The sequence below is a fragment of the Aquiflexum gelatinilyticum genome (assembly GCF_024741135.1).
Taxonomy (GTDB): Bacteria; Bacteroidota; Bacteroidia; order Cytophagales; family Cyclobacteriaceae; genus Cognataquiflexum; species Cognataquiflexum gelatinilyticum.
Map to the genome: position 1 here is coordinate 1 of NZ_JANSUY010000024.1, position 57,671 is coordinate 57,671.

The 57,671-nt window shown below is 39.3% G+C and carries 55 protein-coding genes (1 of these 55 running past the window's edge); 31 read left to right on the forward strand and 24 right to left on the reverse strand.

The features are described from left to right. Window positions 1-46: 46 nt before the first annotated feature. Both lipA and NU887_RS18830 read right to left on the reverse strand, forming a co-directional pair. On the reverse strand, window positions 47-925 hold the full coding sequence (lipA, locus tag NU887_RS18825) for a lipoyl synthase (RefSeq protein ID WP_258424937.1): 879 nt from the start codon (window positions 923-925) through the stop codon (window positions 47-49). Window positions 926-984: 59 nt separating this feature from the next. Then, complete coding sequence (locus tag NU887_RS18830; RefSeq protein WP_258424938.1) at window positions 985-1,713, reverse strand: hypothetical protein; 729 nt, start codon at window positions 1,711-1,713, stop codon at window positions 985-987. Between the two features lie 376 nt (window positions 1,714-2,089). On the opposite strand from NU887_RS18830, the gene NU887_RS18835 reads away from it, so the two are divergent. The 4 genes from NU887_RS18835 to sdaAA all read left to right on the forward strand — a co-directional run bounded on the left by NU887_RS18835 (window position 2,090) and on the right by sdaAA (window position 5,933). Then, window positions 2,090-2,638: an RNA polymerase sigma factor gene (locus NU887_RS18835; RefSeq protein WP_258424939.1), complete on the forward strand. Its 549-nt coding sequence runs from the start codon at window positions 2,090-2,092 to the stop codon at window positions 2,636-2,638. Further along, window positions 2,619-3,971 carry a hypothetical protein gene (locus NU887_RS18840; protein WP_258424940.1) on the forward strand — a complete coding sequence of 451 codons (1,353 nt, stop codon included), beginning with the start codon at window positions 2,619-2,621 and terminating at the stop codon, window positions 3,969-3,971. The genes NU887_RS18835 and NU887_RS18840 overlap by 20 nt, the downstream gene beginning before the upstream one ends. Continuing rightward, on the forward strand, window positions 3,964-4,920 hold the full coding sequence (locus NU887_RS18845; RefSeq protein WP_258424941.1) for an FKBP-type peptidyl-prolyl cis-trans isomerase: 957 nt from the start codon (window positions 3,964-3,966) through the stop codon (window positions 4,918-4,920). Before NU887_RS18840 ends, NU887_RS18845 begins: the two co-directional genes overlap by 8 nt. A 104-nt stretch (window positions 4,921-5,024) precedes the next feature. Next, complete coding sequence (gene sdaAA / locus NU887_RS18850; protein WP_258424942.1) at window positions 5,025-5,933, forward strand: L-serine ammonia-lyase, iron-sulfur-dependent, subunit alpha; 909 nt, start codon at window positions 5,025-5,027, stop codon at window positions 5,931-5,933. Here the strand turns inward: sdaAA and NU887_RS18855 are convergent. The 4 genes from NU887_RS18855 to NU887_RS18870 form a co-directional block, all read right to left on the reverse strand. Further along, window positions 5,922-6,380, reverse strand: coding sequence for a hypothetical protein (locus NU887_RS18855; protein ID WP_258424943.1), 459 nt, complete (start codon window positions 6,378-6,380; stop codon window positions 5,922-5,924). The two genes, sdaAA and NU887_RS18855, sit on opposite strands and share 12 nt — an antisense overlap. Then, window positions 6,377-7,300 carry a calcium/sodium antiporter gene (locus tag NU887_RS18860; protein ID WP_258424944.1) on the reverse strand — a complete coding sequence of 308 codons (924 nt, stop codon included), beginning with the start codon at window positions 7,298-7,300 and terminating at the stop codon, window positions 6,377-6,379. The genes NU887_RS18855 and NU887_RS18860 overlap by 4 nt, the downstream gene beginning before the upstream one ends. A 7-nt stretch (window positions 7,301-7,307) precedes the next feature. Then, window positions 7,308-7,958, reverse strand: a complete 651-nt coding sequence (upp, locus tag NU887_RS18865; protein ID WP_258424945.1) for a uracil phosphoribosyltransferase — start codon at window positions 7,956-7,958, stop codon at window positions 7,308-7,310. 132 nt (window positions 7,959-8,090) lie between these two features. Continuing rightward, window positions 8,091-9,371 (reverse strand): OmpA family protein, encoded by a 1,281-nt coding sequence (locus NU887_RS18870; protein ID WP_258424946.1) that lies wholly within the window; start codon window positions 9,369-9,371, stop codon window positions 8,091-8,093. A gap of 166 nt (window positions 9,372-9,537) precedes the next feature. Here NU887_RS18870 and NU887_RS18875 point away from each other — a divergent pair, with 166 nt between their 5' ends. The 9 genes from NU887_RS18875 (at window position 9,538) to NU887_RS18915 (ending at window position 17,714) form a co-directional block, all read left to right on the forward strand. After that, window positions 9,538-10,449 carry a M20/M25/M40 family metallo-hydrolase gene (locus NU887_RS18875; protein WP_258424947.1) on the forward strand — a complete coding sequence of 304 codons (912 nt, stop codon included), beginning with the start codon at window positions 9,538-9,540 and terminating at the stop codon, window positions 10,447-10,449. An 84-nt stretch (window positions 10,450-10,533) separates the two neighbouring features. Then, window positions 10,534-11,061 carry a hypoxanthine phosphoribosyltransferase gene (gene hpt, locus NU887_RS18880; RefSeq protein WP_258424948.1) on the forward strand — a complete coding sequence of 176 codons (528 nt, stop codon included), beginning with the start codon at window positions 10,534-10,536 and terminating at the stop codon, window positions 11,059-11,061. 27 nt (window positions 11,062-11,088) lie between these two features. Beyond that, window positions 11,089-11,661: an adenylate kinase gene (locus NU887_RS18885; RefSeq protein ID WP_258424949.1), complete on the forward strand. Its 573-nt coding sequence runs from the start codon at window positions 11,089-11,091 to the stop codon at window positions 11,659-11,661. Window positions 11,662-11,746: 85 nt separating this feature from the next. Continuing rightward, entirely contained in the window at window positions 11,747-12,742 is a 996-nt protein-coding gene (gene obgE, locus NU887_RS18890) for a GTPase ObgE (protein ID WP_258424950.1), read from the forward strand. Between the two features lie 74 nt (window positions 12,743-12,816). After that, on the forward strand, window positions 12,817-13,383 hold the full coding sequence (locus tag NU887_RS18895) for a nucleotide exchange factor GrpE (RefSeq protein WP_258424951.1): 567 nt from the start codon (window positions 12,817-12,819) through the stop codon (window positions 13,381-13,383). A gap of 9 nt (window positions 13,384-13,392) precedes the next feature. Then, window positions 13,393-14,499 (forward strand): molecular chaperone DnaJ, encoded by a 1,107-nt coding sequence (dnaJ, locus tag NU887_RS18900; RefSeq protein ID WP_258424952.1) that lies wholly within the window; start codon window positions 13,393-13,395, stop codon window positions 14,497-14,499. Between the two features lie 79 nt (window positions 14,500-14,578). Continuing rightward, window positions 14,579-15,466, forward strand: coding sequence for a hypothetical protein (locus tag NU887_RS18905; protein WP_258424953.1), 888 nt, complete (start codon window positions 14,579-14,581; stop codon window positions 15,464-15,466). A gap of 48 nt (window positions 15,467-15,514) precedes the next feature. Then, complete coding sequence (locus tag NU887_RS18910; protein WP_258424954.1) at window positions 15,515-16,414, forward strand: ABC transporter ATP-binding protein; 900 nt, start codon at window positions 15,515-15,517, stop codon at window positions 16,412-16,414. Further along, window positions 16,407-17,714 (forward strand): ABC transporter permease, encoded by a 1,308-nt coding sequence (locus NU887_RS18915; protein ID WP_258424955.1) that lies wholly within the window; start codon window positions 16,407-16,409, stop codon window positions 17,712-17,714. The genes NU887_RS18910 and NU887_RS18915 overlap by 8 nt, the downstream gene beginning before the upstream one ends. A 56-nt stretch (window positions 17,715-17,770) precedes the next feature. Here the strand turns inward: NU887_RS18915 and NU887_RS18920 are convergent, their stop codons facing one another. The 3 genes from NU887_RS18920 to NU887_RS18930 all read right to left on the reverse strand — a co-directional run bounded on the left by NU887_RS18920 (window position 17,771) and on the right by NU887_RS18930 (window position 19,419). Beyond that, on the reverse strand, window positions 17,771-18,211 hold the full coding sequence (locus NU887_RS18920; protein ID WP_258424956.1) for a UPF0158 family protein: 441 nt from the start codon (window positions 18,209-18,211) through the stop codon (window positions 17,771-17,773). A gap of 86 nt (window positions 18,212-18,297) precedes the next feature. Further along, entirely contained in the window at window positions 18,298-18,936 is a 639-nt protein-coding gene (locus NU887_RS18925) for an alpha/beta hydrolase (protein ID WP_258424957.1), read from the reverse strand. Then, window positions 18,937-19,419, reverse strand: coding sequence for a cytidine deaminase (locus NU887_RS18930; protein WP_258424958.1), 483 nt, complete (start codon window positions 19,417-19,419; stop codon window positions 18,937-18,939). Between the two features lie 134 nt (window positions 19,420-19,553). On the opposite strand from NU887_RS18930, the gene NU887_RS18935 reads away from it, so the two are divergent. Further along, entirely contained in the window at window positions 19,554-20,891 is a 1,338-nt protein-coding gene (locus NU887_RS18935) for a saccharopine dehydrogenase C-terminal domain-containing protein (RefSeq protein WP_258424959.1), read from the forward strand. A 77-nt stretch (window positions 20,892-20,968) separates the two neighbouring features. Here the strand turns inward: NU887_RS18935 and NU887_RS18940 are convergent, their stop codons facing one another. The 8 genes from NU887_RS18940 to aroQ form a co-directional block, all read right to left on the reverse strand. Then, window positions 20,969-22,033, reverse strand: a complete 1,065-nt coding sequence (locus tag NU887_RS18940; protein WP_258424960.1) for a DUF4249 domain-containing protein — start codon at window positions 22,031-22,033, stop codon at window positions 20,969-20,971. A 5-nt stretch (window positions 22,034-22,038) separates the two neighbouring features. Beyond that, entirely contained in the window at window positions 22,039-24,441 is a 2,403-nt protein-coding gene (locus NU887_RS18945) for a TonB-dependent receptor (RefSeq protein WP_258424961.1), read from the reverse strand. A 10-nt stretch (window positions 24,442-24,451) separates the two neighbouring features. Next, a complete protein-coding gene (locus tag NU887_RS18950) occupies window positions 24,452-25,921 on the reverse strand; it encodes an IPT/TIG domain-containing protein (protein WP_258424962.1) in 1,470 nt (489 codons plus the stop codon). An 83-nt stretch (window positions 25,922-26,004) separates the two neighbouring features. Continuing rightward, entirely contained in the window at window positions 26,005-26,721 is a 717-nt protein-coding gene (locus NU887_RS18955; protein WP_258424963.1) for a tRNA1(Val) (adenine(37)-N6)-methyltransferase, read from the reverse strand. 69 nt (window positions 26,722-26,790) lie between these two features. Next, window positions 26,791-27,243, reverse strand: coding sequence for a ribonuclease HI (gene rnhA / locus NU887_RS18960; protein WP_258424964.1), 453 nt, complete (start codon window positions 27,241-27,243; stop codon window positions 26,791-26,793). Window positions 27,244-27,302: 59 nt separating this feature from the next. After that, window positions 27,303-27,887, reverse strand: a complete 585-nt coding sequence (locus tag NU887_RS18965; protein ID WP_258424965.1) for a MarC family protein — start codon at window positions 27,885-27,887, stop codon at window positions 27,303-27,305. Between the two features lie 4 nt (window positions 27,888-27,891). Continuing rightward, window positions 27,892-28,947, reverse strand: coding sequence for an aminotransferase class V-fold PLP-dependent enzyme (locus NU887_RS18970; RefSeq protein WP_258424966.1), 1,056 nt, complete (start codon window positions 28,945-28,947; stop codon window positions 27,892-27,894). Window positions 28,948-28,953: 6 nt separating this feature from the next. Next, window positions 28,954-29,373, reverse strand: coding sequence for a type II 3-dehydroquinate dehydratase (gene aroQ, locus NU887_RS18975; protein WP_113925061.1), 420 nt, complete (start codon window positions 29,371-29,373; stop codon window positions 28,954-28,956). Between the two features lie 159 nt (window positions 29,374-29,532). Between aroQ and NU887_RS18980 the strand changes: the two genes are divergently transcribed. From NU887_RS18980 to pyrF, 7 genes are all read left to right on the forward strand, one after another. Beyond that, entirely contained in the window at window positions 29,533-29,724 is a 192-nt protein-coding gene (locus tag NU887_RS18980) for a type II toxin-antitoxin system VapB family antitoxin (RefSeq protein WP_258424967.1), read from the forward strand. A 3-nt stretch (window positions 29,725-29,727) separates the two neighbouring features. After that, window positions 29,728-30,120 carry a type II toxin-antitoxin system VapC family toxin gene (gene vapC / locus NU887_RS18985; protein WP_258424968.1) on the forward strand — a complete coding sequence of 131 codons (393 nt, stop codon included), beginning with the start codon at window positions 29,728-29,730 and terminating at the stop codon, window positions 30,118-30,120. An 88-nt stretch (window positions 30,121-30,208) separates the two neighbouring features. Next, window positions 30,209-31,114 carry a site-specific tyrosine recombinase XerD gene (xerD, locus tag NU887_RS18990; RefSeq protein WP_258424969.1) on the forward strand — a complete coding sequence of 302 codons (906 nt, stop codon included), beginning with the start codon at window positions 30,209-30,211 and terminating at the stop codon, window positions 31,112-31,114. A gap of 67 nt (window positions 31,115-31,181) precedes the next feature. Then, window positions 31,182-32,231 carry a quinone-dependent dihydroorotate dehydrogenase gene (locus NU887_RS18995; RefSeq protein WP_258424970.1) on the forward strand — a complete coding sequence of 350 codons (1,050 nt, stop codon included), beginning with the start codon at window positions 31,182-31,184 and terminating at the stop codon, window positions 32,229-32,231. Window positions 32,232-32,364: 133 nt separating this feature from the next. Next, window positions 32,365-34,827, forward strand: coding sequence for an FtsK/SpoIIIE family DNA translocase (locus NU887_RS19000; protein ID WP_258424971.1), 2,463 nt, complete (start codon window positions 32,365-32,367; stop codon window positions 34,825-34,827). 46 nt (window positions 34,828-34,873) lie between these two features. Continuing rightward, entirely contained in the window at window positions 34,874-35,527 is a 654-nt protein-coding gene (lolA1, locus tag NU887_RS19005) for an outer membrane lipoprotein periplasmic chaperone LolA1 (protein WP_258424972.1), read from the forward strand. A gap of 40 nt (window positions 35,528-35,567) precedes the next feature. Then, a complete protein-coding gene (gene pyrF, locus NU887_RS19010) occupies window positions 35,568-36,386 on the forward strand; it encodes an orotidine-5'-phosphate decarboxylase (protein WP_258424973.1) in 819 nt (272 codons plus the stop codon). 76 nt (window positions 36,387-36,462) lie between these two features. Here the strand turns inward: pyrF and NU887_RS19015 are convergent, their stop codons facing one another. After that, window positions 36,463-37,302 carry a sugar phosphate isomerase/epimerase family protein gene (locus NU887_RS19015; protein WP_258424974.1) on the reverse strand — a complete coding sequence of 280 codons (840 nt, stop codon included), beginning with the start codon at window positions 37,300-37,302 and terminating at the stop codon, window positions 36,463-36,465. A 154-nt stretch (window positions 37,303-37,456) separates the two neighbouring features. Between NU887_RS19015 and NU887_RS19020 the strand changes: the two genes are divergently transcribed. Next, complete coding sequence (locus tag NU887_RS19020) at window positions 37,457-38,503, forward strand: twin-arginine translocation signal domain-containing protein (RefSeq protein WP_258424975.1); 1,047 nt, start codon at window positions 37,457-37,459, stop codon at window positions 38,501-38,503. A gap of 13 nt (window positions 38,504-38,516) precedes the next feature. Here the strand turns inward: NU887_RS19020 and NU887_RS19025 are convergent, their stop codons facing one another. Both NU887_RS19025 and NU887_RS19030 read right to left on the reverse strand, forming a co-directional pair. Further along, window positions 38,517-39,278: a 3-keto-disaccharide hydrolase gene (locus NU887_RS19025; RefSeq protein WP_258424976.1), complete on the reverse strand. Its 762-nt coding sequence runs from the start codon at window positions 39,276-39,278 to the stop codon at window positions 38,517-38,519. Window positions 39,279-39,340: 62 nt separating this feature from the next. After that, entirely contained in the window at window positions 39,341-40,654 is a 1,314-nt protein-coding gene (locus tag NU887_RS19030) for a Gfo/Idh/MocA family protein (RefSeq protein ID WP_258424977.1), read from the reverse strand. A 370-nt stretch (window positions 40,655-41,024) separates the two neighbouring features. On the opposite strand from NU887_RS19030, the gene NU887_RS19035 reads away from it, so the two are divergent. The 5 genes from NU887_RS19035 (at window position 41,025) to NU887_RS19055 (ending at window position 47,296) form a co-directional block, all read left to right on the forward strand. Beyond that, the gene (locus NU887_RS19035) at window positions 41,025-42,377 is read left to right on the forward strand and encodes a Gfo/Idh/MocA family protein (protein ID WP_258424978.1); all 1,353 of its coding nucleotides are present in this window, start codon (window positions 41,025-41,027) and stop codon (window positions 42,375-42,377) included. Between the two features lie 31 nt (window positions 42,378-42,408). After that, window positions 42,409-43,875, forward strand: a complete 1,467-nt coding sequence (locus tag NU887_RS19040; RefSeq protein ID WP_258424979.1) for a sodium:solute symporter family protein — start codon at window positions 42,409-42,411, stop codon at window positions 43,873-43,875. A gap of 17 nt (window positions 43,876-43,892) precedes the next feature. Continuing rightward, the gene (locus NU887_RS19045) at window positions 43,893-45,545 is read left to right on the forward strand and encodes a 6-phosphogluconolactonase (protein WP_258424980.1); all 1,653 of its coding nucleotides are present in this window, start codon (window positions 43,893-43,895) and stop codon (window positions 45,543-45,545) included. Between the two features lie 36 nt (window positions 45,546-45,581). Further along, a complete protein-coding gene (locus NU887_RS19050) occupies window positions 45,582-45,779 on the forward strand; it encodes a hypothetical protein (protein WP_258424981.1) in 198 nt (65 codons plus the stop codon). A 128-nt stretch (window positions 45,780-45,907) separates the two neighbouring features. Then, entirely contained in the window at window positions 45,908-47,296 is a 1,389-nt protein-coding gene (locus NU887_RS19055; protein ID WP_258424982.1) for a Fic family protein, read from the forward strand. Between the two features lie 27 nt (window positions 47,297-47,323). Here the strand turns inward: NU887_RS19055 and NU887_RS19060 are convergent, their stop codons facing one another. Next, entirely contained in the window at window positions 47,324-48,274 is a 951-nt protein-coding gene (locus NU887_RS19060; protein ID WP_420839798.1) for a Gfo/Idh/MocA family protein, read from the reverse strand. 137 nt (window positions 48,275-48,411) lie between these two features. Between NU887_RS19060 and NU887_RS19065 the strand changes: the two genes are divergently transcribed. Beyond that, window positions 48,412-48,789 (forward strand): VOC family protein, encoded by a 378-nt coding sequence (locus NU887_RS19065; protein ID WP_258424984.1) that lies wholly within the window; start codon window positions 48,412-48,414, stop codon window positions 48,787-48,789. A gap of 126 nt (window positions 48,790-48,915) precedes the next feature. Here NU887_RS19065 and NU887_RS19070 read toward each other — a convergent pair whose 3' ends face one another. The 3 genes from NU887_RS19070 to NU887_RS19080 form a co-directional block, all read right to left on the reverse strand. Further along, entirely contained in the window at window positions 48,916-52,356 is a 3,441-nt protein-coding gene (locus tag NU887_RS19070; RefSeq protein WP_258424985.1) for a sensor histidine kinase, read from the reverse strand. Between the two features lie 26 nt (window positions 52,357-52,382). Continuing rightward, the gene (locus NU887_RS19075; protein WP_258424986.1) at window positions 52,383-53,741 is read right to left on the reverse strand and encodes an SdrD B-like domain-containing protein; all 1,359 of its coding nucleotides are present in this window, start codon (window positions 53,739-53,741) and stop codon (window positions 52,383-52,385) included. A 454-nt stretch (window positions 53,742-54,195) separates the two neighbouring features. Then, window positions 54,196-55,482, reverse strand: a complete 1,287-nt coding sequence (locus tag NU887_RS19080; protein ID WP_258424987.1) for an aminopeptidase P family protein — start codon at window positions 55,480-55,482, stop codon at window positions 54,196-54,198. A gap of 127 nt (window positions 55,483-55,609) precedes the next feature. Between NU887_RS19080 and NU887_RS19085 the strand changes: the two genes are divergently transcribed. The 3 genes in view from NU887_RS19085 to NU887_RS19095 are tightly spaced (at most 1 nt apart) and all read left to right on the forward strand, a layout consistent with a single transcriptional unit that may run on beyond the window. Next, window positions 55,610-56,839, forward strand: a complete 1,230-nt coding sequence (locus NU887_RS19085) for a M16 family metallopeptidase (RefSeq protein WP_258424988.1) — start codon at window positions 55,610-55,612, stop codon at window positions 56,837-56,839. A 1-nt stretch (window position 56,840) separates the two neighbouring features. Then, window positions 56,841-57,485, forward strand: a complete 645-nt coding sequence (locus NU887_RS19090; protein WP_258424989.1) for an O-methyltransferase — start codon at window positions 56,841-56,843, stop codon at window positions 57,483-57,485. After that, a protein-coding gene (locus NU887_RS19095; protein WP_258424990.1) for a LysM peptidoglycan-binding domain-containing protein crosses the window boundary here: on the forward strand, window positions 57,482-57,671 show its 5' end (the start). It continues 1,412 nt past the right edge of the window; the window shows 190 of its 1,602 coding nt (coding positions 1-190); the start codon lies at window positions 57,482-57,484; the stop codon falls past the right edge of the window. Before NU887_RS19090 ends, NU887_RS19095 begins: the two co-directional genes overlap by 4 nt.

A 57,671-nucleotide genomic window follows, 5' to 3' on the forward strand; every position in this document is an offset into this window, starting at 1 on the left:
ACTGTTAGAAGGTGTTTTACCAACTATTTTTGACCATTAGATCGATTTATACATTCACATGTCTCTCAGCGTGGTAAGAAGACCTCACCAATGGCCCCGATTCGACATATTTTATCCCTCTTTTCAAACCCTCTTCTTTATAATGAGCAAATAAATCAGGATGGATAAATTCCGCCACTTCAATATGCATTTTGGTAGGCTGAAGGTATTGACCGAGTGTCAGAATGTCACACCCGTGTTCGGCAAGATCATCCATCGCTTTGTAAACTTCCTCTTTGCTCTCACCCAAACCAAGCATAATCCCGGTTTTGGTTCTTTTCCCATACTCCTTGGTCAATTTGATCTGTTCCAAAGATCGACTGTATTTTGCCTGCGGTCTCACCCTTCGGTAAAGAGCCTCCACCGTTTCCATATTATGGGAAACCACTTCTTGCCCACCACTGATCATTCTATACAATGCATCCCAATTGGATTTTACATCAGGGATAAGGGTTTCAATAGTAGTCTGAGGAGATAATTTTTTCGTTTCGACCACAGTCTGATACCAAATCTCAGAACCTTTATCCTTGAGTTCATCCCTATTTACCGAAGTAATTACAGCATGCTTAACTCCCATCAACTTGATGGCTTCTGCCACTCTTCTTGGTTCGTCGGTATCATATTCAGGTGGTCTTCCTGTGGCAACTGCACAAAATGAGCAGGATCTGGTACAGACATTTCCCAAAATCATAAAGGTCGCTGTCCCGGCTCCCCAACATTCACCCATGTTTGGACAGTTACCGCTTTCGCAGATCGTATGGAGTTTATGTTCGTCAACTAGTTTTCTGACTTTGGCATATTCCTTTCCAATAGGCAACTTCACTCTCAACCAATCAGGTTTTTTTCTTTTGGTTGCCTCTTCGGAAATTATTGGTAATTCGATCATGGTCTTAAAATTAGGAATGCAAAATTAAGTTCTGTGGAGGATTAAACCCAATAAAGGATTTATTTCCTGAACCCATAGAAAAACGTGAAGTAAACTGATTGGAATACCTGACGGTTTTCAACAGTTGGCATCAGCGGGATTTCTTTGGTAAAACCTTCCAATTGGTATCCAAGTTCCAAACCTGTCACATTTGATTTAAATACACCAAACTCAAAAAGTACTGCTGCTTTTGCATTTCCACCAAAAGCTATATCGGATCCACCAATGCCTTCGAATACCCTTCCAGGTCCCAAAATATTGAATCTGCTTTGATGGACTTCAGGATCAAATTGCTCTCTGACTGTCTCCAACCTATTGATGGCGTATTCAATATAGTAAGGTGCAATAATACCGATAGTGGGTCCAATAGCTCCCAAAAGCGAAACCTGAACCCCTTGCTGTGGTGCTTTTTTGAATACAATCAATTCCCGGCCATAATAGGGTCTGATTGAATATAGGTAGTTTGATTTTCCGAAAATATATGAATTTCCCAAAACAGTAGAATATCTGACTTCTTTTGGGTTTTTGACATTTACTAGATCAAGACCAAAAAAATGAAAATTGGTTTCATCGATCCTATATCCCATTTTCAAAACAAAGCCCCCAATCAAACCTCCATTGGTATTTTTATTGATTCCAAAAAGGACTTCTCTGTCATATTCATAATTTCCTGCATCCTCTCTTTGGGCGAGGACAACGGAAGCTGAAACAAAAAAGAAGAAAATTGATATATAGGCGATTTTTTTCATTTCAACGAGGTTAACGATTAAACGGAAACTTTTTAAGTAAGTTTTTAACCAAATATAAAAGTAAGAGTTTAAGGCAATGATAAAAAGTTACATATCAAGAAATCTTTGAATAGAACTTTACAAATAACTTTAGTAAGTAATTGAAGCGTTTTTATTTCGGATTTCCCTAAAATGGCTACTTTATAAGATGCTGACAAAAATTTTTCTTCAATAATAGAATTAACTTTGCTTTTCAGTCATACAAAATCAGTTCCATCCGAAACCCTTGTCGGGAAATTTAAGTCTGTTTGGTGTACAATAATTTTTAACCTTGGTGTCGCATTTTACAAACACGGGCCGTCTTTAAAAGAGAAGGCTTAATAAAAAGCAATAATCTTTGGAAAAACACCTTATCCAAGAAGCAAAAAATGGAAACAGAAAGTCCATAGAAATGCTCTATAAGCAGTTCTATGGCTATGCCATGAGTGTAGCTTTAAGGTATTCAAATTCCAGAGAGGAAGCGTGTGAAATCATCAACGACAGCTTTATGAAAGCTTTTGATAAGATTGGTCAATATGACAACCAAAACTCTTTCAAAGGTTGGTTAAGACGTATTCTGATCAATACTTCGATCGACTATTACAGGAAAAACATAAAACATACAGCTGTAATGGATATCGAAAAAGCCGATACAGAAACACTTGATCCTGATATCATAGACCAACTTTCAGCCGATGATATTCTCGGAGTTTTAAGGGATCTTCCTGAAATCTTAAGAATAATTTTCAATATGTACGAAATAGAAGGGTATTCTCATAACGAAATCAGCGAACAATTGGGAATTCCTTCAAGTACATCGAGAACCTATTTGGCAAGGGCAAAAAAGAAATTGCGAGAAAAAATCCTGGAGTTAAATCAAATCAAAAATGCGGGAGCAATTCGATAAAAAACTTGTAAACAAAATCAAATCCTCTTTAAGTGAAAAAGAGGAAATATTTGATGCTTCTGAATGGGATAAATTTTCAAAAATTTATTTCAAAAAAGAAGCCAAACCAATGCTCTTTTGGATAAAATGGGCTTCAGGTATCGCAGCGACAATACTTTTGGGAATCACATTGAATTCCTTGTTTACCCCAATTCAACAAACGACAAACCAAACTCCAAACCTGATTACCCTCAAAGAAGAAGATAAACCTGAAGAAAAAAATACGGCAATTTCAGAAGAAATCCATTCTCCCATTGATTTGCCTGATACCGATCAATCAAAAAATAAAGATTTAAATGAAGATTTTGGACAAAAAAACAATACTTCAAACAAAGCTCCTCACCTATCCAAAACCACAGCAACAAAAAAAGACGCTTTAGAAGAGGATACCTATTTAGCAGAAAAAACAAAAAGCACCCTATTGCCTGACCAAAAACCAGCGGGAAATTCCAACTTTTTAAATACTCCAAAAACCTCCTCAGAGCTGATAGGAAAAAGCGAAAGTGAACAAATGACCCAAGAAGAGGCCATCGTTCAAATCGAAGAATGGAAAAGTGAAAAGGCAATCGCTTTGGAAGAAAATGAGGTTGAAAAAAACTCATTTGGAAAGGAACCCATTAAACTAGGGGTTTTGGTTGCGCCACAGACCATTTCCAATTCAACCCAAAGCATCAACATGGGAGCCGGACTGATGTCCGAATTTTCAATATCCAAAAAACTTAAGTTTGATGTGGGTTTGGCATATGCAAGACAAAATATTTCGCCAAATTCAAATTCAAGTCCAATGTTGGCAAGCAATCCAAATGCTATGGAAAATTTTGACATGAAAATTGCTTCATTTACCGGAAACGTAATCAACTCCTCCCGGGAATTAAGTTTTGGACAATTGGAAATTCCATTGAACCTCAAATACAAAGTCTTTGAGAAAAAAGAATCTGACCTTTATTTGATTTCGGGTGTGTCCAATATGGTATATCTCAATCAGCAGGATGTCACCACTTTCAGCACTGCCAATATCGCAACCACAAATTTTGCAAATAGCCAACAAGCAGTTGAGACTATTACCCAAACCTTAGAACCAGATTCCCAAGAAAGCGGCATTGATACGGGGCGGATGTTGAATTTTGGAGTAGGATTTGAGCAAAACCTTAAAAATGGGACATTTCTTTCCATAGAACCTTTTTATAAAATCGCTCTTGGAAACCAAACCTTTACAAACCAACAATTCTCAATCGGAGGCATAAATCTTAGAATGAACTTTCAATTAAAAAATAAAAAGAATAACAATGATTAGAAAAATTATATTACCTGTCATGCTTGGATTGCTGGTAGGTATTTCAGGATGTTTTCCGGAAGTTGAGTCAGATTTACAGATTGCGATAGAAAGAGACGACAAGATCTTGTCTGATTATCTTTCTAGCAATAATATTGATGCCATAGAGACCCAAGTGGGTTATTTCTATAAAAAAGACATCTCGAATGAAACTGGGAATCAGATCGTTAACAATGATAACATTGGTGTATATTATGAAATCAAAACCATTGATGGTCAATTGATCGAGGATTATACTGATGAAACTAAACCTCCGAGAATATTTAGGTATACCGAGGGAGGATTGATTCCTCGGGCAATCAATTTTGGTTCAGGACTTGCTAAAACAGGGGAATCATTTACACTTTATGTCCCCTCCTATCTCGCCTACCAAGAGTACAGTTACCAGCAATTGATACTTGCCAATTCCAATCTTGTGATAAAAGTAAAATACGCGGAAACCTATACCAATAATGAAATCAAGGAAATCGAAGAGGAGATGATTCTGGATTACATTTTAGAAAAAAATCTGGAGGGATTCATAAAAACAGCAGACAGTATCTACGTAAAAACTACCAAAGTAGGTGATCCTGAAAGTAAAGTGACTGCAAATGGAGACATCATCAATTTTACATATAAGATCCTTCAGCTAGACAGTCAAACTCCTTTTGCCCAGTCAATAGGAACAACTCCTTTTCAAGTTACCGTAGGAAGTGAATCAAATCCCAAATTTTTAAATCTAAGTTTAAAAGGTTTGAAAAAGGGTCAGGAAATCGAAGTAATCATTCCCTCCCATTTAGGATTCGGGGTCTCTGCACAAGTGTTCCCATTTACTATCAGAAAAGATTTGTTTGACAAAGGGTTCTTGACACAAATCGCCAGGCCATTTGAGCCCATGATTTTTAAGGTCACGGTTACCAATGTCAGGTAAGTAAAAAATCCAAAATTCAACAAGCCTCTGCAGACATACTGTGGGGGCTTTTGTTTTATTGGATTGTTTGTACAAATTTGTCCATACTATAGCCCAAATATTATATGCGATTCTTGTTTGATAGTTTTGTTGGGTGGAAATCCCATTGTGAAAAAAATCAAATCAGCTTACACCAGGCTGTTATTGATTTCGAAATTTCTCAAAAAAACGGAGTTGAAGAAGAAATATTGGCAGGTTTGCAAAAAGCCTACAATGTCATGAAAGAGGCTGTAGACACAGGATTGGTTGCTGATATGACTTCAAGATCCGGAATGATCAATAACGGTGCAAAAAAAGTATTTAATTTTCCTCTTGCTGTTTTATCAACAGATTTTCAAAAGCTGATCTCAAGAGCTTTAGCAGCCAAGGAAGTCAATTCTTGTATGGGAAGGGTTGTTGCTGCACCGACGGCAGGTGCATCAGGTATTTTACCGGGAACTTTGTACACATTACAGGAAATTCATGGACTTTCTGATTCAAAGATTATAGAAGGATTATTGGTTGGGGCAGGTATTGCCTTAATTATCGAACAGAAAGCGAGTTTGGCCGGTGCAGTGGGCGGTTGTCAAGCCGAAACTGGTTCAGCTGCTGCAATGGCATCAGGTGCAATTGTATATTGTCTTGGGGGAACAATTGATCAGGTCTTCAATGCAGTGGCCATTACCATCCAATGTATGCTCGGACTTGTATGTGATCCTGTGGCAGGATTGGTCGAAGTTCCTTGTGTAGTCAGAAATGCAAGTGCCGCAGCCATTGCATTCAGTTCAGCCCAAATTGCAATTGCTGCTGTTAGTTCTGTCATTCCTGTCGATGAGTGCATCGAAGCAATGGGCGAAATCGGATCAAGTATGGAAAGTAGATATAAAGAAACCGCAATGGGTGGCTTGGCGGCAACACTTACAGGACAGGAAATATCAAAACGTGTTTTGATTCAGGATATTGAAATCCTACCTGATGAGCATTCAGCGGAGTAAAGTATCAAAGAAAGGGATGCTCAATATCCAATTTATTGAACCTCCAAGAACAAACGCCCAAAAGAAAGCACTGATGGACATGTAAAGAATAATTATCTTTTTATCTACATTGAATGCATTCATTACAATTGTTCCTCCAATAGGAGTTAGAAAAATAGGCGTGAATACAGCGACACCGATGGGACCAAACTTTCTCCATACCCTTACAATTTTCCGTGACCTTGGGGAAAATCTTTTTTTATTGGGTGAAATTTTTAAGTCCCAATAGGATTTAAACCAATCCCCGACATAGGTCAATGATACCACTGTGGTCATCATACCCCCAACCGAAACCAAGACTATCTCAACCAAAGAAAAACCTGCCGCAGCACCCAAAACTGGTCCTGATATGAATTTGAAAAGACAGGCAACATAAATCCCAAGAAATTTCAAAATATAGTTTGTCATAAAATAATGAAAATGTAAGTGAAATAGCCAACAAACAGGAAAACACCTTCAATTCTGGAAACCCTGTTACCTGTTCTCAAAATGGGAAATAAAATAAATGTAAATCCCAACATCCAGAAAAAATCTTGTTTAAGGAAACCTTCAGAAACAGGAATAGGGCTAATGGCCGCAGTTGCCCCAATTATAGCCAGAATATTCATGATATTGCTTCCAAGAATATTCCCAACAGCAATATCGGTTTTTTTATTAATGGCTGCGATAACTGAAGTGGCCATTTCAGGCAAGCTAGTGCCAATGGCTATTACAGTAATTCCAATAATCCTTTCACTCACTCCAAAAACAGAAGCAATTTCAACAGCACTTTCAACAAACAAATCAGCACCGTAATAAAGTCCAATAATACCTAAACCAAGAAAAAGAAGGGATTTCCAAACCGGTATTGGTAAGATCAAATCACTTTCCAACTCACTGAGGTTTGCGTTTCCTAGTTTATGAAAAAAATAAAGATTTATCAAAAAAAGAATCAGAAGAAGAACAAGCCCTTCAATACTTGAAATAATACCATTATAAGATAGAAGATAAAAAATAATTGAACTTAATATGAGCACCAAATAATCAACTTTGAAAACAGAAGAGTTTATTTTGATCGGAAACAAAGTTGCGCTGATCCCCAAGACCAAGGAAATATTTGCAATATTAGAACCTATAACATTCCCAATTGCAATATCGCTTTTACCATCCAAGGCAGCATTGATACTTACTAAAAGTTCAGGAGCGGATGTTCCAAAAGCGACAATTGTAAGTCCGATAAATCCTTGGCTTAAGCCAAACTTAAGTGCCAACGAGGACGCTCCATCCACTAAAAACTTTCCTCCACCTAATAGAATTATTAAGCCTAGACATAAAAACAAATAAATCATCTATTGATTAGATTTTATTTCCAAAGCAAAGATCTCCAGCATCTCCAAGGCCTGGAATAATATATGATTTCTCATTTAGACGTTCATCTAAAGAGCAAATCCATAATTTGAATGGAATTTTGACATTTTCATTAACATACCTAACACCTTCCGGTGCAGCAATTACACTTACAATATGAATATTTTGAGCAATCCCTTTTATTTGTAGATTTTCAATAGTCTTGACAATTGATTTTCCGGTTGCTAACATTGGATCAACCAAAATTAGATTCTTGTTATTGATATCAGGAGTCGCCTGATACAAATACTCTATTTCAATTCCTTCATTTACATTTTCCTCCTCCTTTCGATAAGCCCCTATAAATCCGCTGTCAGCTAGATCAAAAAAATTTAAAAATCCTTGGTAAAAAGGAAGTGCAGCCCTCATTACTGAAATGATGATTGGTTGTTCTAGGATCAAACGTGATTTTTTTGTTCCTAAAGGAGTTTCAACATAAACATCCCGATAAGTCAATGTTTTCGATATTTCGTAGGCCATTATTTCCCCCAATCTTTCGAGATTCCTCCTAAATCTTAACCTGTCTTTTTGATGATTTTTATCTCTGAGTTCAGCGAGAAAGTGGTTGGCCACACTATTATTTTTTTCTAAAATAAACATAATGCAAGAATTTTATTTTGGTCAGATTAAATGTCACAATAAATAAAACAACCATTAATCGGTGAATTTTAAAATATAGTCAAAAAAAAAGCCCGATTCTAGGAATCGGGCTTTGAATGTTATTAGATGAGATTATTTAACTTCAAAACTAGCTCTTCTGGACAATTGTCTTGCGTCAGCTGAGTTTTTGTCTACACTAGTGTCTTCACCGTAACCTTTGTAAGAAAGTCTTGATGCATCAATACCTGCTGCGATCAAAAGATCATATACAGCTTTAGCACGTCTTTCTGACAACTTCATGTTGTAATCTTCAGGACCTAATTCATCTGCAAATCCTTTGACTTCCAATTTAACTCCTGGATTTCTTTTCAAGAAATTAGAAACATAATTCACTGAAGAAGCAGAGAATCCAAGTGGTTTAGCTGAATCGAAAGCATAGTAAACGTTAACATAATTTTCATTTATAGCTCTCTTGAAGAAATCAACTTCTTCTTTTACTTGCTCGATTGGGCAGCCGTTGTTAGAAGCAGGGCCTGGAGCAAATGGACATTTATCCAAATGATCAGGAATACCATCACCGTCAGAATCAATTGTTCTGCCGTTAGAATCAACTCTTGCGCCTGATGGAGTATTTGGTTCTTTATCTAAGTAATCAGGAATACCATCACCGTCAGAATCTTTAAGCATATCCTTGATCTCACCGATTTGTTGAGCCAATTCTGCTTTTGTAGCATATTTATCAGCTTCCACATACCAATCTGCATGTGTTGCACTTTTCCCAAGATAGAAGGTCAAACCAAGAGTTCCTGTCCACCAAGTTCCGTTAGTACCATAGAAACCATTGTCCAATGATGGACCAATGTTGGTATTACCGTCAAAAGTAACAGTTTGTCTACCATTAAGGATCGTACTGATATCTCCTGTTAGAGCAATTTTCTCAGAGAGTTTAATCTGAGTGGTTAACCCTGTGATGATGTTGTAAACATTATCATCGAATGTAATTGGAGGACCATCATGTCTAACCTGACCGATACCTGCGCCTAAATGACCAAGCAAGTTTACTCTTCTAGTAAATGATTCAAATTTCATTATTCTACCTAAGTTGGCGATACCTTGAAGGTTTAACCTGTAGTAACTAGTAGAAAATGCAGGATTGTTGTCTTTTCCGGATTCACTGAATGAACCCAAGCCATAATCCAATTTTGCACCAAATTTGTCATTGAACATATACCTTACACCAAAGTCGATATGACCAAGATTTAATGTAGGTGAGAAATATCCAGGTGACAAAGGAGCCATCGGTTTGTTGAAACCTCCATTGAGTTCTAAAGACCACTTGTTATAGTCGTCTTGGGCGTTAACTCCTAAAGCTAAACAGCCCGCCATAATTGTAGATAGTAATATTTTTTTCATAATAAAAAATTTTTTGTTCAGATTTTTAGGTGTTTAATTGATTTGACTGCAAATTTATAAACTTTTAACTATTCACAAATGTATATTAATATTTTAAAACTATACCAAAATTCTTTTTGATTTTTAATGAATTTACAATTTAGAACTATACAAAATACATTAAATCATGTCAAAATTATTGATTGATCTTTTAAAGATAAACAGCGTTTCGGGAAATGAATCACCAATGACAGATTTTCTCATTGAATATATATGGAAACGCAAAGATCATTGGAAGGTTCAGCCTGAGGTATATTTTGGAGAGGATTTCCATGACTGTCTGTTACTTAAATTTGGAAAACCGACGGGCGCTGTATTTTCTCATATAGATACAATCGGGTTTTCCACAAGATATGAAAATCAGCTTATCCCAATAGGAGGCCCTGAAATTGAACAAGGAACTAGACTTATTGGGCATGATAGTCTTGGACCAATTTCATGCAAAATAATATTGAATGACGATTTTGCCTTTCATGATTTCCCAAGGGCAATAGACCGGGGCACCTTACTTTCCTTTGAACAATCCATCACTATTGACGATGAATTTATCCAAGCAGCTTATTTAGACAACCGACTTGGGATTTACAATTGTCTGAAATTATGCGAGGAATTAGAAAATGGATGGGTTGCATTTTCGACTTATGAGGAACATGGAGGTGGAAGTGTTCCCTATTTGCTAAGATTTATAAACGAAAATGCACCGATCAAATTCGCCTTGATTTCTGATATCACATGGGTCACTGAAGGTGTTCAGCATCACAATGGGGTTGCGATTTCTTTGCGGGATAAATTTATCCCCAGAAAAAAATTTCTCGAAAAAATACTGAGTCTTGCAGAGGAGAGTGGTATTCCTTATCAACTGGAAGTTGAAGGAAGCGGTGGAAGTGATGGTCGAGAGATCCAATTTTCACCCTATCCTATTGATTGGTGCTTTATCGGAGCCCCTGAGGATAATGTACATACTCCTCAAGAAAAAGTTTCATTAAAAGACCTTCAAAACATGGTGGACTTGTATAAATATTTGATGAAACGATTATAGGATTAACAATTAAATAGATGGAGAGGAATCTTTTTTTTTTATATTTGCCCTGCCCTTGAAAAAAGGGCATTTTTATTTGATCCTATGATATCAATTAAAGAAAAAATATTTGTTCCATATATTACTGCCAATTCTTTGAAGAAGAGGGTTGAAGAAATCGGGAATGAAATATCGAAGGATTTCAAAGAGGACTGTCCTGTTTTGCTTGGAGTTCTCAATGGTTCCTTTATGTTTTTGTCTGATTTGGTAAAATCTATATCCACACCTATGGAAGTCAGTTTTGTCAAAGTTTCTTCTTATTCGGGAACAAGCTCTACCGGAAATGTCAAAAACCTTATGGGTCTAGATATTGATTTGAAAAACAGGTCTATTATTATTGTAGAAGATATTATTGATACAGGGTTAAGCATGACCCATCTCTTAGAGATGGTCCAAAAAGAGCATCCAAAAAAAATCGCGATAGCAACATTGCTATTAAAGCCTGAAGCTCTTAAATATCCCATGGAAATAAATTATATCGGATTTGAAATTCCAAATAAGTTTGTGGTAGGATACGGAATGGACTTTGACGGATTGGGAAGAAATCTTCCGGAACTCTACCAATTGAAATAAATATAATCATATTAACTAAATCAGAATATGCTCAATATTGTATTATTTGGCCCTCCGGGGGCAGGCAAAGGAACCCAAAGCGAAAACATTATATCAAAATATAACCTCACCCATTTATCAACAGGGGATTTGTTTAGAAAACACCTTGGAGAAGGAACAGAACTCGGAAAGCTTGCCAGAAAATATATGGATGAAGGCAGACTCGTTCCGGATGAAGTAGTCATCAGTATGGTGGATGATAAAATAGCAAATACACCTGAAACAAACGGATTTATATTTGATGGATTTCCCAGAACTGTAGCTCAGGCAGAAGCATTGGACAGATTAATGGAAAAAAACAATATTAAAATTTCGGGTATGATTGCCTTGGATGTGGCCGAAGACATATTGAAAGAAAGAATCAGAGAAAGGGGAAAAACCTCAGGGAGAACTGATGATCAGGATGAATCAAAAATTGAGACCCGGATAAGGGTATATCTCGATGAGACACTTCCTGTAGCTGAATACTATGAAAAGCAAGGAAAATTCACCAAAATTAATGGTGTCGGAACTATAGAAGGAATTTTTGCTGACATTACAAAAGTGATTGACCAATACTAATTCTGAATATTTCTTACCTTTGCAGGGAAGATTATCCGGCTAAGCCTTCAAGCTTAGCCATTTTTGTTTAAAACCTTTAGAAAAAGTGGCAGATTCCAACTTTATAGATTACGTAAAATTCTGTTCCAGATCAGGTGCGGGCGGAGCAGGTTCAGTGCATTTTCGAAGAGAAAAACATGTACCCAAAGGAGGTCCTGACGGAGGTGATGGGGGGAGAGGAGGACACATCATATTAAAAGGAAGCACCCAGGTATGGACATTACTCCATTTGAAATACAAAAAACATGTAATCGCTGAGGAAGGAAAAGGCGGCGAAGGTGGGCGAAGAAAAGGAAGAGATGGGAAGGATGTAATTTTGGAAGTTCCACTTGGTACTATTGCCAAAGATGCTGAAACTTTTGAAACTAGGTTTGAAATCACCGAAGAAGGACAGGAAGTGATCCTTACACGTGGAGGAAGGGGTGGTCTAGGAAATGACCATTTCAAAACAGCCACCAACCAAGCCCCACATTTTGCCCAACCTGGCGAAGATGGAATTGAAGAATGGATTATTCTTGAACTCAAACTTTTAGCTGATGTAGGATTGGTCGGTTTTCCAAATGCGGGAAAATCAACTCTACTATCAAGTATATCTGCGGCAAGGCCTGAAATCGGTGACTATCCTTTTACCACCTTGGTCCCTAATCTCGGTGTCATTCCCTACCGAGACGAAAAGTCTTTTGTAATGGCTGATATTCCAGGAATTATTGAGGGTGCTGCCGAAGGAAAGGGACTTGGATTGAGATTCTTAAGACATATTGAGCGGAACTCAATTTTGTTGTTTATGATACCTGCCGATTCTGACAACATCAAAAACCAATACAAAATACTTCTTGGCGAATTGCAGAAATACAATCCCGAGCTTTTGGATAAAAAGAGGTTATTGGCCATAACAAAGGCTGACATGCTCGACGATGAATTGATCGGACAGATGAAGAAAGATGTTCCTAAAGATTTGGATTCAATTTTCATCTCCTCAGTTTCAGGATATAATCTTGACAAATTGAAGGATATGCTTTGGCAGGCCATAAATGTCCAGTAAATGTCAAGTTGTCAGTCATTAGCCCTTGGCAAACAAATTGATAAAGTATAAAAAGTCAAATTTTGAGAAATAAAATGGAGGAAAAACAAATATTCAATGAGGATCAGATCGCTTCCGATGAACAGGGAATGAAAGAGGAACAAGTTGTAAATGAGGCGCAAAAAGAAAATTCAGAAAAAAGCAATACTTCCCAAGAAGATAAACTTACAAAGGAGGTAGCTGAACTGAAAGACAAATATTTGAGGCTTTACTCTGAATTTGAAAATTACAGAAGGAGAACTTCAAAAGAACGAATTGACCTGATCAAAACTGCTTCAGAAGATTTGATGACAGAAATACTTCCTGTTGTAGACGACTTTGAAAGGGCTTTCAAAGCACATGAAAAAGAAACCGAAGCCTCAAAAGTTAGAGAAGGAAACCAGCTTGTTTTCCATAAATTATTAAGAATATTAGAGCAAAAAGGGCTTAAGCCGATGGATAATCTGACAGGAAAGCCTTTTGATGCAGAAACCCAGGAAGCAATTACCCAAATAGCTTCCCCAAGTGAGGAAATGAAAGGAAAAGTCATTGACGTTATTGAAAACGGATATGTCCTCGGAGATAAAGTCATCAGATTTGCTAAAGTGGTAATCGGAGCATAAGACAGGAATATGGCTAAAAGAGACTATTATGAAATTTTGGGAGTTAGTAAAAGTGCAACTCCCGATGAAATAAAAAAAGCTTATAGAAAGCTTGCAATCCAATACCATCCTGACAAAAATCCGGACAATCCTGAGGCCGAAGACAAATTCAAAGAAGCTGCTGAAGCCTATGAAGTCTTAAGCAACCCTGAAAAACGTCAAAGATACGACCAGTTTGGACATCAGGGACTTGGCGGAAATGGTGGCTACAGTGGTGGAGGAATGAACATGGATGATATTTTTTCCCAATTTGGAGACATATTTGGCGGCGGCGGATTTGATTCATTCTTTGGTGGAGGAAGAGGTGGAAGAAGGGTGAAAAAAGGAACAAATCTCAGGGTAAAATTAAAAATGAACCTGAAAGAGATAGCCAACGGAGTTGAGAAAAAAATCAAAGTAAAACGTCATGTAATTGCCGATGGCGTTACATTCAAAAACTGTTCAACCTGCCAAGGTTCGGGACAAATAAAAAAAGTCGTCAATACCATGCTGGGCCAGATGGTTTCTGCCAGCGCCTGCCACGTATGTGGAGGAAATGGTCAAATAGTAGACAAAAAACCTGCTGAGGCAGATATCAGAGGACTTATTCTCAAAGAAGAAATCATATCTATCAATATCCCTGCAGGTGTAGCTGACGGAATGCAGCTCAGCATGTCCGGAAAAGGAAATGAAACAGCAGGTGGTGTTCCAGGTGATTTATTGATCGTGATCGAGGAGATCGAAGATGAAGTCCTCCAAAGAAACGGAAATGACGTCATCTTTGAATTGTATGTCAGTTTCATAGATGCAGCCTTGGGCTCACAGATAGAAGTCCCTACTATTGAAGGAAAAGTAAAAATAAAACTTGATGCAGGAACCCAAAGTGGTAAAATGCTTAGGTTGAAAGGAAAAGGGATAAAAGATATCAATGGTTATAGCAGAGGAGATCAATTGATCCAAGTCAATGTATGGACTCCAAAACAACTATCCAAGGACGAGCGGCAGATTCTTGAAAGCCTCCAAAACTCGGATAACTTCAAGCCAGATCCTGGAAAATCAGAGAAAAGCTTCTTTGACAAAATGAAAGAATTTTTCTAAAAAACTTGCAGCCGGATGAAAATCCGGCTTTTTTTATACCTTTAATAACCTTTTAAACCGATCGCCGTAACCTTACCGTATGTTGAACAAATTTTGCTTACTAATTGGATTGGTTCTGGGAAGTACGTCTTGGTCCGATGCCCAAATTACTAAGGAGTTCAAAGTCGAAGAGAAAAACGGCTACAACCTTGTATACTTAGATTTCAACGTTTACAAAGGAACATCTGACATTAAAAGAGCTCAGATTGAAGGTCCCTTGACGATCTATTCAGAACTCAATAAAGTGAATATCCTTCCTTCATTTTCATATAGAATTAAGGAAGATGTGCTATTTGCAAATCTTTCTCACAGAAATGTCGAGTCTGAAAACCTTGGAAAAAGTCTTTCCTATAAGCTTTTTTCCAGCTCTAATGAGGACTTTGACCACAAATGGGATGTAGGTCTAAACTCACACAATCTTTATAATCTCCATTTTTATTTTGGGATTGGCTATGCTTCATTGGATTTATCCCATTTGCCTATATCCAACTGCATGATCAAATCCACAAGTGCAGACATCAAACTTGACTACAGTAAAAACTTTGCCAATTCCGTAAAAATGGATACACTTTCCGTAGCCATCAATATGGGAAATCTAGAAGCTGACAACCTCAATTTTACCAATGCAAAAGAAATGATTTTTGAATCCAATTATGGGACATTGAATCTGTCGTTTTCTGATAAAATGGCTGAACCATGCAACATCAAGGCAATGGTCGGTGTGGGAAAAGTAAATATTCAACTACCAAGTGAAAATAATCCCTATATCCTGAAAATCACCTCTACACCCATGTGCAGGACATATATTCCAAAGCACTTGAAAGACCTCGGAAACAACACCTATGCAAGTAAAGCATACAGGGCAAACAGTGAAAATCTAATGAGTTTCACCATTGATGTATCGGTTGGGTCGGTTACGATTAAGTAATGAAGCAAACCGGATTTTTTTTCTATTTTTAGCAAAACTCATTTAATCTTGGAAATTCTTGAAATCAGAAATCTGAACAAAAGTTATGGGAACCAAAAAGCCCTAAACAACATCAGTTTGACAATTCCAAAGGGTGGGATTTTTGGCCTTCTAGGTCCTAATGGAGCGGGAAAAACTACTTTGATCAGAATCATCAACCAAATCATAGAAGGGGATTCAGGAGAAGTTTATTTTAATGGGGAAATCCTCCAGCCAAAGCACATCTCCCAAATAGGATATCTACCTGAAGAAAGAGGGTTGTATAAAAAAATGAAGGTCTGGGACCAATTGGTGTATTTTGCCAGACTCAAAGATATGCCTGCGGCCTTGGCAAAAGAGAGGGTCGCCTTTTGGTTAAAAAAAATGGATATCAGCTCATGGCGAGACAAAAGAATCGATGATCTTTCCAAAGGAATGGCTCAAAAGGTCCAATTTATTTCAACCATAATTCACGAACCTGAACTCCTGATTTTGGATGAGCCTTTCTCAGGCTTTGACCCTCTTAATGCTGAAATCATCAAAAATGAAATTATTGAGCTGAAAAATAAGGGCATTACTGTTGTGTTATCCACCCATAGAATGGAATCCGTAGAGCTTCTCTGCGATCAGATAGCTATGATCCACCGGTCAAATAAAATATTGGAAGGAAGGCTTACTGCGGTCAAACAGATGTTTAGACCCAACACCTATGAGGTGATTCTTTCAGGAATCAATGAAACACTTCCGGAAAGTTGGAATGCCAGCCAAGTCAACGGAAACACAATCTTCAAGATACCACTTGGACAGGAATCTCCCAATAGCACTTTGCAAATGTTGATGCAATATGGCGAACTGCTAGGATTCAGAGAAATCCTTCCAACTATGGAGGAAATCTTTATCCAACAGATTAAAAATCATTCCTATGAATAAAATTTGGCTGGTCATACAAAGAGAATACCTTTCACGGGTGCAAAAGAAATCTTTCCTTTTAGCCACCTTGTTGACTCCCTTGATTTTCCCTTCCATCATGGGGATTTTTTTATGGATTTCCATTGGAGAATCAGAGAATCCTTCCCTTCAGATCATTGAAGTCGTTGATGAAAACAATATCTTTTTCATAGAAAGCTCCGAGCAATACGCCTTTTCTTTTTCCAAAATAAGTACAGATGAAGGAAAAAAAATGGTAAATGACGGGGATCGTTTTGGTTTCCTTTATATTCCAAAAATCGATCTCAGCAGTCCGAAAGGCATAACTTATTATGGGGAAAAAAACCCAAGTATGAACCTGATTTCCTTTCTGGAATCAGCCTTAAAAAGGCGAATTGAGGAGCAGCGTCTTTTTGAATCGGGAATTAGTCCTGAAGCCATAAACGCATACCGCACCAAAGTATCAATCCAAGCTATCACGCTGGATAATAGCGGTGAAGAAAAAGTCACCGACGCTACGGTAAATTATGCCATTGGATTCCTTGCAGGAATCATGATCTATATGTTCATATTTATATATGGCAATCAAATCATGCAAGGCGTCATCGAAGAAAAATCAAGCCGAATCATAGAAATCCTTGTTTCCTCGATCAAACCATTCCAACTGATGTCAGGAAAGATTATTGGAATCGGCGCAGTTGGCCTGACCCAGTTTTTAATATGGGTTGTATTGATTGGGGGAATTTCCTCCATAGTCATGGGATATTTTGGCGTACAGATGCCACAACAACAAGCGATGGAGCTTGCAAACCCTGAAATCGGTCAAATGATGGATAGTCAAAGCAATCTTCAAAACATCATTGCGGTTATCAATGGGGTTGACTTTATTCAATTGACCCTGACCTTTATATTCTATTTCTTGGGAGGCTACCTCCTGTATGGAGCTTTTTTTGCAGCAGTTGGAGCAGCAGTGGATGCACCATCCGAAGCCCAACAGTTTATGCTTCCCATTACAATTCCTCTGTTGATCGGATATTTGGGTTTGTTTGTTTTTGTCCTTAATGATCCCAACAGCAATGTCTCATTCTGGCTTTCTATCATACCATTCACTTCACCCATTGCGATGATGGGAAGAGTAAGTTATGGTGTTCCCTTATTTGATCTAGCACTTTCAATGTCTCTATTGATTTTGGGATTCTTTTTCAGTACGTGGGTGGCAGGAAAAGTCTACCGAATCGGCATATTGATGCATGGCAGCAAGGTGAATTACAAAACACTTTGGAGATGGATAAAAACGAATTAATTCGATTTTGAAAAACCTTATAAAAAAAGAAAGGGCCATAATTGGCCCCTTCTTTTTTAATCTTCTGCATAATTGAAGCTGTCTATCTGTTCTTTTATCCAGTCTTTATAATTTTGAAGTCTGAATTCTTTCCATACTTCATTATATTTTCCTGAGCTATCAATCAAAAACTTGAACGCAGTCGCTGCTTTGGGTTTACTCAATGCATTGACCAATTCATCCTGAAAAACCCTTTCTTTGACAATTCTATCAGCAAACCTCTCCATCATCTGATGTTCTTGGTTTGGCTCCATTTTCACGAATTCCGCAAAATTATCCGGATTATCCTCAATCTCATCCAGGATATCTTCTTCTTCAGGAGTCAAATCGTAATTGAAATAATCCTCATCATCGGGGAGTTGATAGATTTTTTTATTGTCTAATTGATAAAAACAAATCATTCCCTTAAGCAGCTGCACTGCTATTTTCTCTACTTCTTTTTCAGATAGGGTAAGCATGTTAGAATTAAAATAAATTTTTAAGAAAATTAAATAACTGTCGGATTAAATCAAATTTTTTGCCATCTAAACTGTAACATGAGCGGTCATGCAAAAATACTTCTCAGAGTCGGTAAATCTAAATCATGGCCACCTTTAAATTCTACCCTTGTTACTTCAAAAGGTAAAGTTGCAATAAATTCATTTTGTTTTTGAATCGATTCATCAGTAATCATTGGATCTTCATCCCCCAAAACTACAATTACCTCTGTTTTTTTCAGCTTTTCCCCAGCCTGAGTAATGTTTAGGTCATGGGCAAATCCCCCACTCCATAAAACAAGTTTATCAACTTGGACAGCCAATTGACTAACCCACCGGGTGGCTGTAGCTGCTCCCTGAGAAAATCCAAAAACCTTAATGGAGGGCATCACCTCATACTTAATCAAAACTGATTCCAAAACTGAATTCAAATAATTATTATTATTCTCGATCGCAGTTTCTCTTTCATGGCTAGTCATCCAAATTGCTCCTACCCTTCCTGAAAATCCCTTTTGATAAGCGTAATTTGTGGCTTCCGGAACTATAATCAATCTCTCCTCTCTGAAAATCGGCTCTAGTTTTTTAAGAAAAAATTCTGCCAATTGGCCATAACCATGAAGGACAAATATAATTTCATTTTCATTTCTGTTGGGAAGGTGGGACATATGATAGTGTCCTCTGTGCCGATAAGTGATGGAAGCTTTCATTTAGCCGTTCAGATTGTGGAACCTAAAGGGTAAAAGATGTTCGATCCCCTTAGCTTTCAATATCTCTTCTTGTCCGTTAAGCATCAATATTTCGATGGAGCTACCAAACTTTATCTCATATTCATTGATCATCTGCCTACACATCCCACATGGAGTTACATAAGCATACCCTTTCTCACCCATTCGCTTGGCAGCAATTGCGATCTTGATTGGTTTGGTATTTGGAAAATTTCCCATCACATAGCTCAAAACAGCCCTTTCTGCACAAACACCGACAGGAAAGGAAACATTTTCCTGATTATTGGCCGAAAAAATTTCCCCATTTTCAAGCAATAAAGATGCACCCACAAGAAACTTGGAATAGGGGGCATGTGCAAGCTCCAAAATTTCTTTTGCTTTCAAAATAAGTGTCGCTTCTTCCACTGTCCAATCATTTTTTGCTATTACCTCCAATGAGGCGGTCACTTCAATTTTTTTATTCATTATCCGGTGTAAAAAGGGATGGAATTAACAAAAAAAAAATGGGAAATGCACTATTTTCCTAATTAAGCCTATTTGATTTTTAGCCTTCATCCTTTTTTTACAATTTCGGGAATTGATAATCTTTTCATGACTTTATGCAAACCATTTTAATCATCGGTGCCGGTAAATCATCTTCTTATTTAATAGATTTTCTATTGGATAGTGCCGGCATAAAGAACAGAAAAGTAATTGTAGCAGACGTTTCGGTTAAAATTGCTGCCGAAAAGATCAAATCAAATCCATTTGCCACAGCTGTAGCCATTGATATTGATAATCCTGAAGAAAGATCGTCATGGATTCAAAAATCAGATATCGTGATATCCATGTTACCGGCTTTTTTGCATTCGGTCATCGCAAAAGACTGTCTTGCATTGGGTAAACACTTTTTTACTGCCTCTTATGAATCTGAGGAGTTGAGAAAGCTTGCTTCCGAAATCAAGGTCAAAAACCTCCTTTTCCTCAATGAATGCGGTCTTGATCCAGGAATAGACCACATGTCTGCCATGAAAATCATTGAACAGGAGAAAGCAAAAGGCAATGAAATACTCTCCTTTAAATCTTTTTGCGGTGGGGTTCTGGCACCCGAAAGCGAAGACAATCCCTGGAAATATAAATTCACATGGAATCCCAGAAATGTAGTCTTGGCAGGTCAGGGCGTTTCAAGATATTTTCAGGCTGGACAGATCAAATGTATCCCGTACCACAAGCTTTTTGAAAGACTTGAAACTGTGAATTTTACCCAAGCAGGTGAATTTGATGGCTATGCGAACAGGGATTCTTTAAAGTATAAGACCATTTATGGTTTGGACAATATTTCTACCCTTCTCAGGGGTACACTCCGAAGGTCGGGCTTTTGTCAGGCTTGGGATGTTTTTGTTCAGTTGGGGATGACAGATGATTCATATCAGATAGATTTTAAAGCAGACTTAACCTACAGGGGTTTTCTCAATACTTTCCTACCCTACCACTCTTCCAAAACAGTAGAAGAAAAACTTCAGGAATACCTTCCGAATATTAATATTGAAATACTATCAAAATTGGAATGGCTGGGATTTTTTTCCAATAAAACACTTCCCAAAACCTCCGGAAGTCCAGCTGCTTTACTTCAGAAAATATTGGAAGAAAAGTGGCAACTGAGTCCCAAAGACAAGGACATGGTTGTGCTTCAACATCAATTTATTATAAATGGAGCTTTTGGAACCAAGGAAATTATTTCGAGTTTGGTCTGCATAGGTGAAAACCAAGAATATACCGCAATGGCAAAAACCGTCGGACTACCACTTGCCATTGCTGTGGATTTATTTTTAGATGGAAAAATCAAATCAAGAGGATTGCAGATTCCTATCGATCAGGAATTTTACAATCCGATTTTGGAAGCGATGAAAAGTGAAGGTGTTTTTTTCGAGGAAATTGAAAAGCCGAACATTCAATGATATAAGGTTTTGTTGCTCAAGAAAAAGGACATGGATTGTGAATCCATGTCCTTTAATTCCTTTTAGTCAAGGTTTTTTCAATTATCAGAATTCCAACTTGCAGGAGGATTCAAGGTAGCTCCCCTGACGGTAAGACAATCGTCAGGAATTATTTTTGGGGTTTGCAAAAACTCAAGGTTATTCCGCTGAATGAATACTTCTTTATTTGAAACTGAAGCTGCTATAAAATAACCCAAAACAGTTTCATCAGGGTCATCCAAGCTGATGATATTTCCCCTGATGTTGGCAGGAGGCTGGTCAAATACACTTCCTGTCAGGCTTATCTGCTGTTCAATCAGTCTCAAAAACCGATGTGCTTCTCTTGACACAGACATTTGCAGGATTTCAGCCCGATAGGTATCCTTGAATCTTAAGCCATCATCTTCTATGAAAGCTACCGGAATGTTTTGACTGAGGCCATTAAAATCAATATCTGAGGCTAAAGCAAAAGTCTGAATCCTAGATTGCTCCTCCAAATAACAAGTCGAGCAGCAATCTTTTGGAGCAGAACCTCTTGGATTGGTAGGATGGTCCGGAGGTAAAGTGTACAATTCAGGATTTGCTACAACAACAAATGATCCTCTGTTCTGTCTCCAATAATAAAAGTTTGTCTGGTCACTCGGATCTCTAAATTGAGTAAAAATCTGTACCCCAATCTTATCCTGTAGCCTGTTTGCAGTTTTGACTTGGATAGCTCTGTAAGTCAAGGACTCTATCTCGGGAACCGAATTTACCTTTTCAGGCAAAGATGTGTAAGATTTCCCATCTTGAAGCTCAATAAGCAAAGAATAAGAAATCCCAACTCTTGCCTGAAAATCAGCGGGGGTTTGATAGACGCCACGCTCCTCAGTTTCAGTCAGAAAAACAACATTCCCTTCACTATCACGAATGGCAACCCCAGCTTGAGAAACAGGCCTGATAAGTCCTTCAAAAACACTTCCATATGTATCACTCCTTGTCAACCTGATAATATGTGGCCCGGGTTCTGTCGTCACAAATCCATCTACAGTTAACAATTGTTCTCCTTGGGGCAGCTCCACCTTATAGGGTTCAATGCAGGAAATAGGTAATAAAAGCAATAAGTATAGCAATCTTTTCAACATCACGATCAGAATTTAAGCGAATAACTTAGGGTTGGGAAAGGTACTCCAAGAATAGCCAATATATACGATTGTGGAGGAGATCCTGCTTGGTCAGCAAAGAATACCGAGAATGGATTTTTTCTGCCGTAGACATTCATTACCGCAAAAGTCCAATCACCGTCATGGAACTTGGTATTTCCTTTCAATTTAAAATTCAAAGAAAGATCCAATCTGTGGAAATCAGGGATTCTTTGGGTATTTCTTTCTTTGAAAAATGCCAGGGAATTTCCAGCGAAGTCAAATTTTGCTTCAGGAAAAGAAACAGGTCTTCCTGTGCTGTAGGAGAAAGTCGCAGAGATTGAGGCATTGGTCGCCAATTTATAATTTCCTATTAGGGTCAAGTCGTGCGGTTTGTCAAAGTTGGAAGCAAACCATTCTCCATCATTGATAATCTCTTCTTCAAACGGTGTTATAACCCTTCTCAAAGATCTGGAATAGGTATAACTTGCCCATCCTGTGGTTCTCCCAAGATTCTTTTTTACATAAACCTCCACTCCATATGCCTGACCTTGACCGGGGACAATTTCGGTTTCGAGATTTTGTTGCAACAAAAGCCTGGCACCGTCTTTATATTCCAACACGTTATCAATTTCCTTGTAATACACCTCAATCGAAGTCTCAAAAATATTTCCTTTTAGATTCTTATATATTCCCAAAGAATATTGGTCTACGATCTGTGGCTTAAAAAACTGATCACTCAACTTCCAGACATCTGTTGGCGCAATGGTAGCTGTGTTTGAAACCAAATGAATGAATTGATACATTTTATTATATCCTGCCTTTATTGAAGTCTTGGAATCCAATGAATACCTCAACGAAGCTCTTGGCCCCCAACCATCATAAGTCTGAATTGTTTCTCCAGATGCATAGGTTCTTTCACCAATGACGTTTCCTTCGTTGAGTGGCAGATTAGGTGCATATTCTTTAACTGTTCTTGGACCATAGTATTGGTACATATCATACCTGATGCCATAAGACACACCTATTTTCTGACCAAATTCAAGTTCATGTTGAAGATAAAACCCTGATTCTCTTGCAAATTCGTCTTGTACTTTTTTAGGCAATATCGTTGATTCACCTTCAGATGTTCCGGGAATAAGTTCTCCTGGTCTAATGGTGATGTTTTTTGTGTCACCACCAAAAGAGACCCTGTTGTTTTCTCCCAAAGCATAGGTGAAGTTCAGCCTTAATCCTACGTCGGTTATCCCTGATTCAAGATCAAAATTGTTGATCCCGGATTTGTTAAAAATTGAAAAGTCATATTTAGAGTAATATCCAACAACATCCGTAGCCAATCTTTCGGAAAATTTGCCTTGATACCTAACGGTATGGCTCATGTTGGTCCATGATATTGTCGTATCCGATGCCAATGCAAAATCATCATAGCTTCGGTAAAAGCTATAAGTCACATTGTGGTTTTCATTGATCTCGCCGTAAAGAATCCCGTTTACGTCATTGAAATTAGCCTGACTGGAACGGAGATCAGGGTTGTTCATGGCGCCTAAAAGCCAGTTAATATAGGAGCCTCTAAATCCTATTTTTGCAGAAAGTTTGTCTTTGATCACAGGACCGTTTACTGATAACTTACCTGAAACCGTTCCGACCATCATATCACCACCCCATTTATCCAAACTTCCTGATTTGGGAGCTATGTCCAGAATTGAGGAGCCTCTTCCACCAAATTTGGTTGGGATTATGGCTTTATACAAAACAAAATCATTGACAACATCCGGATTGAAAGCAGTGAACAAACCAAAAAGGTGTGAAGGGTTATAAATAGGCGCCCCTGCAAAAAGAATAAGGTTTTGGTCAGCCCCACCTCCCCTTACGTTGAGGCCTGAGGAAGCTTCACCTACCTGACTTACTCCTGGTAATGTGGCTAGGGACCTAATAATATCCACTTCTCCCAAAAACGGCGGGAGTTCTTTCAATGTATTCATACTCACACTGATCGCTCCCATGTCGGTACTTCTGATATTTTTTTCAGGATCACGGCCATAAATCACCACATCATCCAAAGTAAAATCCTCTTGGATCATTGTCAGACTTATCCTTCCGTCTCCTACTGCCACAAATGGATAAATGACAGTTTCATATCCTACATACCGAATTTCCAGAATATAATCAGCTCTATCGAGCACCAAGTTAAAAGTACCATTGGTGTTGGTGATTTCAGTTTTATTAAGCTCCCTGACAGTAACCGTAGCTCCTACAAGAGGATCTCCTGATATCTGATCGATAAGCCGTCCACTGATTTTGATATCCTTCAATTGGCCGATGTCCCTTCCTACAATATTTTTTTGCTGGGCAAAAAGCTCACCTGATACGAAGATGAGGAAAAGGAAAATATATGGTAATGTTTTCTTCATAAATCAACTTTTATAGGCCAAAGGGATCAAGAACCCAGAACTCCATAGGTACAGCCAACTGTACCTCTGCACTTCTAAGAATATAAATAAGATTATCATGGACATAAACCCCAACATTTCTTGCAATAGGGTTTCCAGGAAAAATGTTTTTGCGGACCCACAATCCATTCGAAAGATTCAATTCCCAAACTTCCTGAGATCTATTGGCCATACCCGTGATCACCCTGTCCCCGATGGTCACACCAAAAGCTGACCCTGAATTGATATCTCCCGGATATATACCATAAAAGGACCATGTCTCCAAGTCTCCATCAAATGCATAAATCTCCTTGGTGACGGGATCAACAAGGTATTGTTTGTTATCGTAGCTAAAATTCAATACGGTCCGATTGACTGGAAAAGGAGAGTTTGCAATTTTTTGCCATTGACCTGTAGAAATATTGAACCTGTAAACATCAGTCCCAAATCCAACTGCCCCTCCCACTACAAACAATTTATTATTCAACTCAAATGAAAGAGAATTTACTGCTGTAAAGGGCAATGGAGGAAGCTTTATAAAATTATTGTTTTCATATTTCCAAAAATCAGTAGAAGGTGAACTCAACGAGTTTTGACTGATAACCAAAGCTCCGCCACCAAAATAGTTGCTGCTATTAAAAGCCCTCCAAAGAGGGTCTCCCTGAAAATCAACCTGAGTCCAGTTACCTGTCAATAGGCTATATTTCCAGAATTGGGAATTGATTGTTTGTCCGTTATTTGCTCCCAATCCCGCGAAGAATTCAAGGCCATTCTGAAAAGAAACGTTATCGAACAACTTCAAACTCGAAGGGAAATTAGGTAGTTGAGTAAACTTTCCGGTCGTATATTCAAACTTCTCTTCGAGAAGAATTTCCTGATTTTGGACAACCACCCTTACTTCCTCCAGTGCGATGGTTCCACTGCCGGGTACAATCGCGGTGATCAGTGATTCAAAATCTATTTTAAGGATCTGAGCCTGACGGTTACCAAAAAACACTTTTGTATCAGCTGTGAAATTTTTCCCCTTGATGGTGACAGTCGTACCTACAGGACCATTCAACGGTGAAAAACTGAAAGCGTCAGGTGATAGGGTGGTGATTTCTAACACATTGCCAAACTGGATCCCGTCGGGAAGGGATATGAAAGATTTGACAAAATATTTTTTTTGAATATCGAGTTCGCTTGTTTCTCCGATAAATCTCCCCGGAGCGACCCTTTCTCCCAATGAGATGATTATCGGTTGGGAAAATGATTCATTTTCCGAAATGTAGAAACCATGGTCACTTGCAGCAACATTTTGATTGGTAATAATCCTCCCAAGGACCCTTGCTCTTTCTCCACTCAGGTAAATTACTTCTTCTGTAATCAGTGAAGTTGTAACTTGGCTTTCTTCCTCACAGGAAGAGAAAATACCAAAAAAAATAAGGAGCAATGAAATTAACCCAAACTTACTTCTATCCATGTAAATTATTCTTAATGCAGGGCTAAAAATACACCAATATTGGATTTAAAAAAAAAAATCTACTTGTTAGGGCTAAATTTAAACTAAAAGACAATCAGAAATTCTTTGAGTAATTCGGAATAATCTTTTGAATAATTTCCATTTTTATCTTTGATCGAAATGTCTTTCGAATACATAGCATGATTTAAAAATGAAAATCCCAAAATTACCCTAAGAATATTTTTTGCGGGATTATCCTTTATAAAGGTTCTTGTATGGATTCTCAACCCTTTTGAGACCATTAATTTTTCCAATTCTTCCATTTGTACAGGTGGTAAAATGGCCCAAAACTCAGAAAATGGATGAAAAAGGGAAATAACGCCAGAAACCAATTCCCCAAAGGAAAGTGTATCATTGTGCAAAGCAAGATTTCGCTTTGGGTCGAGGGATTTTAGGTGGTTTGGAAAAAAGGGAGGGTTACTGACAATCAGATCATATTTTTGGGCTTGGTTCTCACAAAAATCCTGAAATGAAATATGTTTGAATTCAATCCTGTCCTTCCAAGGACTTTGCCTTGCATTTTCGGAAGCTTGCTCCCAAGCTTCTTTGTCAATTTCAACTCCTGTGATTCTTGCCTCAGGAAATCTCTGCGCCAACATTAATGAAACAACTCCAGTCCCTACTCCTATTTCTAAAATACTTTTTGGATTTCCCGAACCTGATATGCTTCCTAAAAGGACTGCATCTGTACCCACCTTCATTGCACAACGGTCGTGATTGACAGAAAATTGCTTGAACCGAAATGGGGTATGATTGCTCATAATTTTAAATTAAGCGGAGAAAAACCAAGGGAATTAAAGTTGAAATTGCTGAATCGGACGGTGAAGGAATCACCCTCCTCTTTCATATTCTTCATCTGGAGGAAGATTGGGTTTTTCTGCCGCCGCAACAGCCAATTGGTCACAGCGTTCATTTTCAGGATGACCCGCATGACCCTTTACCCAAACCAATTTGGGTTTATATTTGACATGCAAAGGGATATATTGCTTCCAAAGATCGGGATTCTTTTTATCCTGAAATCCTTTTTTCTGCCAACCCCAAAGCCACCCCTTTTCAATAGCATCTACAACATATTTACTGTCAGAGTATATGGTAACAGGAATGTCTCTTACCTTCAACTCCTGAAGTGCACGGATGACCGCCAAAAGTTCCATTCGGTTATTTGTAGTATACCGAAAACCCTCTGAAAGTTCTTTCCGATGTTGGTTGTATTTCATTACCACCCCATATCCCCCCGGACCGGGATTTCCTTTCGCAGCTCCGTCAGTAAAAATTGAAATCATTTATTTTTAATCTCTAATCAATAAAATACTATAGAATGAACGTGTCAAAATTTTTAAAATCAACCTATTTCTCCGGTGAATAGCGCTCCTTTGAAAATCTTGATGGCAATCGAAAGGAGAATAATCCCAAAGATTCTCCTCAAAACATCTAATCCTGTCTTACCCAATTTTCTTTCAAGCCAATTTGTACTTTTCAAAACAGCATATACTATCCCAAGGTTGATGATCATCCCCACGGCAATATTCGCTTGGGTATATTCTGCTTTCAAGGTCAAAATCGTCGTCAGGGTTCCTGCACCAGCTATTAGAGGAAAAGCAATCGGGACAATGGAAGCACTTGTAGTCGAAGCTTCAGGATCCGGTTTGAAAAGCTCAATCCCTAAAATCATTTCTGCGCCGATGGCAAAAATGATCAAAGCACCTGCAATGGCAAAGTCATCTACTCCGATACCAAACAATTTCAGGATAGATTCCCCAAAAAATAAAAAAAGGATCATCAAAAATCCTGCAGCTATGGTTGCTTTGCCGGATTGGATATGGCCGACTTTTTTCCTCAGATTGATGACAATGGGAATTGATCCCAAAATATCAATCACTGAAAAAAGAATCAGTGTAACTGAGAAAATTTCTTTGAGATTAAACATCCGGTCAATATTTCTTTAGAAAATCCACCAACTTTGAAAATTCGGAGTCATTGATGGCCGGGAAATTGGCAATTCTGAAGCTGGTCGGCTTCAGTGGACCATAGCCGCTTCCCAACTGCATTCCTTCCTTTTCTGCAGCTTTTTTGATTTCTGAGATGAATTCCTCCTTTCCTGAAATAGCCAATACTGTACTGCTTCGGGCTTCGGGATTTTGGATAAGCATCCTCAGCTTGGACGTATTTGCAATGGTATCTTCCAGTTTCCTCATTCTGTCCCTGGTCTGTTGGTCGGTTTGCTGGATTTCAGGCATATCCTGCAGCACACGGTATAGCAGGTATATTCCAAAAACATTTGGCGTGTAATGGGTCTGATAGATTTCTGCATTTTCCAACATGAAATTCAGGCTGTTGTACCTGCCTTTTTCCCCTTTGTCTTTTGCCTTGGCAATGGCTTTGGGAGAAACAATCAAAATCCCCAATCCTGCTGGAAGACCAAAACATTTTTGAACTGAGGCATACCAAATATCTGCCAAAGAAAAATCGAGCTCGATTCCTGCCATGGAAGAAGTCGTATCTACAGCGATCATTTTTTCGGGATACTTGTTGGCAATCGCAGCGATTGTCTCATTCGTCACCTGAGTGGCATTAGAGGTCTCATTTTGGGTAATGGCGATCAGGTCAAATTCCTCTCCGATTTGTAATGATTCCACGTCGACAGTTTTGTCTGCATCAAGCTTGTGGGCAAATGTTTTGGGTTCGATATACCTGGCATATTCGTACCATTTTTTGCCAAAAGAACCAGAGAATATATGGTAGCCTGCAGACTGCACAATAGATTGGGAAATAATCTCCCAATTTTCGGTAGCTGAAGAAGTGAAAAGCAGCTTGTAATCATGGGGCATGTGCAGCTTTTCTCTCATCAGGGTTTCTGTTTCCTGATAGAGGTTCATAAATACTGCAGAGCGGTGATTGGCACTCAAAATACCTTTTTCGTATGCTTCCTGCATGTATTTTGGAAGACTGTCATAGACTTTGGAAGGTCCGGGAGCAAATGTTACCATGGTCAATTAATTGTTGAGAAAATAACGGATAGCCAATTCATAGCCTTTTAGTCCAAGGCCTGAAATCATGCCTACACATTCTTTGGTGATGATACTCTTGTGACGGAACTCTTCACGCTTATAGATGTTTGAGATATGCACTTCCAACACAGGGGTTTTCACTCCCGCTATTGCATCAGAAATGGCCACCGAAGTGTGCGTATACCCACCGGCATTGAGCAAAATCGCATCATAAGAAAAGCCCACCTCATGGATTTTGTCAATAATTTCTCCCTCAATATTACTTTGGAAATAGGAGAGATCGATTTCGGAAAATTTGGTTTTGAGCGTGTCAAAGAATTCTTCGAAAGAAGTGCTCCCGTAAATCTCAGGTTCTCTTTTACCCAAAAGATTGAGGTTGGGGCCGTTGATGATGATGATTTTCAAGGCAAAATAGGTTTAGTGGTTATCTGAGTTCAAAGTTAAGGAAGGATTTGTTTTAAAAAGGATAAACCTTTTGTTTTAAAATGGTTTGACTTGATAATCCAAGAAAAGGACAGTCTTTGTGTATAAAAATTATTATTTTTGTGTATAGATATGTATTCCATGAGAACCAATATAGAAATAGATGAAAAATTGATGAATGAAATTCTTCAAAAAACATCCATCAAAACAAAAAAAGAGGTGGTGGATACTGCGTTGAGGGAATTTTTAAGAAAAATCAAATTACAGGAATTGGCCGACCTCAGGGGAAAAATCAAATGGGAAGGAAACCTTGAAGAAATGAGGTCAATTTAAAATATGGATATTCTTGTAGATACCTCAAAGTGGATTTCGTTTCTGAATAATCCTGAGGATAAAGACTCAGACAGGTTTTATGAGTTAATTTTGGAAGATAGAATTTGTGTCTGCCCGCCCATAATCCAGGAACTTCTCCAAGGTTGCAGAAATAAGAAAGAGTTCAAGATTTTGGAGGATAAAATTTCAGGATTGAAACAACTCATAAATGATCCCTACGATGCCTCCATCGGAGCAGCAAATCTATATTTGGAACTGAGACAGAAAGGAGCAATGATTAGAAAAAGTAACGATTGCCTTATTGCATGGTATGCAATTGAACACGATTTGAAGGTGTGGCATTTCGACAGAGATTTTGATATGATTGCAGCCCACTCCACACTTCAGATCTTCTGAATACTGCTTTTGGCACAGAAGTGCTTGAGTCAGAATTATATGTTTTCTTTACCTCTTTAAAAAAAAAACTCACCCCAAAAAATCAAAAATGTCCAACCATTGGGATGCTTCCCTCCGCCAGTTCCAACATTACCTTAAGCTAGAGCGCTCCCTAAGCCAAAACTCCATCCTAGCCTACCAGCAGGATATGGAAAAACTGAGCAGGTATATGGAAAAGAATTTTCCCTACACCAAACCCACGGAGGTACAGCTACAGCACCTCCGATATTTTGTGAATGGACTCGCAGAACTTGAAATTTCAGAATATACACAGGCAAGGATAATTTCGGGGATAAAAGCATTCTTCCGCTTCCTGATGTATGAGGACCGTATATCCGAAGACCCTGCCCAACTTTTGGAAGCTCCAAAGCTAGGCCGCAAACTTCCTGACACACTCAGTTATATCGAAATCACCCAAATTCTTGAAAGCATTCCACTCGGCGAGCAAGAAGGTCATCGCAACAGGGCTATGTTGGAGGTGCTGTACAGTTCGGGATTGAGGGTATCTGAATTGACTGACCTGAAGATTGGAAATGTCTATGCAGATGTCGGTTTTCTAAGGGTGATAGGAAAAGGCAATAAAGAGCGGCTGGTTCCCATAGGAAGGGATGCTTTGAAGTACCTGAAACTTTATGTCGAAGAGAAAAGAAAAGAGGTCGAACCGGTCAAAGGTCATGAACAATATGTTTTTCTAAACCGCCGCGGCAAAAAACTTAGCCGCGTGATGATTTTTCTCATCATAAAAAAACAGGTCGAGGCTATCGGGCTGAATAAAAATGTTAGCCCCCATACTTTTCGACACAGTTTTGCGACCCACCTGATCGAAGGCGGGGCCGATCTCCGTGCTGTCCAGGAAATGCTCGGCCATGAAAGTATCACAACCACAGAGATTTACACCCATTTGGACAGAGATTATCTGCGACAGGTACTGAATGAGTTTCATCCAAGGAAATAAGCCGTATTTTCTTCTGTTTTCCCGAGCAATTCATTTAATTTAGCGAATTGAAAAAACCCCGATCATTGTGTATAAATCTTTGCTAAAACCAATACTTTTTGTCAAAAACCCGGAAGACGCGCATCATTTTACTTTTTCTTGGATAAAAAAAACATTCAATATACCCCTCATCAAAAACATCATTGAGGGCATTTTTGATTACCAAAATCCTATTTTGGAAAGAGAGGTATTTGGACTTCACTTCAAAAATCCTGTCGGTCTTGCTGCAGGCTTTGATAAGGATGCCAAACTGATCGATGAAATGGCCATGTTGGGGTTTGGGTTTATTGAAATCGGAACATTGACTCCAAAACCCCAGGAAGGCAATCCTCAGCCACGGTTATTCAGGTTACCAGAAGATGAGGCCCTGATCAATAGAATGGGATTTAACAACGGAGGCGTGGAAGAAGCAATCAAAAGACTCCAAGATGTAAAAACCGATGTCCTCATCGGAGGGAACATCGGAAAAAACAAATTGACTCCAAACGAAAAAGCAGCCGACGATTACCTTTATTGTCTCCATGCTTTACATCCTTATGTGGATTATTTTGTGGTCAATGTAAGTTCGCCAAATACGCCCAATCTGCGGGAACTTCAAGAAAAAGAGCCTTTAAAAAAACTTCTGATCGCTGTCAAAGAGGCGAATTCCAGAAAATCAAGACCAAAACCCATACTCCTGAAAATTGCCCCGGACCTCACCGTAGGCCAATTGGATGATATCATTGAGATCGTCATCGAAACCAAAATAGATGGCGTCATAGCGACCAATACCACCATTGACAGGTCACAATTAAAAACTGGCACTTCTAAGGTGGAGGCCATGGGTGCGGGTGGCGTAAGTGGAAAAGTTCTTGCCAAAAGAAGTACTGAGGTTATAAGATACCTTTCCAGTCAATCCAATAAAGCATTCCCCATAATTGGGGTAGGTGGTATTTTCTCTGCCCAAGATGCCATCGATAAATTGGAGGCCGGCGCTTCACTCGTTCAGGTTTACACCGGAATGATTTATGAGGGACCAGGATTGATCAAAAAAATAAATAAAGGATTGGTCAAGTATTTGCAGGGCAGATCAAAATAATACTTCCTGATTTTAAATACATCAAAGTTAATTCTTTACAAATGGTTTAAGGAATTTGTAAAACTCCTAGTTTTGAAATCTGTATATTTCGCCCATCTTCCATTAATTTGGAGATTGACAGTAAAAACAAAATATGGCTTCGAATACCCCAAAAACAAATACTTTCAGAAATAAAGGTGACACCAAACCCAAAGCCCAGGAATCCACTTCGGGGAAATTTTCTTTGGCCTTTGCAAAGGATAAAAGGATACCTCTTGCCATCGGAATCATTCTGATGTCTTTTTCTGTTTTTTTGTTTTTTGCGTTTTTGAGTTACATTTTTTCGGGCAAAGCTGACCAAAGTCTTGTAGTGTCCGAAATGGAGGAAGGGATCAGGACTACGGCATCTGAAGCAAGGAATTGGCTCGGGCTTTTTGGAGCCAAAATGTCTGACATCTTTATCAGGAAGTGGTTTGGATTGGCGGCATTTCTACTTCCGCCCTACCTGTTTTTCCTGGGTTTCAAAATGGCTTTCAAAAAATCCCTTGTTTCCCTCTCCAGATACAGTGGTTTCGCGTTGTTTTTTGCGTTTTGGATCGGGCTAGTGACAGGGTATTTTGTTCAGTTAGCAGATGGGTTCAGCACATTGGGGTACATAAGCGGTGGTTTTGGATTTGAACTCGGACTTTTGGCAGATGAATTTTTAGGTTGGGGAACCATCATTTTGATCATTGGCTCCCTCTTGGTTTTCATCATATTCTATTTCAATATCAACCAACTCGATTGGATATCCAATCCGATTTTTAACAAATCAAAAACCAAAAATGCCGGTCCTGAGCCAGAAACCGACTTTAGGGACGAGTTGGAGGAAACAAAAGATGAAATTGGTTTTGAGGATGAACTGGAAGAAATAGACTTGGAGGAAGAGGCAAGTTCATGGACAATCAAGTCTGAGGAAAAAGAAAAAGTGCTTCCGGTAAAGGGCCACGTTTTCAATATCCAAGGTGATGATGACTTGGAAGACGAACCGGTTATTGAAAAAATAGAGGAAAAGAAATTTGCGATCAACAAACCCAAAGAAGAAAAGACAGCACTTGAGGTAGAAAACCTTGATCCCTATGACCCGACTTTGGATCTGCCGCATTATAAGTACCCGACGTTGGATCTGCTCAATGAATATGACGTCCAAAAAGTGACCGTATCAAGACAGGAACTTGAGGAAAATAAAAACAAGATTGTGGAGACTCTGGTCAACTTCAAAATCGGAATCCAGGAAATCAAAGCCACCATCGGCCCGACTGTCACCCTATATGAAATTATCCCTGACCCAGGAGTAAAGATTTCCAAAATCAAAAACCTGGAAGATGATATTGCCTTGAGTTTGGCGGCACTCGGAATACGGATCATAGCCCCAATGCCTGGAAAAGGCACTATCGGGATTGAAGTTCCAAACAAAAACAGGGAATTGGTTCCGGCCAAAGCGGTTTTGGGAACAGAGAAATTTTTGCACAGCGACAAAGATTTGCCTGTTGCATTGGGCAAAACCATCTCCAATGAAGTCTTCGTGATGGACTTGGCAAAAATGCCTCACTTACTGATGGCAGGTGCCACAGGTCAAGGAAAGTCTGTTGGTCTGAATATGATTTTGGCTTCTTTGGTGTATAAAAAACATCCTTCACAATTAAAGTTTGTTCTCGTCGATCCCAAAAAGGTGGAATTGACCCTTTTCAATAAAATTGAAAGACATTTCCTAGCGAAGCTTCCCGGAACTGATGAAGCCATCATCACAGATACCAAAAAGGTGATTTATACGCTGAACTCTCTCTGTATTGAGATGGACAACAGGTATGATTTGCTCAAAGATGCCGGATGTAGAAACCTTAAAGAATACAATGCGAAATTTGTAGCGAGAAAACTCAGTCCTGAAAAAGGCCATAAATTTATGCCATATATCGTCTTGGTGATAGATGAATTGGCGGATTTGATGATGACTGCGGGGAAAGAAATCGAAGCACCTATAGCCAGACTCGCCCAACTTGCAAGAGCCATCGGTATTCATTTGGTAGTCGCAACACAAAGGCCATCTGTCAATGTCATCACAGGTATTATCAAGGCAAACTTTCCTGCGAGATTATCCTTCCGTGTGACTTCCAAAATCGATAGCCGAACTATCCTCGATGCCGGAGGTGCCGAGCAATTGATCGGTATGGGAGACATGTTGCTTTCACAGGGATCAGACGTGACAAGAATTCAATGCGCATTTTTGGATACGCCCGAGGTCGATTCTATCTGCGATTGGATCGGAGCCCAAAAAGGCTATCCAGATGCCTATTTATTGCCCGAGTTTGTCGGTGAAGAAGGTGAAGGAAGTCTATCTGATATTGATTTGTCTGATAGGGATCCGTTATTTGACGATGCGGCAAGACTGATTGTTTTGCATCAGCAAGGAAGTACTTCTTTGATTCAAAGAAAACTAAAACTTGGCTATAACCGTGCCGGCAGGATAGTGGACCAACTTGAAGCTGCCGGGATTGTTGGCCCCTTTGAAGGCAGCAAAGCCAGAGAGGTGCTGATTCAGGATGAGGCAAGTTTGGAACGGTTATTGAACAATCTGTAAAAATCCGGATTAAAATGCTGGAAAAAATATATTCCTACTAACCAAAATGAAACAAATCACATTCTCCTTCATTCTTTTCTTTTTCATCCTCTCTGTCGGCTTTTCGCAGACAAAAGATCCTAAAGCCAAAGTTGTTTTGGATGGAGTAAGTCAAAAATATGCCTCCATCAAAGGTCTTAAAGCTAGCTTTGACTTTTCTTATTCGGATGTTTCTGATAGCCGGGTCCAGAACCAAAGCGGTGAGATTGCTATCAAAGGAGACAAATACCATCTAAAATTACCCGAGCAGGAGATTTTTAATAACGGAAAAACTGTCTGGACCTACATCGCAACAGACAATTACAAAGAGGTGACGATCAACAATGCCTCTGATATGGAGAATGAACTGACACCTTCCTCGGTTTATAACATTTACCAAAAAGGATTCAATTACAGGTTGATCGGCGAAAAAACAGAAGGCGGTATTGTCATCCAAGAAATTGAACTGACTGCAGAAAAATCAAACGCGCCTTTTAAACGGGTAAAACTTTTTGTTGATAAAAACAAAAAAGACCTCATCAGTTGGGAAATCTATGATGACCAAGGAGGAATTTTCAAATACAAATTCAAATCAGTCAATACCAATGCCGAACTGACAGATGAGTATTTCACATTCAATCCGCAGAAATACGGAAGAGTAGAAATAATCGACCTCCGCTGATTTTGATTTTTATCCCTACTTTTGGGAAAAATATTTCAAAATGACCCGACAGGAACTATTTGAACAAATCAAAATCAAGCAATCCTTTTTGTGCGTAGGTCTTGACACGGACCTCAATAAAATCCCCAGCCATCTTCAAAAAGTGGCGGATCCCATTTTTGAATTCAACAAGCAGATTATTGATCAGACTGCAGACTTTGCGGTAGCCTATAAACCCAACATTGCCTTCTATGAGGCATTGGGTCCAAAAGGCTGGGAAAGTCTGCAGAAGACCTTGGATTATATCCCTAAAAATATTTTTAGCATTGCAGATGCCAAACGTGGCGATATCGGAAATACCTCCGGCCTTTATGCCAAGGCATTTTTTGAAACCATGGATTTTGATTCCATCACCGTCGCGCCATATATGGGCATCGACAGCGTCAGCCCATTTCTTTCTTACGAAAATAAATGGGTTATTTTATTGGCATTGACCTCCAATGAGGGGAGTCTGGATTTTCAGTTTTCTGAATTGAAAAACGGAAAACCTGTCTACCAAGAGGTCTTGGAGAAAAGCAGTAAATGGGGCAATCCTGATAATATGATGTATGTAGTCGGAGCCACACGGGGAGAAAAAATCGGTGAGGTAAGAAAAATTGTCCCTGAACATTTCTTTCTTGTCCCGGGAGTTGGAGCACAAGGTGGAAGTCTGGAAGAGGTGGCCAAATATGGAATGAACAGCCGTTGCGGACTATTGGTCAATTCATCAAGGGGGATCATTTATGCAGGAAAAGGTACTGATTTTGGAACTGAGGCCAGAAAAGAGGCTAAAAAGCTACAAGGGGAAATGGAAGTTTTACTTAACCAATATTGCTACTAGGTCCATATCAAACCATAAAAAAAGCCATGGGAACATATAGAAGTTCCCATGGCTTTTTTTATTTCTACCATTTGCTTTATTTCTCGGCCATCACTTTTTTGATATAGGCCACACTTTGAGGGATTTGTTGTACAGATCTTGAAGATTCATCTTCAATAATCAGGTATTTCGTTCCTGACTTTTGGGCTTGTTTGATCAGTCCTTTGATATCGATGTCTCCCGTTCCCAACACTACGTTAGTTTCCACGTCACCCTTGCCATCTGAACTTCCCGGGGTTCCTTTTGCCCTGTCTTTCAAGTGGAGCAAAGGGAATTTGTTAGGGTATTTTTTCATGATTGCCAAAGGATCGCCTCCACCCATCTGAACCCAAAACACGTCCATATTGAAGGCGTAGTTTTTGGCATTTTTGATCAATTCATCAAATAAAACGCCTTTTCCATGTGGGGTAAATTCATATCCATGTGGATGGTAACAGAGGGTAATGCCCGCATCCTTTAGGATTTTTCCTGCTTTGTTGAACAGCTCCACGGCTTCCTGTGTCTCTTTGATGCTGAATTTTCCGGAAGTGTGGGGAATCCAAAAACAGGTAGCGTATTTTGCACCATAAGCTTTTGCATTGTCGATGACGGCCTGAGGATTTTCCTGCAATTGCTTGTAATCTGCCCCGACAGCCACTACAGAAAGGCCAAGTCCTGAAATAAAAGTCTTGTATTCATCCTTACTCATGCCATAAGTTCCACCGCCTTCAATGAAATTGATTCCCATTTTGGGAATAAGCGCGTGGGTGCCCTTGACATCGGTTTTCATTTCATTGCGCAAGCTGTACATCTGCAATGCGATCTCCTGTGCCTGAACCTGTGCCGATACCAGAATCACAATTGCTAAACTGAATAATTTGAATAGAAAATTTTTCATAGGTTTTATTATTGGGTTTGTTTGATATGAATATAATAATGACACTCAAAATGTCATTGAGGAATTTGACTGATGGAAATTTTACCATCCAAGAAAAACAAAATGTGATTTTTGTGATACTTTGTTAAATTACTTATTCAAAACTCAATAACCCATGACAGATTTCACCAGAAGACAATTTTTAAAGCAATCCGCTTTGGCAGGTGCCGCAATGGCGATACCAACTTCCTTCTCATTTGCATCAACGCCTGACACTATTATTGGTCATGGTGATTTCAAATATAAAGTAAACACCTCTTGGGGAAACCTCGATCCTGCCAAATATCCTGTGGTCAATTGCCACGAAATGGTTATGGACAAGAAGGGCAGAATGCTGATGGTAACCGATGAATCCAAAAACAACATCATTATCTACGACCAATCCGGAAAGTACCTCGATTCGTGGACTTTGGGATTGGGATCTGCGCATGGCCTGAGCCTAGTCGATGAAGGTGGAGAAGAATTTTTATGGATTGTAGACAATGGCGGCAGGGTCATCAAGACTGATCTAAAAGGAAAGATAATCACAGAAATACCTACACCGACAAGTCAGGGAATCTATAAAGAAGGGATGCGTTACACCCCAACCGAAACGGTCGTCGCGCCAAACGGCGACCTGTACATTACCGATGGTTATGGTTCACAATATGTGCTGCAATATGACAGCAAAGGAAATTTTATCCGGATGTTTGGCGGTGACGGACACGGTGATGCCCAATTCAAAACTGTCCATGGAATAGCCGTCGACCAAAGAAAAGGAGGAACTCCTACCCTACTTTGTACATCCCGTGGTCATAATTCATTCAAAAGATTTACTATGGAAGGTGAATATTTAGAAACTTTTTTCCTTCCCGGTGCTTTTGTCTGTCGGCCGGTCATTCATGGTAAAAACCTCTATGCAGGCGTTTGTTGGTCCAGATCCAAATACCTGGAGCAAATGGACAACTCCGGGTTTGTGACCATTTTGGATGAAAACAATAAAGTAGTCTCTAATCCGGGAGGGACTGAGCCAAAATATATTGACGGAGAGCTCCAATTGATGATCCAAAAAGAACCAATTTTCAAACACTGCCACGATGTTTGCATTGATCAAGACGAGAATATATACGTCTGCCAATGGAATGCGGCAAAAAGTTACCCCATCAAACTAACGCGGGTATAATTTTTAAGGTAATTTAATTCCCAGAGGTCAAAAGAGGGGCAATTTGTTCGGCTGAGATGACTGCTGAAGGCAATTCGGTGATTTTCAGGTTTCTGAAATGAATCGGAGCGCCTTCAGATTCCAGGCAGATATATCCTTTCTTTTGACTTGATTGGCTGATGCCATTGACAAACTTACCGTTTACTGAGAGTTTAATGACGCCATCTACACAAATGACAACATAAGTATTCCACTCTCCTTTGCCCAAGCATCTGTTTTCAATGGATTTGCTGCGGGTTCCACGTGGGTTATCAGGTATAGTAGTCACTCCGCCCACTCCAAACAATTCGCCATGGACATAAGCGATTGGAGGCAAGACGCCGTCTTTTTTATTTTGGTTGACCCAATCCAATTCCAGCATCTGCACCTCGACACCATCGGGCAGCCTTTGCTCTCCAGGGACAGCACCGCTCCAAACAAAAGTTCCTGAGTTTCCTCCGAGTTCCATATGCTTCCATTCGATGTGCATGATGAAGTTTTCATATTGCTTTTCGGATCGGATCACTCCGATAGGCAATCCCCTACATACCAATTCCTGTCCCTCAAAATACCAGGTGTCTTTTTCTGTATTGACATTATACCATTTCAATGAATTTTCTTTTGGTGACTGATCTGAAACGAGGGCTTCTATCCCCCTTGATTTCCCAAACTCAAAAAGATATTCCTGACAAAAACTCGGGGAATTTGTCAGTAGAAATAGAAGAAAGACTTTGGATAATGGTCTCAGGATTTTCATTTGGAGTAAATTTTTTGGAAAGGGTTTTTAGAAAAAAAATCTATCGAGGATGGAAAGATTGATCAAAAAAACTTGGTCTTTCCCGGGATGGCCACCTCAGGAACAGGCCATTTGAGATCCCAATCATATTCTTCCAATTTAGGTCCTAAGGATTGAGTGGAATTGAGTGCTTCTTGCCATCCGATGGTTTGCCCGGTGTAGCCGACCATTCTCCCCAAAACCGCCAACATTGTACTGTTTGCCATCAGGTCACCTTCGTTGATAGACTTCCCTGACCTTATTGCCGCAAACAATTCCTCATGTTGGGTTTCATAGGGATTGTTTTTTTCACCCTCATAATTCCAAGGATTTTGTCCTTCTATTCGATGGATTTGCCTTCCGATGTCTACGATGGCATTTCCATTTCTTCCCATGATTTCCGCTTTATTGATATTGGAAGCCCCTTGTTGTTGTCTACTGAAATGGATTCCTTTTGCGCCGTTCTGATATTCATATTCTATGGCAAAATGGTCATAGATATTCCCGTATTTTTCTTCGGTTCTGGATTGTCTGCCACCTGACCCTGTGGCATTGACTGGAAGTTTGTCGCCAAAAGCCCATGACATCATGTCAAGGCTATGGACCATCATCTCTACGATATAATCACCCGAAAGCCAATCGTAATAATACCAGTTTCTCAATTGGTATTCCATTTCTTTCCACTCAGGTTTCCTGTCTTTATACCACAATCCTCCACCATTTCTTACCGTAAGCACGGAAGCTACTTCACCTATGTCCCCATTGTTGATTCTTTCAAAAAGAGCCCTTTTGGGAAAATCATACCGGAAAGTGAATCCTGAAACCACGGAGAGATTTTTGGACTTGGCTAGTTTGGCTGTTTCCAAAACACTCCGAACACCGGGAGCATCCACAGCGACGGGCTTTTCGCAAAAAACATGTTTTCCGGCCTCAATAGCAGCTTTGAAATGACCAGGCCGGAATGCAGGAGGTGTAGTAAGGATAACCACATCCACGTCCGATTCTATGACTTTTTTGTACGCATCAAATCCAACAAAACGGTTTTCTTTACCCACTTTGACTTGATTGGGATTTGCTTCGAATAATGCTTGGTAAGATTCATCCAGATAATCGGAAAATATATCTCCCATACAGGTCAGAACTGCGTCAGTATCTGCTTTCAGAGCCTGCAGTGCCGCTCCGGTTCCCCTACCTCCACAGCCAATCAAGCCCACTTTGAGGGTATTGTTCTTCATGGCAAAAGCAGGATTGACCTGAAATACAAAAGGGAGAGCGGCACTTCCAATCAAAGCAGTACCGGCGGATTTTAGGAATTCCCTCCTGTCTTTTTTTTCGGGCGAATAAATTTTATCTGACATATAAATGCTGTTTTATTTTGGGTCTGTAAATGGAAATTCATTTTAATCTTTCCAATCTATTAATTATCAGTAAAATACAATAACTATCCACTAATTCAAAAAAATCGGTTTTTTGATCGAGCTCTCTAATTAAAATCCTTCAATAAACCATGACTCCTTGGAGTTTTGGACTGATGGCAGTTGGAAAAAAAATGACTGAAGGCTTATATAAGCAGCCATTGAAATAAAAGTGAAAGTTGGGAATTACCTGAAATAACCTGTCCCGTAAAAAATCTTTATATGCGAAGTATTAATCAATATATTGTAAATGATGGAGAAATAATTTTCCAGTCATTTCTTCAAAAATCACTTTAACCCACCACTACGTAACATGACAACTTCGAAAGATTCCAGGAGAGATTTTCTCAAAAAATCCATCGCAGGTACTGCAGTATTTTCAATTGGAGGAGTACTTCCTGCATTCAGTCCAAAGAGCTACGGAAAAATCCTTGGAGCCAATGAAAGAATCAAGGTTTCGGTGATGGGAGTGAACAGCCGTGGAAATGCCTTGGTTCAGAATTTTGCAAACCAACCAAATGCAGAGGTGATCCATATCTGCGACGTGGATCAATTGGCCGCAGAAAAATGCATCAGCGCAGTTTCCAAAATCCAGAACTCCAATCCCAAAGCTACTCCGGATTTTAGAAAAAGCCTGGAGGACAAGGATGTAGACGTGTTGGTGATTGCTGCTCCGGACCATTGGCACGCACCTGCAGCCATTCTCGCATGCAAAGCAGGAAAGGATGTTTACCTGGAAAAACCTTCCAGCCATAATCCCAACGAAGGGGAAATATTGCTCCAAGCTGCTGCAAGGTACAAAAGGCTGATCCAAATGGGTAACCAAAGAAGGTCTTGGCCCAACGTGGCTGCAGCCATAAAAGAAGTCCATGACGGTACTATCGGAAGACCATATTATGCAAAAACCTGGTATACCAACAACCGAGGGCCTATTGGAATCGGTAAAAAAGTGGCAGTTCCCGTCCATTTGGATTATGACTTATGGCAAGGTCCGGCCCCAAGAGAAGATTATCGGGACAATATCATCCATTACAATTGGCATTGGTTCTGGAATTGGGGAACAGGCGAAGCATTGAACAATGGCACCCATATGGTCGATTTGGCGAGATGGGGATTGGGTGTGGAATTTCCGACAAAAGTTACCTCCGCGGGAGGAAGGTACCGCTATCAGGACGATTGGGAAACCCCAGATACCCAAATGATCAATCTGGAATTTGAAAATAAAAGTATGATAAGTTGGGAAGGAAGAAGCTGCAACGGTATCAACAATGAAGGATCGAGTGTAGGCGTGATTTTCTACGGGGAAGAGGGTTCTGTTAATATTGGAGGTGGCAATGCTTACTCCATTTATGACTTAAAAAACAAACTCGTAAAGGAAGTGAAATATGACCGGCCTGTGGATGCGAGAAATCTTTCCGACCCAACCCAAGAACTCGACGCCATCCATATCCAAAACATGTTTGACGGAATCAAAAAAGGAACTCCACTCGCGGCTGAAATTATCGGGGGACAGACGAGTACACTCTTGGTCCAATTGGGAAATATTGCACAAAGGTGCGGTGAAACATTGAACGTGGATCCTAAAAACGGCCATATTATCGGCAGCAAAGAAGCGATGAAATATTGGAAAAGGGATTACCAACCTGGGTGGGAACCAAAAGTGTAAACCCAATTTCCCACTCCTCCTCCACCCGACCATGAAGCTCACCTCTTTTGACCTGATTGTAATCACAGCTTTTTTTCTCCTGATGTTGGTTATCGGGGTTTACTCTTATTTTCGAAACAAAAACGCCGACGATTATTTCGTTGCCGGGGGAAACTTGCCTTGGTGGCTTTCAGGAATTTCCCACCACGTCTCGGGATATAGCGGGGCGGTTTTCGTTGCTTATGCCGCAATTGCGTATACCCATGGATTTACAATATATGTTTGGTGGGCATTCACTATCGGCTTGACAATTTTGGTAAGTGCCAAAATATTTCCTGTACGTTGGGTCAGGCTTCGCAAAAAATTCCATATCCAATCCCCACTTGAATTTCTTGCCCGACGCTACAATATCCTCACCCAACAGATCATGGCATGGAGCGGTGTGCTGTTAAAACTATTCGATATCGGGGCCAAATGGGCCTCGATTGCCATTTTGCTCAATGTTTTTACCGGCATCAGTCTTCCAATCGGCATTTTGATATCAGGTGGAATTTCTCTTTTGTATATCACCTTTGGAGGATTGTGGGCAGTTGTCATGACAGATTTTGCGCAATTTATCATTCAACTTTTGGGAGGACTAGTTATGTTCTTCGCTGTGCTTTACAATCTCGATGGACCGGAAAGCATTTTCACCATGTGGGAAAAATTGCCTTCTGAAAATAGCCAACCGTTTAATGACCCTTATGGTGTAGGTTTTGCACTTGCATTTTTGTTCATTAATTTTCTGTCATACAATGGTGGTCAATGGAATCTTGCCACACGCTATATTTCTTCCCCTTCAGAATCACAGGCAACCAAAGCAGCTAGGCTATCAGGTTTGCTATATTTGATTTGGCCCTTGATTTTGTTTTTTCCGATGTGGGCTGCACCTATTTTGCTTCCAAATCTTGCAGTCCCAAGTCAGTCTTATGGTCAGCTGACCCTTTTGCTTTTGCCATCGGGGTTGGTAGGATTGGTGATTGCCTCTCTTTTTGCTAATACGATGTCCATGACTTCCTCTGATATCAATACCATCTCCGCCGTAATCACGAGAGATATTCTTCCAAACATTTCCAAAAAATTCAGCTTAGATAAAATTTCATTGCTCACGGCGAGGGTTACGACTTTCATATTTACCCTGCTGACTATCATTGTCGCCCTTCAATATGAATATTTTGGTGGAATTCTCGGCTTGATCATTACTTGGTTTGGGGCTTTGGTAGGACCGATTGCAGTTCCTATGCTTTTTGGGGTTATTCCGGCTTTCAAATCTTGCGGTCCGGTCGCTGCCATCAGTTCTATTTTTGCAGGCCTCCTTACCTTCATCATCACCAAGAATATTGAAATCAGCAGCTTGGCCTTGCAAGTTAGCCTTCCCCTGATAGTCTCCACCTTGGTATATATATTCATTGGACTAGCCCAAATCCGAACTGTTCCCGACAAAGTGAAAGCAATGCTTCAGGAGATCAGTAAAGAATAAAAACCCCATCAGAAATAATGGAAATTAATGTATTCGATTCAAGAAAAGAAATGGGCGAGGCTGCTGCAAAAGCAGTAGAGGCAAGAATCCTGAAAGTATTGGAAGAAAAAGAAAACGTGAGAATTGTTTTTGCAGCGGCTCCTTCACAAAATGAATTTTTAGCAGCTTTAAGCACTTCTTCTAAAATACCTTGGGAAAAAGTGACCGCCTTTCATATGGATGAATATGTGGGTTTAAGTAAGGGTTCACCTGCACTTTTTTCCAATTTTCTCAAAGAAAAATTGTTTGACAAGTTGCCCTTCGGGAAAATAAATCTTATTGATGGCAGCCAAAATCCGGACGAAGAATGTGACAGCTATGCCTCTTTGCTCCATCAGGCTCCTATTGACTTGGTCTGCATGGGAATCGGTGAAAACGGACACATTGCCTTCAATGATCCTCCTGTCGCAGATTTCAATGATGCCAAGACAGTAAAATTGGTCGCGCTAGACCCGGTATGCAGGCAGCAGCAGGTCAATGATGGTTGCTTTTCAGCTTTGGAAGAGGTACCAAGCCATGCTTTGACACTGACTATTACCGCCCTGCTTGACACTGCTTATATCTGTTGTGTAGTGCCCGGCAAAAACAAAAGACAAGCTGTCACTGATACCATCTCAGGTCGGATCAATACACAATGTCCGGCCTCGATTTTGAGAATCCACGGAAATTGCCATCTCTTTACAGATATTCAAGCCTATCCTGAAAAATTGGAACCAATTGATAAAGATGAATCTATCGGAATTGATTGCCTGACCGGAAAGCTGTCTGTCTTCAATTCAAGTGGGAATTTTTTAACCACAAGCGTCAAACCCTCCAAAAAACAGTTGAATGACCATTTTTTTATTGGTCCCGGTTTGGTTGATTTACAGGTAAATGGAGTCAATGGGATTGATTTCAATGATCCAAATCTCTCTGTGTCGGATATCGAAAGTGCCACACACTTTTTGTTGAGCAAAGGAGTCACCACCTTTTTTCCAACCCTGATTACCAATGATGATCAAGTCATCATCTCCATTTTATCCACCTTAAAAGAAGCCTGTGATAATAATCCCTTGATTGCTGCATGCATCGGAGGGATTCACTTGGAAGGTCCTTTTATTTCTTCGGAAGAGGGGGCGAAAGGAGCCCATAATTCTAAATATATCAAAAAACCAAAATGGGATTTGGTAAGCAAATTTCAGGATGCATCCTGTGGAAGGATCAAACTCATCACCATTGCGCCTGAGTTGGAAAGTGCTTTTTCATTCATAAAAAAATGTTGCGACAATGGAATAAAAATAGCCATTGGACATAGCAATGCTGCTATGGAGGACTTGAAAAAAGGAGTAGAAGCAGGCGCAAGCCTTTCAACCCATCTTGGAAATGCCGTTCCGCTGATGCTTCCGCGTCATCCCAATATCCTTTGGGATCAACTCTCCTTGGACCAGCTTCATGCGAGCTTGATAGCAGACGGATTTCATGTGGCGGATTCATTTTTGAAAGTGGTTTTAAAGGTTAAAGGAGAAAAAGCTTTTTTGGTGAGTGATGCAACAAAGTTTTGCGGAATGCCTCCCGGAGAATACAACACCCATATTGGAGATAAAGTAATCTTATCACCAAACGGAAAATTATCCTTGAAAAACGGCAATTGATTATTGGCGGGAGCAAGTAAAACCATCCTTGAAGGCATGGAATACCTGATTGAAAAAAAGCTTGCAGACCTTTCTATTGCTTGGAAAATGGCCTCGGTCATACCGGCGGCTTATTTAGGAATCGGTTTTCAAAAACCAAATGCTAAGACCGACCTCGCATTTTTCAAACTCGGAGACGGCGGAAAAATTAAAATCCACAAAGTCGTTAAGAACGGAGAGGTTTTCAAAATGTGACGTGAAACAGACCTTTCACGACAAATTTTTTTTATTCGCGACATTTTTTGTCGTGAATTAAGAATAAATTGTCGCAAATATTAAATTCACGACAAAAAAATACATATATTTGTCGCGAATAGAAAGAGATGAAAATTCCAAAAACCAAAGAATTAAATGCCATCAAGGAAATTTTGGTAAAATTTCCTGAAGGAATCACTTTGGAAGAAATCAAAGAAAATCTTGATTTTGAAATAGAGCTAAGAACATTACAGAGAAGACTCAAAATCCTAAAAGAAAAGGGAGAAGTTTATGTAACAGGAGGATCAAAGGCGACAAAATACCATCCAGTCTATGAAAAAAATGTGGTCAGGGAAAGTGAACCACCAAAGTATATCGTTGAAAAAAAGGAAGAAATTCCAATTTCCAAAGAAGGAAAAAAAATCAAAGATGCTTTGGAGAAACCATTGATCAGCAGACCAAAAGTAGGGTACAACAGGCAGTTCTTGGAATCCTACCGACCCAATGTAGACCAATACCTCTCAGAAAAAGAGATCAAAACACTGACAGAATTGGGTAAAACCGGAAATCAAAACCAACCGGCAGGAACCCATGCCAAAGAGGTTTTGAGCAGGTTGCTGATTGACCTGAGTTGGAATTCCAGTCGATTGGAAGGAAATACCTATTCCTTATTGGATACTCAGAGGTTGGTGAATTTCGGAGAATCTGCCGATGGAAAATCCATCGAAGAATCCCAAATGATCCTCAACCATAAAGAGGCTATAGAATTTTTGGTATTGCTAGGGGATGATTTGGAATTCAATTCCTATATCATTCTTAATTTACATGCCCTCTTGGCTGATAACCTGCTGCAGGACCAGAATTCCATAGGCAGGCTGAGGTCCATTCCGGTAGGAATCCATAAATCGGCCTATACGCCATTGGCAATTCCACAACTGATAGCAGACCAATTTGAGTTGATCTTGCAAAAAGTCAAGGAGATTCAGAATCCCTTTGAGCAAGCCTTCTTCATTATGGTGCATTTCCCTTATTTGCAGCCATTTGATGATGTCAACAAACGGACCTCGAGACTTGCTGCAAATATTCCGTTCTTCAAACATAACCTGTCTCCTCTTTCGTTTGTGGATGTCCCAAATGAGGTCTATGTACAGGCGATTTTGGGGGTTTATGAGCTCAACAGGATTGAATTGCTGAAGGATGTATTTATTTGGGCTTATGAAAGATCAGCAATCCGGTATGCTGCTATCAGACAAACAGTAGGAGAACCTGATGCATTTAGGACCCGATACAGAAATGAAATCAGAGAACTTGTCACTGAGATCATTTCAAATAACCTGAGTCCAAAAGAAGGATCGGAAAGGATCAAAAGGAAAGCTAATCAAATCCTGAAAACCGATCAGCATAAGTTTATTGAATATGTGGAATCAGAATTACTCGGTGTCCATGAAGGGAGTTTTGCACGGTTCAGGGTTTCTCCTGCTGAATTCCATATTTGGAAAGAAAACTGGTCAAGGTAAAGACCAAATTTTTGCCTTGACCTTTCTTTATTTTTTATCCAATAATTCTCTCACAGAAACAGATTTACCACCAAGCTTTTTGCTGATATCCGCCGCTTCCATAAAAGCCAAAATTTCAAGAGTTTCTTCAGGCTGCACAGGCACGACGCCCGTCTCAAAATATTTTACAATATCCAAAAGTAAAGGCTCATATCCGGCATAAGGGCCTAAAACCACGTTTCCCGTTTGGGTAAAAACCGTTCCTCCATAATCATGCTTGCCTGTTCGGGTTCCTCTAAAAGTCCCGACTCTTCCATCTTCCCAAATCCCGGTGACCACATCTGTATCATTGGTAGACACCCTCACAACCGACTCACATCCTGTGCCCATTACGGTAAATAAGGTTTCCACTCCGTGAATCCCATACCAAAACAAATCCGGATGCGAAGGTTCCAATTCGGCAGGGCTAAATGTAATGACACCTATAACGGTGCTTTTGTCAATTTTTTCTATCCCTGTAATGTACCTCAGGGAAGAAGCGGAAAAAACCGGGATTTTGTATTGTAGGGAAGCTTCAAAGATGGCCTTGGCATCTTTCAGAGAAGCCGTCATAGGTTTGTCTATAAACATGCGCTTCCCTGCTTTGAATACTTCCATAGCCTGCTCCAAATGAAGTTTCCCATCATTGGTTTCTAATAACACCACATCTACTTTTTGAAGTAAGTCTGCGATTGAACCTACGATTTCCACTCCCATTTTATGAATTTCTTCAGTGTAACCCGGTATTCTATCCATGCTCGATTTGATATCCTTACTTCCAAAAGGATAAGCGGCGACGACATGGTAACCAAAATACATTTGGTCATCTTTATGTCCATTCAATACCTTGGTAAAGGCGATACTGTGCGACGTATCCAATCCAATTATTCCGACTTTTTTTCCCTGGGAGTTCTTTACTTGATCTGAAGAAAAACCGAACGAATTTCCATAAAATCCCATACCGATACTGGCTATTGTGGAAGTTTTTAAAAATAATCTTCTGGAATTACGGCATTTATTTTTCATAAGACTGCTTTTTTGAAATGGGAAATTTTGGATGAATTTATTTAAATTTATTCTTTAAACCCATTACCACTATGAAACATGTAAGCGTTGGCTGGTTTGAAATTCCGGTCGAAAATATGGAAAGAGCAATGGCTTTTTACGAAGCTGTTTTTGATTGTAAGCTTGATCGTCACAAAATGGGTCCCATCGATATGGCCTGGTTTCCTTGGGATGAAAGCAGACTCGGTGCAGGAGGAAGTCTGGTCAAAGCCGAAGGGTTTTACAAACCAAGCACAGAGGGCACCAAAATCTATTTTTCATCTGAAGACGTAAATGTCGAACTCAACAGAATCGAAAAAGCTGGGGGAAAAATCATGCAGCCCAAAACCCAAATAACACCTGATATTGGATTTATGGCATTGTTCCATGATTCGGAGGGAAATGAAATTGCACTCCATTCAAAGCAATAAGGCTAAAATGAGCCAAAGGCGGAATTCAACCTGTGGCTCATTTTTCATTTTTTCCCTAAACTATATTTTTGCGCTTTTTTTAAATTCCAAAGGGCTAAAAAGAAGGTGAAAATTGAAGTTGCCTCTTTAATAAACAGGTAATAAAATAACAAATGAAGCGCCTTCCCCATTTTTCTTTTCCAAGAGCAATGAGCCGTTATGCCCTTGCGTTATAATCTCATAACTTAAACTGAGACCCAATCCAGTTCCTTCCCCTGTAGGTTTGGTGGTAAAAAAAGGCTCAAAAATTTTCTCCTGATTCTCAATAGGTATTCCTGGACCATTATCCGAAATCCTGATTCCGACTTTATCCCCGGCCATAAAAGTGGAAATCGAAACCTCAGGTTCATATCCTTCAGGGTTGTTTTTGCTTTTCTCCCAAACCGCATCAAATGCATTTCCAATAATATTGATAAGAACCTGGCCAATCTCCTGTCCGGAAATTTTGACTTTCTTCAAATTTGGATGGAAATCTTTTTTAACTGCCGTAAAAAAACCCGGATTATGAGCTCCTTTGCTGTTGTAGGTTAGATCGATGTATTTTTCGACAAGATTATTGATTTCAACAATTTCAAAAGTTGATTTCCCCTGACGCGTATGCTGCATCATTGACCTTACAATTGCATCCGCTCTCTTTCCATGTTCCTCAATTAACCCCGCATTGATTTTTATATTTTCCATCAAATAATCAATTTCAACTTGGTTATTATCCCTTATTGCCTGGGTCAATTCATCGACCAATTCACCGGAAAGAGCGGCAAAATTATTCACAAAATTGAGAGGATTCTTTATTTCATGGGCAATACCAGTCGCTAGCCTTCCCAAGGAGGCCATTTTCTCCGCTTGGATCAACTGATTTTGAGCAGCTTTAAGTTCTTGGTAAGCTTTTTCTAATTCTTGAATTTTTTCCAATTCTAATGCTTTTTTTTCGTTGTCAGCTTTTAATGCCCTTGCCTGCGCTTCTGAAGCCAATGACCTTGCTATCGCCGCTTCCGCATGGAGTTCTGCTTCCCGCAATTTTGCAATTTCTCGTTCTTTTCGTAACACCCGTCTTCTCTGGACTCTATCAAAAGAAAAAATAACTATACCGAAAATAAATATTAAGATCAAAAATGCCCACCAACGGAGCCACCATATTGGCTTTACCATAAAAGTATATGTCATTGGCTCCGATGATTCCACTCCACTGTCATTGATAGCCACTACTTCAAGTGTATAGGATTTGGACCAAAAAAAAGCCGGTAAATTGGTGTATCGCAGACGCTTTTGATTTGTCTCTAGCGACCATTCTTCATCATAGCCCAACAGTCTGGTTTTGTATCTTACCCCCGAAATATTTGAAAAACTAAGTGCCGAATATTCAAATATTGCTTCATTACGGCCTTCTGTTCGATAAGAAATGAGAACAGACGTAAGCTTTACAGGTGGGGGTATATTGTTTTTTCTGTCTAATAAGGGATTATAAATTGATAAGCCATTTGCAGTACCGAAATAAACAAGCCCATCTTTATCCACCTTGACAGAACCATAAAGCCATACTTCATCATCTATCAACCCATCTTGTTTGGTTACTTTTTTGATAACTTCCCCACTTTCAATATCAACTTCTGCAAGACCGCTGTTGGTACCTACCCAGAGATTTTGAGTTTTGGGTGCCAAAGCAAAACTAACAGCATTATTAGCAGGTAATCCATTTTCTTTGGTGATATGATTCAAGATTGCACCTGTGTCCTGGTCAAGTAGCAGTAGGCCTTCTTGCGTACCAACCCACATTTTACCGTTTTTCCATAATAATTTTTCAATATGATTTGTTGGAGAACCATTTTGGGTTGACCAGAACTGCTCAAAAAGATTAGAATCGGTTGGTAAGTCAGCATTCTCAGAAAGGTATTCTCTGGTTATCTTTTTGGTGCTACGGTAAATACCTTTGTCCACTGTACCCACCCATAAGTATCCATTTCCATCGAAGGCTATCGATTTATTTAATACCGGAGGTAGTCCTGACTCGATACCAAAGGAGTATATTTTTCCAGAAACAACTCCAATTATACTCCTTAAACCCGCAAACCAAATTGAGCCTAGGTCTTCATTCTCAGGAGAACCCTTTATGAAAAGATTTTCAGAAGCAATAATAGGTGGGCTGTCAGGAATTGTAAAGATTATTCCTTGCTTTCCATTGATATTGATGGTTCTGATATCTTCAGCCTCTTTCAAAATCAATTTCTGATCAAAGACAAGCCCATTCAAACCTTGTGTAGTTGCTATCCAAATCCTACCCTCAGAATCAATTTCGAGACCATTTACCCAATCTCCTGTAAGACCATCTGCTTGGGTAATATAGGTAGAAGTACCCTCTTCGGAAATGCATGAAACACCTCCCTCAGTCCCTGCCAAAAGCCGAAACGGGTAAGTACCAGAAGGAACCCTCAGTATAGAATTTACTTTAGCAGAGGGTAAAATGGGCTTTTCACCAGCTATAGAACGGGTACTGAAATTCTCAAAAGCATTGAAATTAAATCTTAGTTTTGAAATCCCACCGGATTGGGCAATCCAAACGTTACCTTCCCTGTCTTTGCTTACATTAAAGACGTTATCGCTCAACAATCCGTTAGACCTAGTGAAATGGCCTATAATTTCTCCTGATTTTTGATTGAATCTGATAATCCCGTTGACTCCGCTTACCGCCCATACATTTCCTTCAGTCACAGTTGCTAAGCTTGCTATATTGGATTGTTTTAATTGGGCAATTTTCTTTGGATCGGTTGATTCATTTTGAAAAAGCAGGACTTCTCCATTTTGACGGTAAGCCCAAATTTTCCCTTTCTCATCTTCTAGAATGGAGGCGAAATTTTGATCTTCAGAGATTTTGTCGGAAGAATAAATCAATTGGATTTTATTGCCTGATATCCGAACAAGTTGGCCTCCCCCAATCCCTGCCAAAATTCCTGTCTTCCCTGAAAAAAGTGTGGTAATCTGTTGTGGTGTACTGCCTTTCTTTTCGATATTTAAAACATCTACTTCTAAATTGTTTTTTTCATTGATATGGTATTTCAAAAATCCTTTCGCAACAGTACCCACCCAAACCATCCCACTGCTATCCACTGCTATTTGATTGAGATTGACGATTTCGGAATAAAGAGTTTTACCCCCAAATTCTGAAGTAAAAGTTAACCTCCTCCCATTTTTATAATTAGATACAGGCTCCTCTGAAACCACCAATCCGGAATTGGAAGTAACCCAAAGGTATCCTAATTTATCTTCCACTATCTGCCAAACCCCAAGGTCTTTGACACCTTCCTTTTGAACATAAAGATCCATCTTGGTTCCATCAAAACGAATCAAGCCAGAAGAGTGAACAGCCATCCACATAAATCCCTCACTGTCTTGAAAAACATTTGTAACCATGGCTGAAGGCAATGGATTCAATTCATTGTCAGGGGTATAATGAACAAAGGGCAGCTCTTGGGCTACCACTTTGAAACTAAAAATGAATAAAATAGAAATGGCTAAACAAAAACGGAGGTTCATCTAATGAATATAATCATTTGCATCAATTAATTCCTGATTCCACCTGTGCCATTAAAAGCAGATAATGTATTAGTGGCCTCAATCAATCTGGTATTCATTATCCTTGAACCTGCTGATTGGGAGATTGAATGTCTGTCATTGACACCCTCACCACATGTACCAAGCTCTTCGCATCCTACAGCTTCACAATGAATCAATAATGCCTGATTATAATTATCCCATATTTCAAAAACTCCATCAACCTCCCTAAGTGCACCTCTTCGGCTGACTACGTTCAACTCAGCAGTAAGCAATTCTTTAAGGAACATTTCAATTTCCGATGTCCCTACAGGTTTTAGAATTTCCAGGGCTGTTTTGATTTTTTTGTTCCCAAACTGAAAAGGTTCAGTCAACAAGAGTTTTTCGATTTGTTTTAGGAATTCCAAAATTTCTTCCTCAGTGTAATCACCCTTAGATGATCCACAATAATTTAACTGATCGACCCAATAATCGGTACATTCAGCGGTGCCTTCGACAATTCCTTCTTTTAATTCACGTGTTGTTTTTTCTGAATCTATTTCGAATCCAAAATTGATGCAAGATCCATCTGTCTCATCAGTGCAAAAGTGCACACTCGATGGTGTCGTTGCTTTATAACTGAGCTTAAGCAACTCGTCGGTAGTTTCTACAAAATATTCACCTTTCAAAACCTGGAAGGAAAAGGATCCGTCTTCTGAGGTCATTACTGATCCCAATATTTTATTTGTTGCTTTGCTCTTCAAAAATATTTCAATTTCAGGAATTCCTGATTCAGAGTTTTGCTTGACCCCATCCGCATTTGCATCAATAAAAATACTGCCACAAATTTCTGTAACACCCTCACAAGGACCCATTATTTTGCATTTTTCTCTTTTGGCATTCCTCGTGATACTGCTTTCGATAACCCCAAGAGGGATATCGCCTGCAAAAGTCATGGAAAAGTTTTTACTTTCATCTTTTCCGATTTCAATATTCCAAGTAATCCCTTTTGAATCCAATTTAGATGATTGAACGGGTTCCCATGAGGAAGGAACGCCGGCACATGGGGGAACCTGAAGAAAAAATTTCTCCAAATCTGAAGATTTGCCTGTGCCGCTAACTTTATAATAAAATGTTGTACTTGTAACCCCATCTATTTTCTCAACATTTCTTCCCACAAATTCTACATCATAATTGTTAATCCTTGCTTTTTCAAATTCACCCAGCTGATCTGCAAAATACCCGGGTAATTCTACCCTAAAATCTTCCACATTTATATTTCGAAAATTGGCATCAATTTTTTCTATGACGACTTCTTGATTAGAAAACTGACAACCGGAAATGATTGAAAGTAAAAGTAGAATCAAAAGATTTAGATTATTTTTCATAATGTTATCGTTTAATCAATGCAGTTAAAAATTTGATTGTTATTTTTTGCTAGTAGGCTTAAAAAGCCCTGGATTTTCTAAAATTCCTTTGGCTTGAAGAATCAAAAACAACCTTATAAAACAAATTTAAGATTGCGAAGAACACTTTTATTGGGATGTAATTCTTTTTGAAATTACTGATTTTTTTAAGAAAAAAACCAGTTTCCCAATCCCATAATTGTTATCATTTACCTACTAAAAATTTTCTAAAATTTAATTTGGAGAAATTTAGTACAACATTTCAAAAAAAAATTTTTTATATAACACATTATTATAAATTATAATATATTTTTTATTTAAAAAGTTATATTATTATATTTTGAAACTTTTTCCCGAATCAAAAAAAAAAGCATTAATTAAGTATAATTCACCTGCCTAAAACTTCAAAAAATCATAAATCAAAAAAAGAAGCTGATTATTTCATCAGCTCCTCTATCTCTTCTGCTTCAATTGGAATTTTTCCCATCAGGTCAAAATACCCTTTTTCCAAGATTAAAATGTCATTTTCGAGACGGATACCAAGACCTTCTTTAGGAATATAAATCCCGGGCTCCACTGTAAATACCATTCCGGCAGTTATGGGATCATGCATAGTGCCTACATCATGCACATCCAATCCAAGGTGGTGGGAAGTTCCATGCATAAAATATTTTTTGAATGCCGGCCATTTTGGATCTTGATTTTTGATGTCAGTCTGATCGATCAGTCCCAATCCCAACAATTCAGACTGCATGATCAGCCCCACCTCTTTGTGGTAATCCTGAATGTTGATTCCGGGCCTTAACATATCGGAGGCTTGGTTTTTGACTCTGAGAACTGCGTCATAGACAGCCCTTTGTCTTTTGGTAAATCTTCCATTGACAGGAATAGTACGGGTCATATCGGCATTATAGTTACCATATTCTGCTCCTACATCAAGCAGGATCATATCACCGTCCTTGCAGACTTCCTTATTTTCAATGTAATGAAGTACACAGGCATTGCTACCGGAAGCTATGATGGGTTCATAGGCAAATCCTTTACTTCTGTTTTTGACAAATTCATGGATAAACTCTGCCTCAATTTCATATTCAGTCACTCCCGGCTTTACAAAAGATAGAATGCGTCGAAATCCTTTTTCGGTAATGTCACAGGCAATCTGTAACTGATCTATTTCCTCTTTTTCTTTAACCGCCCTTAGCTGATGCATCAATGGCGCTACCCTGTGATATTGATGCAGAGGATATCTTTTTTTACAGTTTTTGATAAACCTGGCATCACGTGTCTCGACCACAACAGCTGCCCTCAAATGTTCATTGGCATTCAAAAAAACATGCTCACTCAATGCCATGAGCGTATTGAATAGGTTGTCAAAATTTGAAACCCATTGAATATTCTCAATCCCGGAAGTAGCAAAAGCCTCTTCTTTGGTATACTTATGCCCTTCCCAAACGGCTATATGGTCATTGGTTTCCCGTAGAAAAAGCACTTCTCTAAGATTGGGATCAGGAAAATCAGGACAAATCACCAAAACAGTCTCTTCCTGATCTATCCCTGACAAGTAGAAAAGGTCATTGTTTTGTCTGAATCGCATTGTTCCATCCGCATTGGTGGGCATTATGTCATTGGAATGAAAAACCGCAAGTGACTTTGCCGGTAATTTGGCCTTGAGTTTTTGTCTGTTGTGAGTATGGAAAGACTGAGAAAGTGGTTTATATTTCATATACAGGATCTTTAGAGTGACAAAATCGGAATTTTAAATTGAACCAAAAATACCATTTATCCATTGGCTAAAAAAAGACTTCAAAAAGTCTTTTATTTTTGTACTTTGAAGGAAGGAAAACAAAAGAATGCAATATAATCTGAAAGAATTGCCCAACGGCATCCGGATCGTCCATCAGGAAGTCAATCATACCAGGCTAGTTCACTGTGGTTTTGTTCTCAATATCGGGAGCCGTGATGAATCCAAAGAGCAGGAAGGGCTTGCCCACTTTTGGGAACATATGGCCTTCAAAGGCACAAAAAAAAGAAAAGCCTATCATATCATCAACCGATTGGAAACTCTGGGCGGTGAACTTAACGCCTACACCACTAAGGAGAAAATCTGTTTTTATGCGAGTACATTGAAAGAACATTTCGATAAAGCTGCCGAGCTACTTTGTGACATTACTTTCAACAGTACGTTTCCAAAAAAACAGATAGATAAAGAAAGGCAGGTTATTTTGGAAGAAATGGCCATGTACCGAGATTCTCCTGATGATTCGATTCAGGATGATTTTGATGAAATCATTTTTGAAGGACACGCTTTGGGAAGGAATATCCTTGGCACGGAAAATACCGTCAAAAATTTTACCCAGGAGGACTTTTTCGGGTTTCTTTCTTCCAGACTTGATACCACACAAATCGTTTTTTCGGTAGTGGGTAATGTCACTTTCCAGAAAGTACTGAAGGAAGTTGAGGGTTTTCTTTCAGATATTCCAACAAAAAGAAGTCTTTACATCCGAAATGGATTCTCCAATTATAATCCGAAAAACAAAACAGTAGAAAAAGAAATCACACAGTCTCACTGTGCCATCGGTCAGCCTGCATATTCTATGTACGATCCCCGACGGTTCAAATTGTACCTTCTGAACAATATCTTGGGAGGGCCAAGTATGAATTCAAGACTTAATCTTGCTTTGAGGGAAAAACATGGATATGTCTACAGTGTGGAATCACATTACCAAACTTATTCTGATACGGGATTTATAAGTGTATATTTTGCCACTGAGCAAAATAAAGCCAACAGGGCAAGAAAATCCGTGCTCAACGAGATGGAAAAACTTCGCACAAAAAAGCTTGGTACCATGCAACTCCACATGGCCAAAGAACAGGCGATCGGACAAATGGCCATGTCAGAGGAGAATTATGCCGCATTGATGCTTGTTTTTGGCAAAAACTTATTGGATAAAGGGAAAATTGACTCCTTGGATACTATCTTTGGAATCATGAGAGAAACCACTGCCGAAGAGTTGATCGACATTGCAAACGAGGTTTTTGACCCAGCCAAGCTCAGCTTTCTTAATTACATTCCTGCTTGATATGGAGTTTATTGCACCCGAATTATTGGCTTATTGTGAAGACCACAGCAGTATAGAGGATGAACTCCTTCAGCATGTCAAGCGTGAAACATTCGCCAAAGTACTGATGCCAAGAATGCTGTCAGGACATCTTCAGGGCAAAACATTGGAGCTTTTAGTCAAAATGCTTAACCCAAAAACAATCCTTGAAATCGGTACATATACAGGTTATTCAGGTATTTGCCTCGCAAGGGGTTTAGGCAAAAACGGGAAACTCATCACCTTGGATATCAATGACGAGCTTGAAAAAATGGTAAGGGTATTTTTCGAAAAATCAGGACTATCCTCCAAAATCGACTACAGGCTCGGCAATGCTTTAGATATCATCCCGAAAATAGAAGGGAATTTTGATATGGTGTTTATTGATGCAGATAAAGCAAATTATATCAAATACTATGAACTTGTCGTTGAGAGGGTTAATCCCGGAGGAATCATCCTCGCAGATAATGTCCTTTGGTCAGGCAAAATCTTGGTAGAGGAAGGTAAAAAAATCGATAAGGACACTCAAGTGATACTGGATTATAACCTGATGGTTCAAAATGACCCAAGAGTTGAAAATGTATTACTTCCCATCAGAGATGGATTGATGCTGGCAAAAAAACTATGAAACAAAATATAAGTCCCCTATTCAAAGCTGCTTTTTTATTAATTCTGACATTTTTTCCGACTTTCTTGGCATTGGCCCAAGTACCACAAGTTCCTTCTGAGCTTAGATTTGCTGACCTTACTATCAAAATCAATGAACAGGCAAGGCGTGAAATACAAAGCGATGTAGATGCACTCTACCGCAATC

Coding starts and splice junctions, on each gene's coding strand:
- lipA (WP_258424937.1), bottom strand. CDS start 925: ATGATCGAATTACCAATAATTTCCGAAGAGGCAACCAAAAGAAAAAAA.
- NU887_RS18830 (WP_258424938.1), bottom strand. CDS start 1,713: ATGAAAAAAATCGCCTATATATCAATTTTCTTCTTTTTTGTTTCAGCT.
- NU887_RS18840 (WP_258424940.1), top strand. CDS start 2,619: ATGCGGGAGCAATTCGATAAAAAACTTGTAAACAAAATCAAATCCTCT.
- NU887_RS18845 (WP_258424941.1), top strand. CDS start 3,964: ATGATTAGAAAAATTATATTACCTGTCATGCTTGGATTGCTGGTAGGT.
- sdaAA (WP_258424942.1), top strand. CDS start 5,025: ATGCGATTCTTGTTTGATAGTTTTGTTGGGTGGAAATCCCATTGTGAA.
- NU887_RS18855 (WP_258424943.1), bottom strand. CDS start 6,380: ATGACAAACTATATTTTGAAATTTCTTGGGATTTATGTTGCCTGTCTT.
- NU887_RS18860 (WP_258424944.1), bottom strand. CDS start 7,300: ATGATTTATTTGTTTTTATGTCTAGGCTTAATAATTCTATTAGGTGGA.
- upp (WP_258424945.1), bottom strand. CDS start 7,958: ATGTTTATTTTAGAAAAAAATAATAGTGTGGCCAACCACTTTCTCGCT.
- NU887_RS18870 (WP_258424946.1), bottom strand. CDS start 9,371: ATGAAAAAAATATTACTATCTACAATTATGGCGGGCTGTTTAGCTTTA.
- NU887_RS18875 (WP_258424947.1), top strand. CDS start 9,538: ATGTCAAAATTATTGATTGATCTTTTAAAGATAAACAGCGTTTCGGGA.
- hpt (WP_258424948.1), top strand. CDS start 10,534: ATGATATCAATTAAAGAAAAAATATTTGTTCCATATATTACTGCCAAT.
- NU887_RS18885 (WP_258424949.1), top strand. CDS start 11,089: ATGCTCAATATTGTATTATTTGGCCCTCCGGGGGCAGGCAAAGGAACC.
- NU887_RS18895 (WP_258424951.1), top strand. CDS start 12,817: ATGGAGGAAAAACAAATATTCAATGAGGATCAGATCGCTTCCGATGAA.
- dnaJ (WP_258424952.1), top strand. CDS start 13,393: ATGGCTAAAAGAGACTATTATGAAATTTTGGGAGTTAGTAAAAGTGCA.
- NU887_RS18905 (WP_258424953.1), top strand. CDS start 14,579: ATGTTGAACAAATTTTGCTTACTAATTGGATTGGTTCTGGGAAGTACG.
- NU887_RS18915 (WP_258424955.1), top strand. CDS start 16,407: ATGAATAAAATTTGGCTGGTCATACAAAGAGAATACCTTTCACGGGTG.
- NU887_RS18920 (WP_258424956.1), bottom strand. CDS start 18,211: ATGCTTACCCTATCTGAAAAAGAAGTAGAGAAAATAGCAGTGCAGCTG.
- NU887_RS18925 (WP_258424957.1), bottom strand. CDS start 18,936: ATGAAAGCTTCCATCACTTATCGGCACAGAGGACACTATCATATGTCC.
- NU887_RS18930 (WP_258424958.1), bottom strand. CDS start 19,419: ATGAATAAAAAAATTGAAGTGACCGCCTCATTGGAGGTAATAGCAAAA.
- NU887_RS18935 (WP_258424959.1), top strand. CDS start 19,554: ATGCAAACCATTTTAATCATCGGTGCCGGTAAATCATCTTCTTATTTA.
- NU887_RS18940 (WP_258424960.1), bottom strand. CDS start 22,033: ATGTTGAAAAGATTGCTATACTTATTGCTTTTATTACCTATTTCCTGC.
- NU887_RS18945 (WP_258424961.1), bottom strand. CDS start 24,441: ATGAAGAAAACATTACCATATATTTTCCTTTTCCTCATCTTCGTATCA.
- NU887_RS18950 (WP_258424962.1), bottom strand. CDS start 25,921: ATGGATAGAAGTAAGTTTGGGTTAATTTCATTGCTCCTTATTTTTTTT.
- NU887_RS18955 (WP_258424963.1), bottom strand. CDS start 26,721: ATGAGCAATCATACCCCATTTCGGTTCAAGCAATTTTCTGTCAATCAC.
- rnhA (WP_258424964.1), bottom strand. CDS start 27,243: ATGATTTCAATTTTTACTGACGGAGCTGCGAAAGGAAATCCCGGTCCG.
- NU887_RS18965 (WP_258424965.1), bottom strand. CDS start 27,887: ATGTTTAATCTCAAAGAAATTTTCTCAGTTACACTGATTCTTTTTTCA.
- NU887_RS18970 (WP_258424966.1), bottom strand. CDS start 28,947: ATGGTAACATTTGCTCCCGGACCTTCCAAAGTCTATGACAGTCTTCCA.
- NU887_RS18980 (WP_258424967.1), top strand. CDS start 29,533: ATGAGAACCAATATAGAAATAGATGAAAAATTGATGAATGAAATTCTT.
- vapC (WP_258424968.1), top strand. CDS start 29,728: ATGGATATTCTTGTAGATACCTCAAAGTGGATTTCGTTTCTGAATAAT.
- xerD (WP_258424969.1), top strand. CDS start 30,209: ATGTCCAACCATTGGGATGCTTCCCTCCGCCAGTTCCAACATTACCTT.
- NU887_RS19000 (WP_258424971.1), top strand. CDS start 32,365: ATGGCTTCGAATACCCCAAAAACAAATACTTTCAGAAATAAAGGTGAC.
- lolA1 (WP_258424972.1), top strand. CDS start 34,874: ATGAAACAAATCACATTCTCCTTCATTCTTTTCTTTTTCATCCTCTCT.
- pyrF (WP_258424973.1), top strand. CDS start 35,568: ATGACCCGACAGGAACTATTTGAACAAATCAAAATCAAGCAATCCTTT.
- NU887_RS19015 (WP_258424974.1), bottom strand. CDS start 37,302: ATGAAAAATTTTCTATTCAAATTATTCAGTTTAGCAATTGTGATTCTG.
- NU887_RS19020 (WP_258424975.1), top strand. CDS start 37,457: ATGACAGATTTCACCAGAAGACAATTTTTAAAGCAATCCGCTTTGGCA.
- NU887_RS19025 (WP_258424976.1), bottom strand. CDS start 39,278: ATGAAAATCCTGAGACCATTATCCAAAGTCTTTCTTCTATTTCTACTG.
- NU887_RS19030 (WP_258424977.1), bottom strand. CDS start 40,654: ATGTCAGATAAAATTTATTCGCCCGAAAAAAAAGACAGGAGGGAATTC.
- NU887_RS19035 (WP_258424978.1), top strand. CDS start 41,025: ATGACAACTTCGAAAGATTCCAGGAGAGATTTTCTCAAAAAATCCATC.
- NU887_RS19040 (WP_258424979.1), top strand. CDS start 42,409: ATGAAGCTCACCTCTTTTGACCTGATTGTAATCACAGCTTTTTTTCTC.
- NU887_RS19045 (WP_258424980.1), top strand. CDS start 43,893: ATGGAAATTAATGTATTCGATTCAAGAAAAGAAATGGGCGAGGCTGCT.
- NU887_RS19050 (WP_258424981.1), top strand. CDS start 45,582: ATGGAATACCTGATTGAAAAAAAGCTTGCAGACCTTTCTATTGCTTGG.
- NU887_RS19055 (WP_258424982.1), top strand. CDS start 45,908: ATGAAAATTCCAAAAACCAAAGAATTAAATGCCATCAAGGAAATTTTG.
- NU887_RS19060 (WP_420839798.1), bottom strand. CDS start 48,274: ATGGGATTTTATGGAAATTCGTTCGGTTTTTCTTCAGATCAAGTAAAG.
- NU887_RS19065 (WP_258424984.1), top strand. CDS start 48,412: ATGAAACATGTAAGCGTTGGCTGGTTTGAAATTCCGGTCGAAAATATG.
- NU887_RS19070 (WP_258424985.1), bottom strand. CDS start 52,356: ATGAACCTCCGTTTTTGTTTAGCCATTTCTATTTTATTCATTTTTAGT.
- NU887_RS19075 (WP_258424986.1), bottom strand. CDS start 53,741: ATGAAAAATAATCTAAATCTTTTGATTCTACTTTTACTTTCAATCATT.
- NU887_RS19080 (WP_258424987.1), bottom strand. CDS start 55,482: ATGAAATATAAACCACTTTCTCAGTCTTTCCATACTCACAACAGACAA.
- NU887_RS19085 (WP_258424988.1), top strand. CDS start 55,610: ATGCAATATAATCTGAAAGAATTGCCCAACGGCATCCGGATCGTCCAT.
- NU887_RS19090 (WP_258424989.1), top strand. CDS start 56,841: ATGGAGTTTATTGCACCCGAATTATTGGCTTATTGTGAAGACCACAGC.